The organism is Allobosea sp. 01N443, assembly GCF_056399325.1.
Genome location: NZ_JBFTRC010000002.1, coordinates 1 through 56673, shown reverse-complemented (window position 1 = coordinate 56673; position 56673 = coordinate 1). Strand labels below are relative to the sequence as shown.

At 65.7% G+C, this 56673-nt stretch carries 56 protein-coding genes and 1 riboswitch (1 of these 57 only partly in view); of the genes, 29 read left to right on the top strand and 27 right to left on the bottom strand.

Annotated features, from left to right (window positions below):
* The 6 genes from AC1DRP_RS01270 to AC1DRP_RS01245 form a co-directional block, all read left to right on the top strand.
* Positions 1–139: the end of a glycosyltransferase family 2 protein gene (locus tag AC1DRP_RS01270; RefSeq protein ID WP_441490763.1), read on the top strand. Its footprint begins 2045 nt before the window's first position; only the last 139 of its 2184 coding nucleotides appear in the window; its start codon lies off the left edge, out of view; it ends in the stop codon at positions 137–139.
* A 2-nt stretch (positions 140–141) separates the two neighbouring features.
* Complete coding sequence (locus AC1DRP_RS01265) at positions 142–1446, top strand: glycosyltransferase family 4 protein (RefSeq protein WP_441506379.1); 1305 nt, start codon at positions 142–144, stop codon at positions 1444–1446.
* Positions 1447–1487: 41 nt separating this feature from the next.
* Positions 1488–2693 (top strand): polysaccharide pyruvyl transferase family protein, encoded by a 1206-nt coding sequence (locus tag AC1DRP_RS01260; RefSeq protein WP_441506378.1) that lies wholly within the window; start codon positions 1488–1490, stop codon positions 2691–2693.
* A gap of 2 nt (positions 2694–2695) precedes the next feature.
* The gene (locus AC1DRP_RS01255) at positions 2696–3871 is read left to right on the top strand and encodes a hypothetical protein (RefSeq protein WP_476767591.1); all 1176 of its coding nucleotides are present in this window, start codon (positions 2696–2698) and stop codon (positions 3869–3871) included.
* On the top strand, positions 3868–5277 hold the full coding sequence (locus tag AC1DRP_RS01250) for a polysaccharide pyruvyl transferase family protein (RefSeq protein ID WP_441506376.1): 1410 nt from the start codon (positions 3868–3870) through the stop codon (positions 5275–5277). Before AC1DRP_RS01255 ends, AC1DRP_RS01250 begins: the two co-directional genes overlap by 4 nt.
* A 145-nt stretch (positions 5278–5422) precedes the next feature.
* Positions 5423–6469, top strand: a complete 1047-nt coding sequence (locus tag AC1DRP_RS01245) for a GSCFA domain-containing protein (protein WP_476767590.1) — start codon at positions 5423–5425, stop codon at positions 6467–6469.
* A 22-nt stretch (positions 6470–6491) separates the two neighbouring features.
* On the opposite strand, the gene AC1DRP_RS01240 is transcribed toward AC1DRP_RS01245, so the two are convergent.
* From AC1DRP_RS01240 to AC1DRP_RS01230, 3 genes are all read right to left on the bottom strand, one after another.
* Positions 6492–7121: a nitroreductase family protein gene (locus AC1DRP_RS01240; protein ID WP_476767589.1), complete on the bottom strand. Its 630-nt coding sequence runs from the start codon at positions 7119–7121 to the stop codon at positions 6492–6494.
* Between the two features lie 122 nt (positions 7122–7243).
* Entirely contained in the window at positions 7244–7561 is a 318-nt protein-coding gene (locus AC1DRP_RS01235) for a hypothetical protein (protein WP_441490770.1), read from the bottom strand.
* Complete coding sequence (locus AC1DRP_RS01230) at positions 7551–7841, bottom strand: hypothetical protein (RefSeq protein ID WP_476767588.1); 291 nt, start codon at positions 7839–7841, stop codon at positions 7551–7553. Before AC1DRP_RS01230 ends, AC1DRP_RS01235 begins: the two co-directional genes overlap by 11 nt.
* Before the next feature lie 254 nt (positions 7842–8095).
* On the opposite strand from AC1DRP_RS01230, the gene AC1DRP_RS01225 reads away from it, so the two are divergent.
* The 4 genes from AC1DRP_RS01225 to AC1DRP_RS01210 all read left to right on the top strand — a co-directional run bounded on the left by AC1DRP_RS01225 (position 8096) and on the right by AC1DRP_RS01210 (position 13638).
* On the top strand, positions 8096–9895 hold the full coding sequence (locus tag AC1DRP_RS01225; RefSeq protein ID WP_476767587.1) for an ABC transporter ATP-binding protein/permease: 1800 nt from the start codon (positions 8096–8098) through the stop codon (positions 9893–9895).
* A 109-nt stretch (positions 9896–10004) separates the two neighbouring features.
* Positions 10005–10568: a hypothetical protein gene (locus AC1DRP_RS01220; protein WP_441490773.1), complete on the top strand. Its 564-nt coding sequence runs from the start codon at positions 10005–10007 to the stop codon at positions 10566–10568.
* Between the two features lie 349 nt (positions 10569–10917).
* The gene (locus AC1DRP_RS01215; RefSeq protein WP_441506371.1) at positions 10918–12441 is read left to right on the top strand and encodes an ABC-F family ATP-binding cassette domain-containing protein; all 1524 of its coding nucleotides are present in this window, start codon (positions 10918–10920) and stop codon (positions 12439–12441) included.
* A 249-nt stretch (positions 12442–12690) separates the two neighbouring features.
* Positions 12691–13638 (top strand): lysylphosphatidylglycerol synthase domain-containing protein, encoded by a 948-nt coding sequence (locus AC1DRP_RS01210; protein WP_476767586.1) that lies wholly within the window; start codon positions 12691–12693, stop codon positions 13636–13638.
* A gap of 93 nt (positions 13639–13731) precedes the next feature.
* On the opposite strand, the gene AC1DRP_RS01205 is transcribed toward AC1DRP_RS01210, so the two are convergent.
* On the bottom strand, positions 13732–14022 hold the full coding sequence (locus AC1DRP_RS01205; RefSeq protein WP_441490776.1) for a hypothetical protein: 291 nt from the start codon (positions 14020–14022) through the stop codon (positions 13732–13734).
* A gap of 614 nt (positions 14023–14636) precedes the next feature.
* On the opposite strand from AC1DRP_RS01205, the gene AC1DRP_RS01200 reads away from it, so the two are divergent.
* From AC1DRP_RS01200 to phoB, 7 genes are all read left to right on the top strand, one after another.
* A complete protein-coding gene (locus tag AC1DRP_RS01200) occupies positions 14637–15698 on the top strand; it encodes an ATP-binding protein (protein WP_441490777.1) in 1062 nt (353 codons plus the stop codon).
* A 100-nt stretch (positions 15699–15798) separates the two neighbouring features.
* Entirely contained in the window at positions 15799–16824 is a 1026-nt protein-coding gene (gene pstS, locus AC1DRP_RS01195) for a phosphate ABC transporter substrate-binding protein PstS (protein WP_441506370.1), read from the top strand.
* Between the two features lie 95 nt (positions 16825–16919).
* A complete protein-coding gene (pstC, locus tag AC1DRP_RS01190; protein ID WP_069878068.1) occupies positions 16920–17891 on the top strand; it encodes a phosphate ABC transporter permease subunit PstC in 972 nt (323 codons plus the stop codon).
* A 13-nt stretch (positions 17892–17904) separates the two neighbouring features.
* Positions 17905–18792 carry a phosphate ABC transporter permease PstA gene (pstA, locus tag AC1DRP_RS01185; RefSeq protein ID WP_441490779.1) on the top strand — a complete coding sequence of 296 codons (888 nt, stop codon included), beginning with the start codon at positions 17905–17907 and terminating at the stop codon, positions 18790–18792.
* Positions 18793–18836: 44 nt separating this feature from the next.
* Positions 18837–19637, top strand: coding sequence for a phosphate ABC transporter ATP-binding protein PstB (gene pstB / locus AC1DRP_RS01180; protein WP_069878064.1), 801 nt, complete (start codon positions 18837–18839; stop codon positions 19635–19637).
* A gap of 48 nt (positions 19638–19685) precedes the next feature.
* Entirely contained in the window at positions 19686–20405 is a 720-nt protein-coding gene (phoU, locus tag AC1DRP_RS01175) for a phosphate signaling complex protein PhoU (protein WP_069878062.1), read from the top strand.
* A gap of 33 nt (positions 20406–20438) precedes the next feature.
* Positions 20439–21137: a phosphate regulon transcriptional regulator PhoB gene (gene phoB, locus AC1DRP_RS01170; RefSeq protein WP_043235687.1), complete on the top strand. Its 699-nt coding sequence runs from the start codon at positions 20439–20441 to the stop codon at positions 21135–21137.
* 119 nt (positions 21138–21256) lie between these two features.
* On the opposite strand, the gene AC1DRP_RS01165 is transcribed toward phoB, so the two are convergent.
* A complete protein-coding gene (locus AC1DRP_RS01165; protein WP_476767585.1) occupies positions 21257–21577 on the bottom strand; it encodes a YnfA family protein in 321 nt (106 codons plus the stop codon).
* A 74-nt stretch (positions 21578–21651) separates the two neighbouring features.
* Here AC1DRP_RS01165 and AC1DRP_RS01160 point away from each other — a divergent pair, with 74 nt between their 5' ends.
* On the top strand, positions 21652–22869 hold the full coding sequence (locus tag AC1DRP_RS01160) for a TIGR03862 family flavoprotein (RefSeq protein WP_441506368.1): 1218 nt from the start codon (positions 21652–21654) through the stop codon (positions 22867–22869).
* Between the two features lie 9 nt (positions 22870–22878).
* On the opposite strand, the gene greA is transcribed toward AC1DRP_RS01160, so the two are convergent.
* Positions 22879–23346 (bottom strand): transcription elongation factor GreA, encoded by a 468-nt coding sequence (gene greA, locus AC1DRP_RS01155; RefSeq protein ID WP_441506367.1) that lies wholly within the window; start codon positions 23344–23346, stop codon positions 22879–22881.
* A 563-nt stretch (positions 23347–23909) separates the two neighbouring features.
* On the opposite strand from greA, the gene AC1DRP_RS01150 reads away from it, so the two are divergent.
* From AC1DRP_RS01150 to AC1DRP_RS01135, 4 genes are all read left to right on the top strand, one after another.
* On the top strand, positions 23910–24326 hold the full coding sequence (locus AC1DRP_RS01150; protein ID WP_441506366.1) for a DUF1801 domain-containing protein: 417 nt from the start codon (positions 23910–23912) through the stop codon (positions 24324–24326).
* A gap of 185 nt (positions 24327–24511) precedes the next feature.
* Positions 24512–27169 carry an excinuclease ABC subunit UvrB gene (uvrB, locus tag AC1DRP_RS01145; protein ID WP_476767584.1) on the top strand — a complete coding sequence of 886 codons (2658 nt, stop codon included), beginning with the start codon at positions 24512–24514 and terminating at the stop codon, positions 27167–27169.
* 178 nt (positions 27170–27347) lie between these two features.
* The gene (gene nirK, locus AC1DRP_RS01140; RefSeq protein WP_441506364.1) at positions 27348–28478 is read left to right on the top strand and encodes a copper-containing nitrite reductase; all 1131 of its coding nucleotides are present in this window, start codon (positions 27348–27350) and stop codon (positions 28476–28478) included.
* A gap of 50 nt (positions 28479–28528) precedes the next feature.
* Complete coding sequence (locus tag AC1DRP_RS01135; protein WP_441506363.1) at positions 28529–29410, top strand: formylglycine-generating enzyme family protein; 882 nt, start codon at positions 28529–28531, stop codon at positions 29408–29410.
* A 142-nt stretch (positions 29411–29552) separates the two neighbouring features.
* Here the strand turns inward: AC1DRP_RS01135 and AC1DRP_RS01130 are convergent, their stop codons facing one another.
* The 5 genes from AC1DRP_RS01130 to AC1DRP_RS01110 form a co-directional block, all read right to left on the bottom strand.
* On the bottom strand, positions 29553–30191 hold the full coding sequence (locus tag AC1DRP_RS01130) for a redoxin domain-containing protein (RefSeq protein ID WP_441506362.1): 639 nt from the start codon (positions 30189–30191) through the stop codon (positions 29553–29555).
* Positions 30192–30213: 22 nt separating this feature from the next.
* On the bottom strand, positions 30214–32385 hold the full coding sequence (locus tag AC1DRP_RS01125; protein WP_476767583.1) for a protein-disulfide reductase DsbD family protein: 2172 nt from the start codon (positions 32383–32385) through the stop codon (positions 30214–30216).
* Positions 32386–32665: 280 nt separating this feature from the next.
* Positions 32666–33430, bottom strand: a complete 765-nt coding sequence (locus AC1DRP_RS01120) for an ABC transporter ATP-binding protein (protein WP_476767582.1) — start codon at positions 33428–33430, stop codon at positions 32666–32668.
* Positions 33418–34170, bottom strand: a complete 753-nt coding sequence (locus AC1DRP_RS01115) for an ABC transporter permease (protein ID WP_441506359.1) — start codon at positions 34168–34170, stop codon at positions 33418–33420. The genes AC1DRP_RS01120 and AC1DRP_RS01115 overlap by 13 nt, the downstream gene beginning before the upstream one ends.
* Before the next feature lie 19 nt (positions 34171–34189).
* Positions 34190–35215: an ABC transporter substrate-binding protein gene (locus AC1DRP_RS01110; protein ID WP_476767581.1), complete on the bottom strand. Its 1026-nt coding sequence runs from the start codon at positions 35213–35215 to the stop codon at positions 34190–34192.
* Between the two features lie 160 nt (positions 35216–35375).
* Between AC1DRP_RS01110 and AC1DRP_RS01105 the strand changes: the two genes are divergently transcribed.
* Positions 35376–35843, top strand: coding sequence for an Lrp/AsnC family transcriptional regulator (locus AC1DRP_RS01105; protein ID WP_441490791.1), 468 nt, complete (start codon positions 35376–35378; stop codon positions 35841–35843).
* 9 nt (positions 35844–35852) lie between these two features.
* On the opposite strand, the gene AC1DRP_RS01100 is transcribed toward AC1DRP_RS01105, so the two are convergent.
* Positions 35853–36743 (bottom strand): hypothetical protein, encoded by an 891-nt coding sequence (locus tag AC1DRP_RS01100; protein WP_441490792.1) that lies wholly within the window; start codon positions 36741–36743, stop codon positions 35853–35855.
* 331 nt (positions 36744–37074) lie between these two features.
* On the opposite strand from AC1DRP_RS01100, the gene dnaK reads away from it, so the two are divergent.
* Positions 37075–39000, top strand: a complete 1926-nt coding sequence (gene dnaK / locus AC1DRP_RS01095; RefSeq protein ID WP_441490793.1) for a molecular chaperone DnaK — start codon at positions 37075–37077, stop codon at positions 38998–39000.
* Between the two features lie 153 nt (positions 39001–39153).
* Positions 39154–40293: a molecular chaperone DnaJ gene (dnaJ, locus tag AC1DRP_RS01090; protein WP_476767580.1), complete on the top strand. Its 1140-nt coding sequence runs from the start codon at positions 39154–39156 to the stop codon at positions 40291–40293.
* A 75-nt stretch (positions 40294–40368) separates the two neighbouring features.
* On the opposite strand, the gene AC1DRP_RS01085 is transcribed toward dnaJ, so the two are convergent.
* Both AC1DRP_RS01085 and AC1DRP_RS01080 read right to left on the bottom strand, forming a co-directional pair.
* Positions 40369–40560 carry a CsbD family protein gene (locus AC1DRP_RS01085; RefSeq protein ID WP_043234134.1) on the bottom strand — a complete coding sequence of 64 codons (192 nt, stop codon included), beginning with the start codon at positions 40558–40560 and terminating at the stop codon, positions 40369–40371.
* Between the two features lie 89 nt (positions 40561–40649).
* Complete coding sequence (locus tag AC1DRP_RS01080) at positions 40650–41486, bottom strand: helix-turn-helix domain-containing protein (protein ID WP_441506356.1); 837 nt, start codon at positions 41484–41486, stop codon at positions 40650–40652.
* A 142-nt stretch (positions 41487–41628) separates the two neighbouring features.
* Between AC1DRP_RS01080 and AC1DRP_RS01075 the strand changes: the two genes are divergently transcribed.
* Together AC1DRP_RS01075 and AC1DRP_RS01070 are read left to right on the top strand one after the other, a co-directional pair.
* A complete protein-coding gene (locus tag AC1DRP_RS01075; RefSeq protein WP_476767579.1) occupies positions 41629–42036 on the top strand; it encodes a hypothetical protein in 408 nt (135 codons plus the stop codon).
* 217 nt (positions 42037–42253) lie between these two features.
* Positions 42254–44455: an esterase-like activity of phytase family protein gene (locus AC1DRP_RS01070; protein WP_476767578.1), complete on the top strand. Its 2202-nt coding sequence runs from the start codon at positions 42254–42256 to the stop codon at positions 44453–44455.
* 141 nt (positions 44456–44596) lie between these two features.
* On the opposite strand, the gene AC1DRP_RS01065 is transcribed toward AC1DRP_RS01070, so the two are convergent.
* From AC1DRP_RS01065 to AC1DRP_RS01040, 6 genes are all read right to left on the bottom strand, one after another.
* Positions 44597–44992: a cupin domain-containing protein gene (locus tag AC1DRP_RS01065; RefSeq protein ID WP_476767577.1), complete on the bottom strand. Its 396-nt coding sequence runs from the start codon at positions 44990–44992 to the stop codon at positions 44597–44599.
* 159 nt (positions 44993–45151) lie between these two features.
* Positions 45152–45952, bottom strand: coding sequence for a MetQ/NlpA family ABC transporter substrate-binding protein (locus AC1DRP_RS01060; protein ID WP_441490800.1), 801 nt, complete (start codon positions 45950–45952; stop codon positions 45152–45154).
* A 43-nt stretch (positions 45953–45995) separates the two neighbouring features.
* Entirely contained in the window at positions 45996–46661 is a 666-nt protein-coding gene (locus tag AC1DRP_RS01055) for a methionine ABC transporter permease (RefSeq protein ID WP_441506353.1), read from the bottom strand.
* Positions 46651–47757, bottom strand: coding sequence for a methionine ABC transporter ATP-binding protein (locus AC1DRP_RS01050; RefSeq protein ID WP_441506352.1), 1107 nt, complete (start codon positions 47755–47757; stop codon positions 46651–46653). Before AC1DRP_RS01050 ends, AC1DRP_RS01055 begins: the two co-directional genes overlap by 11 nt.
* Before the next feature lie 7 nt (positions 47758–47764).
* Positions 47765–47950 carry a hypothetical protein gene (locus tag AC1DRP_RS01045; protein WP_441506351.1) on the bottom strand — a complete coding sequence of 62 codons (186 nt, stop codon included), beginning with the start codon at positions 47948–47950 and terminating at the stop codon, positions 47765–47767.
* Between the two features lie 13 nt (positions 47951–47963).
* Entirely contained in the window at positions 47964–48188 is a 225-nt protein-coding gene (locus AC1DRP_RS01040) for a hypothetical protein (RefSeq protein WP_441506350.1), read from the bottom strand.
* Positions 48189–48629: 441 nt separating this feature from the next.
* Between AC1DRP_RS01040 and AC1DRP_RS01035 the strand changes: the two genes are divergently transcribed.
* On the top strand, positions 48630–49034 hold the full coding sequence (locus tag AC1DRP_RS01035) for a hypothetical protein (RefSeq protein ID WP_441490804.1): 405 nt from the start codon (positions 48630–48632) through the stop codon (positions 49032–49034).
* A 108-nt stretch (positions 49035–49142) separates the two neighbouring features.
* A complete protein-coding gene (locus AC1DRP_RS01030) occupies positions 49143–49622 on the top strand; it encodes a copper chaperone PCu(A)C (protein ID WP_441506349.1) in 480 nt (159 codons plus the stop codon).
* A 61-nt stretch (positions 49623–49683) separates the two neighbouring features.
* Here the strand turns inward: AC1DRP_RS01030 and AC1DRP_RS01025 are convergent, their stop codons facing one another.
* The 7 genes from AC1DRP_RS01025 to AC1DRP_RS00995 all read right to left on the bottom strand — a co-directional run bounded on the left by AC1DRP_RS01025 (position 49684) and on the right by AC1DRP_RS00995 (position 56557).
* Positions 49684–50613, bottom strand: a complete 930-nt coding sequence (locus AC1DRP_RS01025; protein WP_476767576.1) for a dihydrodipicolinate synthase family protein — start codon at positions 50611–50613, stop codon at positions 49684–49686.
* Between the two features lie 22 nt (positions 50614–50635).
* Positions 50636–51322 carry a fumarylacetoacetate hydrolase family protein gene (locus AC1DRP_RS01020; protein ID WP_476767575.1) on the bottom strand — a complete coding sequence of 229 codons (687 nt, stop codon included), beginning with the start codon at positions 51320–51322 and terminating at the stop codon, positions 50636–50638.
* Positions 51323–51431: 109 nt separating this feature from the next.
* Positions 51432–52106 carry a thiamine phosphate synthase gene (gene thiE / locus AC1DRP_RS01015; protein ID WP_441490808.1) on the bottom strand — a complete coding sequence of 225 codons (675 nt, stop codon included), beginning with the start codon at positions 52104–52106 and terminating at the stop codon, positions 51432–51434.
* Positions 52103–52852, bottom strand: a complete 750-nt coding sequence (locus AC1DRP_RS01010; RefSeq protein ID WP_441506346.1) for a hydroxyethylthiazole kinase — start codon at positions 52850–52852, stop codon at positions 52103–52105. Before AC1DRP_RS01010 ends, thiE begins: the two co-directional genes overlap by 4 nt.
* 8 nt (positions 52853–52860) lie before the next feature.
* Positions 52861–54723, bottom strand: coding sequence for a phosphomethylpyrimidine synthase ThiC (gene thiC, locus AC1DRP_RS01005; RefSeq protein WP_476767574.1), 1863 nt, complete (start codon positions 54721–54723; stop codon positions 52861–52863).
* A gap of 78 nt (positions 54724–54801) precedes the next feature.
* A riboswitch (TPP riboswitch) is annotated at positions 54802–54906 on the bottom strand.
* 82 nt (positions 54907–54988) lie between these two features.
* Positions 54989–55189, bottom strand: a complete 201-nt coding sequence (locus tag AC1DRP_RS01000; RefSeq protein WP_441506344.1) for a hypothetical protein — start codon at positions 55187–55189, stop codon at positions 54989–54991.
* A 108-nt stretch (positions 55190–55297) separates the two neighbouring features.
* Entirely contained in the window at positions 55298–56557 is a 1260-nt protein-coding gene (locus tag AC1DRP_RS00995; protein WP_441506343.1) for an OmpA family protein, read from the bottom strand.
* Between the last annotated feature and the right edge of the window lie 116 nt (positions 56558–56673).

Sequence of the window (56673 nt, the reverse complement as noted above, 5' to 3'; positions counted from 1 at the left end):
CTGGGTGCCGGAGGTCGAGGTTTACGTCGTCGATGATGGCGAGATGGCGCGGCCGCATCTGGTCTCGCTTGCCCAGCTCGCCGACCGCTCCAGCTTCGACCGTCGCTGGGCGCTGGCCGTTTCGAACATGCGAGGATGATGATGCGCGTACTCGTCGTGTCCCATGGACACCCGACCCTGTCTCTCGGCGGCGCCGAAATCGCCTCCTACAATCTGCACAAGGGCCTGCAGGCAAGCGAAGGCCTCGACGCGCATTACCTTGCCCGTGTCGGCTCGCCGACGCCGCGTCACGCCGGTACGGCACTGATGAGCCTGCGCCAGCGCGGCGGCGAGCTACTCTACTACGCCGAGGAATACGATCACTTCCTGCTCTCGAACCGGAACACCGAGGAGATTGAGCGCGATTTCGTCCGCGTGCTGCGCGACCTGAAGCCGGATGTGGTGCATTTCCACCATTTCATCGGGCTCGGGCTCGAATGCCTGTTCGCGGTGCGGGACACGCTGCCCGACGCTCTCATCGTGGTGACCTTCCACGAATATCTCAGCATCTGCCATCATCACGGCCAGATGGTGAAGACCGGCGCTTTCAAGCTCTGCTACCGGGCCTCGCCGACCGATTGCAATGCCTGCTTCCCGGATATCGCGCCCGGCCGCTTCCTGGCGCGCGAGACCTTCATCCGGGGCATGCTCAATCTCGCCGATCATTTCATCTCGCCGAGCCGCTTCCTGGCCGAGCGCTACCAGGATTGGGGCCTCTCGGCCGATCGCTTCTCGGTGATCGAGAACGGCATCGACGTTGCCGAGGTCGCACCGCCCCGGCCCTTGCCGGACAAGACGGCACGGCGTTCGCGCTTCGCCTATTTCGGCCAGCTCACGCCCTACAAGGGGGCGGATGTGCTGATCGATGCGGTCACCCGCATCCCGGAAGCCGTCTGGGGTGAGGATTCCATCCTGCTCGTCTATGGCGGCAATCTCGAGCGCCAGCCCGAGGCCTACAAGAAGAAGTTCGCCGAACTCGTCGAGAATGCCGGCCGGCGGGTGCGTTTCTGCGGTGCCTTCCAGAACCACGAGATGCCGAACCTGATGCGCTCGGTCGACTGGGTGGTGATGCCCTCGGTCTGGTGGGAGAACTCGCCGATCGTGATCCAGGAGGCCTATTTCCACGGCCGCCCGATCCTTTCGAGCAATATCGGTGGCATGGCCGAGAAGATCGTCGACGAGGTCAACGGCCTGCATTTCCGCTCGGGCAGCTCGGAGGATCTGGTCGACTGCATGACGCGCGCCCTGAGCGAGCCCGATCTCTGGTCGCGCCTGCGCGCCGGGATCACCCGTCCGCTCACCCATATCGACTGCGCCGCCCAGCATATCGCGCTCTACCAGCGCCTGATCGAGCAGCGCGGCATGCCGGTTCCGGCCAGCCGCGCGGCCACGCCGATGATCGCCTGATGCCAGAAGAAGCCGACACGAAAACCAGGGGAGACAGAACCATGGCCCGCATCCTCGTCATGATCCCATCGGGAGAGGTCTACGACCATGACAATGTGCGCTGGTACCAGCACGCGGATCTCGCGAGCCATATCAACCACTACCATAATATCGGCGACGCCTTCGTCTTCGACTCCTCGTTGAAGCTGCTGAATTTCGAGAAGCTCGACGTCCTGCCGATCGCCAATCCGGACATGGCGCTGATCGACCGGTTGAACGCGGAATACGACTACGTCTTCCTGCGCGGTTCGAACTATGTCCATGCCGAGATGGAATGGAACCAGACGGCTGATGTGCTGCGCCGGCTAAAGATACCGGTCATCGCCTTCGGCATTGGCGCGCAGGCGCCGGTCAGCGGCAAGCTGGAGCTCAGCGAGGACACCAAGACCGTGCTCAGGCTGATGGCGGATTCGACCGCCTCGCTCGGCGTGCGCGGCACCTATTCGGCCGAGATTCTCAACGAGATCGGCATCAAGAATGTCCGGATCATCGGTTGCCCCACGGCGTTCCGCGCCAACAGGCCGGATCTCGCGATCAAGTTGCCTGCGCTCGACAGCGTGAAGAAGGTCGGCATCACGCTGCGGCGCGAGGTCTCGCCGACCTATGCGCAGGACATCAAGCGCTACCTCACCTTCCACCGCGACCTCGTGAAGTCGCTGGCGGGCCGGTTCGAGGCGACGCTGATGGCGCAGGGCGAGATCGAGGAGAAGAAACTCGCGCTGGGAACGCCGGAGCAGAAGGAGGAGGCGATGGCGGCGCTGCGCGGAAACGAGTGGGCCACCTCCTGGTACCTCGATGAGGCGATGGAGGCGCTCTATCGCGGCCGGATGTTCTATTCGGACGTGGTTGCCGATTACGAGAATCTCGTACGCAGCCTCGACCTCGTGCTGGGCTACCGGCTGCACGGCAACCTGATGGCGCTCGCCAACGGCACGCCCTCGATCTACTTCACCTATGACAGCCGCACGGTCGAGTTCGCCGAGACCTTCCAGATCCCGAGCTTCGACGTTTTCTCCGGCCAGGATTTCAGGCTGGAGGAGCATTGGGATCAGGCGCGGTTCGACCGCTTCAACACGACCTATGCCCAGGTCTACGCCGCGATGCGCGACTTCCTGGTCGAGAACAAGGTCGACACCAAGATGCGCGCCCCGGCGGTCAGGGCGGCGGTCGCCCCCGCCATTCCCGAGGCCGAACGAAAGGTGGCCTGATGGTGGAACGCACCATCSTTGCGGCCACGCTGGCGGCCTTGCCGCTGCTCGCCGTTCCGCACCTGTCATTTGCGCAGGCTCCCGGCTATCGCGTCGAGATCGTTCCCGGCGCCACGGAGGAGACCGTCTACGCCTGGTCGCGCCAGCGCTGCGAGGAATGGCATATTCCAGACGCGCCATTGCGGGCCTTCCGCAATCAGAACGGCGCGGTGGTCGCCTTCGCCAGCAATTACCGCAACCGCGCCATGGCCGGCCCCAGCCTCGACCGGATCGGGATTTCCTGTTCGGTCTCCTTCGAGGCCAAGAGCAGTCCGGACCCGAGCGAGTTCAGCGACAAGAACTGGCTGACCGCGACATGGACCAGCGACGGTCGCGACGTCTTCGGGCTGATGCATGCGGAATACCATGCCGACCGCTACGGCAATGCCTGCCGCTTCAAGGACAGGATGAGCTGCTGGTACAATGTCGTAACGGCAGCGCATTCGACTGATGGCGGGCGCCATTTCAGCGCAGAGCCGCGCCAGCTCGTCGCCGCGCCGGCGTTCCGCCAGGATGTCGGCCAGGGGCGCCATCGCGGTTTCTTCAACCCGTCCAACATCATCGAGCGGGACGGCGCCTGGTATGCGCTGATCGCGACCACCGGCGGCGAGGGCCAGAAGGGTGGCGTCTGCCTGTTCCGCAGCACCGACATCAAGGATGCCGCCTCGTGGCGGGCCTTTGACGGCACCGACTACACGGTGCGCGCGGTCGATCCCTATCGCGAGGACCTGTCGCAGGCGAAGCCCTGCCAGCCGCTCAAGGGACTGCCGACCACGGTCGGCTCCGTCACGAAGCACGAGCCGAGCGGACTTTATCTGGCGGTGCTCCATCTCGGTCCCGACCCCAGCCAGGGGATCGCGGGCGGCCGCGTCGCCTATAGCTGGTCCGCGGATCTGCTGCGCTGGTCGCCGCTGCAGACGCTCGTCGTGCATCCGACGATGTGGAGCAAGAACTGCGCTGACACGACCCGCTACGCCTATGGCGCGGTTGCCGACCCCGACTCCACCTCGCGCAATTTCGAAACGACCGGGGACGAGGCGTTCCTGTTCATGACCCGGATGCGGGTGAAGGACTGCAAGCTCGGTCCCGAGCGCGACCTCGTCCGCGTCAAGATTCACATCGTGAAGGACCAGCCTTGAAAATTCTGCGTGCCACAACGAACGAGATCGTCGTCTCCGTCGCGAGGCGTCCCGATGGGGCCTGGCCGGCGCTGCGCCTGCGGCTCGACGGCCAGGATTATGCGACGATCCAGCCGGGCGCGGTGATAACCGGCGATGCCGTCGTCGCCGAGCTCACCATCCCGCTGCCCAGGCTCGCGGACGGTCGGCCGCGCGAGATTGCGGTGCTCGATGCCGAGAGCGGCAAGATCGCGCCCGGCTCGGGCCTCGCCCCGATCGCGACCGAGAAAAAGCTGCGCGCACTGGTGATCTACCCGGCCGGAGAGGTCTACGAGCACGACAAGGTGCGCTGGTACCGGGCACCGATGGAGAAGCTACTCTCCGACTATTTCAACATCGGCGACATGATCGTCTTCGACTCGACGCTCAAGCTGCTGCGCTATGCGCATCTCGAGCCGATGAAGATCATGAATCCGACAGAGGCCGATATCGAGCGCTATGCCAGCGAGTTCGACTACGTCTTCGTCCGCGGCTCGAATTTCATCCATGAAAAGATGGAGTGGTTCCGTGCCGTCGAGGTGCTGGAGAAGGTCAAGCTGCCGGTCTACGCCATCGGCGTCGGCGCGCAGGCGAGCCAGAACCGCGCCATTGAACTGCCGGACGCCTCGAAGCGGTTCTGGCAGATCGTTTCCGACCGCTGCGCCGCCATTGGCGTGCGCGGCGCCTTCAGCGCCGAGACGCTGCGCCATAACGGCATTCGCAATGTCGAGGTGGTCGGCTGCCCCTCGATCTTTCGGACCCGCAAGCGCGATCTCGCCATCCGGGTTCCGGACCAGCGCGAGATCCGCAAGGTCGCCTTCAGCCTCAGGCGCGAGGCGGACAAGAGCTATACCGCCGACCCGGAGGCCTATCTGCGCAACCAGAAGGCCGCGCTTCTCAAGGTCGATCGCCAGAGCGAGATGGTGATGTCCTCGCATGGCGAGCAGGAGGAGAAAGCCTTCTTCCTGCGCGACGAGAAGGCGATGGAGAAGGCGGTGGCCGAGTTCGTTCACACCGGCTGGTGGAGYGGCGCCGATGATGCGGCGATGCGCCGGATCTACGAGAAACAGCTTTTCACCTTCTTCGATGTCGAGCGCTATGACGCGTTTGCGCAGGGGCTCGATCTTGCGGTCGGCTACCGCGTCCACGGCGTGCTGCCGGCGGTGGCGCAGGGCGTGCCGGGCGTTCTCGTCGCCTATGACACGCGCAGCCAGGAGCTGGCCGAGACCCTGAAGATCCCTGTCGTGCCGGAGTCCGCCCTCGCCGAAGGCGGGTGGCGAGCCGTCTATCAGGAAGCGCAGCTCAACACGCTCGCGAAGAGCTATGCCGCCTCCTACGACCGCATGCGTGACTTCCTCGACAGGAACGGCGTTCCCCACCGGATGTGAGGCTGACCCGTTGTCCTGAACCCTGATTGTTGAAGGGGGAGGGCGAGCTTCCCCGCAGCGCGTAAGCTGTGGGGGCGCCTGAACCGAACACCCTGAAAGAGGTCGGCGGCATGGTGTCGACGGCCAGGAGCGGCAGGAGCAGACCATGAAGATCGAATACGACGCGGGCACCGCGCTCACGATCATGCGCGGCAATCCGGTGCGCGGCTGGATCTCGGGCAAGCCCGAGCGCATGGCCAAGGAGCGACTGACGACCGGCAACTATCTCTCGGTCGAGCATAAGCCGAAGTTCCAGATCGATCCGGCCTGGCCGATTTTTACGATGGGCTCCTGCTTCGCGCGCGAGGTCGAGAACGTCCTGATGATGCGTGGGCTGTCGCTCCTGCTCGAAGGCCATGGCGTTCCCGCTGAGCATTTCGAGAGCTGGAACGAGGCGACGGGCCGCGGCGGTGGTGCGGCGCGCGGAAGTTTGAGTCGCGGCGCGCTCAACAAGTACTCGGTGCGGTCCATGACGCATGAGCTCAAGCGCGTCCTGCTCGACGAACCCTATCCGAATGAAGGGCTGATCGAGCTTGCCCCTGACCAGTGGTTCGATCCGCACGCCAGCGGCCTGAGATTGYTCGACCAGCAGACCGCGCTTGCCAACCGCAAGCGCCTGACGGCCGCGACCTCGCGAATCAGGGACGCGCGGATCTGTTTCTTCACGCTCGGGCTGACCGAGACTTGGCTCGACTCCGAGACCGGGCTCGCCATGAATATCCACCCCGGCCCGACCTGGCTCTCGCGCATGCCCGAGCGCTTCCGCTTCGTCGACTACGGCTATGAGGCGACCTTGAACGACATGCTCGGCGCGATCACGCTGATCCGCGAGCACTGCCATCCGGAGATGCGTTTCATCGTCACCGTTTCGCCAGTGCCGCTAGGCGCGACGTTCAAGGATGCCGACGTCATCGTGGCCAACAGCGCCTCGAAATCGGTGCTGCGCGCCGTCGCCGAGGAGCTCTACCGGCGCTTCGATTTCGTCGATTACTTCCCGAGCTACGAGATCGTCCTGAACTCGCCGCGTGCCATCGCTTTCGAGGAGGACCAACTCCATGTCGCCCGCAAGATGGTGGCGACGGTGATGGAGACCTTCGAGCGCAGCTATCTCGGTCAGACGATCGGCGCGACTGCCAGCCCGGCGCTGGTCTGACGCAGACTCACCGGGAACAGGGTCAGTCCGTCCCCGTCCACACGGTGGTGATCGCGTCGATATCGGGGCGCCGGCGCTCGGTCGGCGCTTCCTTCGCCGTGCCGATATGGACGAGGCCCGCGAGCTTCTCGCCGCTCGAAAGCCCGAACAGGGCGTGCACGCCGGGGCTGTAGGCGGCCCAGCCGGTGAGCCAGTTCGCGCCGAAGCCAAGCGCGTGGGCTGCGGTGAGCAGGTTCATGCAGACCGCCCCGGCGGAGAGATCCTGCTCCCAGACCGGGACGCGCRCCTCGGGGTCGCTTTTGCTGACGACCAGGACGATCAGGGGCGCATAGGTCAGCGAGCGGCCGATGATCCCGGTGAATTTCTCACGCTTCTCGGCATCCATCGCCGCGTTCTCGGTGGCATAGAGCCGCGAGACACGCTCGCTTGCCCGTTTGCGCGCTTCTCCCGCAAGCACGATGAAGCGCCAGGGTTCGAGCACGCCATGATCGGGCACGCGGGCGGCGATCGTCAGGATGCGGGCCAGCGCTGCAGCATCCGGGCCCGGCTCGCTGAGCATCGTCATCCCGACCGAGCGGCGCGTTTCGAGCAGGCGCAGCAGCGTCTCGCCATCCCCGGGCGCTGCGGCAAGGGCCGCCTGGCTCTGGTTCATGTCCTCACGTCCTCGATCGTTGGCGCTTTCGCGCGTGCCCGCGCTTGAAGCATCGGTCCGAAAAGTGGATTGCGGCCTTCGGGAAAGCCGATGCAAACCCGAAGACTCAGATCACCGATGATCTAAGCCCGGCCGGCAACCTCGACCAGCCTCAGATCGGCGATCGGCGCCGGTCTTGCCAGACGCGCCAGGGCCACCTGCAGGGCGTCGATATCCTGCTCCGGGCTCGGCCGCCAGCCGCATGGACAAGCGTCCTCATGGCGATGGGCATCGGAGACCTCGCGATAGATCGAGCCGATTGCCTCGGCGGCGAGCCGCATCACGGTCATCGGGGCGAGCTGGGAATCGTGCAAGGCGTTGCAGAATGCCGTCATAACCACCTGCCGCAGCGCGGCGCGGGCGGCCTCGGTGTTCTCGTCATGGATCAGTTCAAGCGGCACGGTGGGCGTCCTCCCGCCGATGGTTGGGTTTCTCACCTTGGGCGGGACCGAGCGGCTGCGCCGATCCCTCGATCGCAGCAGTCAGCAGGTCGACGAGACGCTGCATCCGCGCCGGCAACGCCTGATAGGCGGCCGGGCTTGCATTGGCGGGGCCCTTTGCGAAGGCGAGCGCCCGACGCAGTTCGAGCGTGGTCGCCTTGGTCCGCAGCGTTTCCTGGATGATGAGTTCGTCGCTCCGGCCGATTGCCGCAACTACGTCCCCTGCAGAAATCTCGCCCATCTCGTTGCCTCGCCGTGACCGATTCTTACATGGCGAAATTCAGTAGGCGCGAGGGGGTTGTAGTGCAACGTATTGTTTTCATTGAATAAATAGAACAATTCGAAACTGCGGGGTGGCATCGGTGCCGCAAGGTCAGAATCATTCAGCCTTGGTTCATCGAGCGCAGGATAGGCGCCATGCTGGCAGGCGTGTGCGGCAATCGGGAAAACCCGGGCGTGGACGTGTGTTGTTCCGATCCGGGGGGATCATCGTTCTTGCTGAAGTCAGTCGAAGCGCCTGGCATTGCCGAAAGCCTGCCCTCCGATCGGCAGGTCGCCTGGCGCTTTGCCGGCTTGACCGGCGGTTTCTGGCGTGGAACGACCCGTGGCAAGGCCYGGTTCTGGACGCTGTCGCTGGCGGCATCGATCATCTTCAGCGTCTTCGTCAATGTCACCGTCAATCGCTGGAACGGCTGGTTCTTCGATGCGCTGGAGAAGAAAGACACGGAGAGCGCGCTGACCGCCATGGCGGTCTTTCCGGTGCTCGCGCTCATCGTCGCCGGTATCGGCGTCGCCATCCTGGTCACGCGCGAGACGCTCCAGGTGCACTGGCGGCAATGGGTAACGGCGAAGCTCGCTGACGGCTGGGTTGGAGAGCGACGCTTCTTCCGTCTGAGCCTCTCGAATGACGAGCCGGCCAATCCCGAATATCGCATCGCCGACGATGTGCGCTGGGCAACCGAACCGCTCGTCGATTTTGCCATAGGTCTGCTGTCGGCTTTCATCACCATCGTGATGTTTATCGAGATCCTCTGGGAGATCGGGGGCGCGCTGACGATTCCGGCCGGCTCGGGGGCGATCACCATCCCGGCCTATCTCGTATTGGCGGCAATCCTCTATGCGGTGCTGGTTTCGCTTCTGATCACCGTTGTCGGCCGCCGGCTGCCGCGCCTCGTTGCGGCTCGAAACGAGGGCGAAGCCAAGTTGCGCTTCGCCCTGATGCGCATTCGCGATCATGGCGAGCCGATCGCGCTCGCTCGCGCCGAGGCAGGCGAGCGTCGCGCCGTTGCGCGCACCTATGACAGCCTGGCGCAGCGCTGGCTCGCCATGATCCGCCAGCGCGGCAGGCTGACCTGGATCACCAATGGCAGCGGCGCGCTCGTTCCGGTCGTTCCGTTGCTGCTGGCCGCGCCGAAATATCTCTCCGGCGAGATGTCGCTCGGCGGGGTCGTTCAAGTCGCTGCCGCCTTTGTCGCCGTGCAGAACGCCTTCAACTGGGTGCTCGACAATTTCATGCGCATCGCCGAGTGGCTGGCCGCCGCGCGGCGCGTCAACGAACTGGCCGACGCGCTCGACCGTGTCGAACAGAGCCGGCCGGATGATCATCTGACCGTGAAGCAAAGCCCTGACACTCTGCTGTGTCTCGCGGATGTCACCTTGACCGATCGCGATGGCCGCAACCTGGCCGCCGATCTCAGCTTCTCCCTGCCGGCCGGCGCGACCTTGCATCTTTCGGGCGAACTCGGGCTCGGCAAATCGGCGCTGATCCAGGCGCTCGCCGGTCTCTGGCCTTGGGGCAGAGGCGAGATTTCCCTGCCGGAAGGAGCGCGGGTGACCGTCGTGCCGCACAGCCTGCACCTGAGCGAAGGCAGCCTGCGCACGATTCTTGATACGGCGTTGACCCGTCCAGGCGATGCGCTTGCCGATGCCTTGCGCCGTTACGGGMTCTCTGCGCTCGCCGCGAGCCTCGACGAGCATCGCGACTGGGACAAGCTCCTGGCGACGGGCGACAGGCAGCGCCTGGCGCTGGCCCGCGCCGAACTCGAAGCGCCTGACGTGCTCCTGCTCGACGAATCCACCAGCGCCCTCGAAACCGACACTGCGCTCGAGCTCATCGCCGAGCTGCGAGCCGTGCGGCCCGGCGCCATCATCCTGCTGATGGGCCAGAGCCCTGGCTTTGCGGAGGCCGCCAGCCACCATCTCGTGATGAAGCGGGCCGGCGGCGTGGCGCGGATGGCCAATCCGGATGGCACGCCCGCCCTGCGGGCCAGTGTGGTGGAGCGGGGCCTGACATGACGGTCGTTTCGGTCAGCCTTGCCGCGAAACCCTGTACCTCGGGCCCGACCAAGCCCGCCTTGCCTCATGCCGCAGGTATGACGGACCTGCCTGTAACGGAGCTGATCGCATGCTGAACATCTGGGACGTCTATTGGGGCCTGCGGGTCGAGCAGTGCCCTTGTGACGTGCATTTCGTCGAATGGCTCGAGGAGCAGAGCCTCACCGGCAAGCGCATCTATCATTTCGGGACCGGCGGGCATCACTATATCGGCATCCGCTGCGCCGAGCCGGAGCTCGACTGCACGGTGCTGGGCATCACCGCTTCGCCCAAGGAATATGATGCCTTCGTCAAGCTGGCGACCGAGAACCCCTCGATCACCAAGACCTATTCCGCCTATTTCGGTGACATCTATACCAGCAACGCAAAGCTGCTGCCGCGCTTCGATATCGTCACCCTGTTCCATTCCTGCGAGTTCCGCAGCGAGAAGAACGATGCCTATGGCGCGCTTACCGATCTCGAGGTGATGCAGCTCTTCACCGACCAGACTGACGCCGGCGGCTATATCCTGTTCTATACCGGCTCCTTCGCCTATGCCTCGGCCGAGCCGATCATTGCGGATTGGGCGAAGTCGCGCCCGGTCGAGGAGGTCGGCCTGTTCAAGACGCTGCGCGTTTTCCGCAAGACTGCCTGAGGCAAGCCGCAGTTGCGAACGATTTGGAACGGCGCTAGGGCTGTTGCCATCGTTCACTCGAGAAAGGGGGGCTGCGTGATTACGTTCTTTCGTCACCATCGTCAGCGTGGCCCCGTTCAGGCCCTGCAAGCTGTCTTGCAGGGCTGACCCAAAGACGATCGCTCAACGGTTCTCTTCCGGTCTGCCCTTCGTGGCGGCGCAGCGTCGAGCCTCATGGCTCCGGTGAACTGCGCCTCTCCCAACCCAACGARCTGACGCCGCACAGGCATCCGGCATCCGCATCCTCAAGGCCGTGGAACGCGCCTTTCCTGGATGCCGGACAACGGCTCGCGCAGTCCAGAGAACGATTATGGCTTTGATCAACGCCCGCAAACTTGGCGTCACGCTCGGTGCGCCGCTCTTTTCCAATCTCAATCTTGCGATCGGGGCGGGAGATCGCCTCGGCCTCGTCGCAGCCAATGGCCGGGGTAAATCCACCCTGCTGCGCTGCCTTGCTGGTTCCCATGAGCCTACGACTGGCGAGATCACGCGGTCGCGCGGACTTCGCGTCGGCCATGTCGAGCAGGAAATTCCCGCCGGGCTGCTGGCGTTGCCCCTCTATGACCTCGTCCGTCGCGCGCTCCCGATGGAGCAGGCCGAGACGGAATCCTGGCGCGTCGACGTTGCGCTGGAGGCGCTCGAAATTCCCGAGGCGCTTCGCCGGCGCCCCCTGTCGCAGCTGAGCGGCGGCTGGCAACGCTTCGCCATGCTGGCCAGCGTCTGGGTGACCGATCCCGACATGCTGCTGCTCGACGAGCCGACCAACCATCTCGACCTCGCCCGGATCAGCCAACTCGAGGAATGGCTGAACGGTCTGCCGCGCGACGTGCCCGTGGTGATCTCCAGTCATGATCGCGCCTTCCTCGACGCGGTGTCCAATCGCACGCTGTTCCTCAGGCTGGAGAGCTCACCGGTCTTCGCGCTGCCCTATACGCGGGCGCGCGCCGCGCTGGATGAGGTCGACGCCTCGGAGGAGCGTCGCTACCAGCGCGAGATGAAGGCGGCGCAGCAGTTGCGCCGGCAGGCGGCGAAGCTGAACAATATCGGGATCAATTCCGGCAGCGACCTCCTCGTGGTCAAGACCAAGCAGCTCAGGCAAAGGGCCGAGCGCCTGGAAGAGGCGGCGAGGCCTGGCTATCAGGAGCGCTCATCGGGCGCGATCAGGCTGGCCAATCGCGGCACGCATGCCAAAGTCCTGGTGACCCTCGACGATCTTTCCGTCGAGACGCCGGATGGGGCGCCGCTGTTCAAGACCGGCAAGCGGTCGATCGCCCAGGGTGACCGGATCGTGCTGCTGGGCCGCAACGGGACCGGCAAGTCGCGACTGATTGGCCTGATCAGGGACGCGATCGCGGAAACCGACGCTGCGCGCATCAAGGTCACGCCGTCGCTTGCTCTTGGTTATAGCAGTCAGAGTCTTTCCGAACTCGCCGATAGCGATACGCCGCACGGCGTGATCACCCGGCGCTTCGATGTCGGCGACCAGCCGGCGCGCAGCCTGCTAGCGGGGGCGGGTGTGTCGATCGACATGCAGAGCAGCCGGATCGGCGCGCTCTCGGGCGGGCAGAAGTCGCGGCTCGCCATGTTGGTCTTGCGCTTGGCCAATCCGAATTTCTACCTGCTCGACGAACCGACGAACCATCTCGACATCGAAGGGCAGGAGGCGCTGGAGGGCGAACTCATGGCGCATGAGGCGAGCTGCCTGCTGGTTTCGCATGACCGCAGCTTCGTCAGGGCGGTCGGCAATCGCTTCTGGCTGATCGAGAATCGCAAATTGGTCGAGATCGAGGGGCCGGAGGCATTCTTCGCTGCGGCTCAAGCCGGAGAAACTTGAGGTTGGCCAAAAGCTTGGGCTGAAGCGGACAGATGTCGTCGGGCCRTCGCAATGCCGGCCCGACGCGACCTGCGTCAGCCTCATGGTGCGCATTCGCCGCGTCGTCCCGTCTTGTGGATCGCGGCCGAGGMGCTATCTGTCGGGGCCGGGGCGCTGCGGTGCCCTCCCGTCCGCAATCGACGCGAGCACATTCCCACCTCGCGCAATTGACCACGAGAGAGCATGTCGTACGGCCCGCACGAGCCCGGAATGCCGCTGCGCAAACGCAGTCGCTGGCGCTGGTTCGGCCCACTTGCCAGCACGGTCATCTTCGTCGCTTCACTGGCCGTCCTCTGGCTGATCATCCGCGAGATGGAGCCGGGCCAGGTAGCCGGTGCCTTCGCCGATGCCAGCCGCCGCCAGATCGGGCTGGCGCTCGGCTTCACCGCGCTGAGCTATCTGCTGCTGACCGGCTATGATGCGCTGGCGCTGAGAAGGCTGGGGATGTCGATCCCCTACCGAACGACCGCACTCGCCTCCTTCACCAGCTATTCCGTGTCCTTCACGCTCGGATTCCCGATCGTGACGGGCGGCACCGTTCGTTACTGGATCTACTCGGCCAAGGGGGTGCGCGCCTCCGAGGTCGCTCGCCTGACGATTATCGCCGGCCTGACCTTCTGGCTCGGCCTCGGCGCGATCCTCAGCGCCTGCCTGTTCTATGCCACCGATTCTGTCGCGATGCTCGCGCGCACCTCGCCCTGGGTCGTGCAGGTCGTCGGTGGCGCCACGGGGCTCGCCATCCTCGGCTATCTCGTCTGGGTCGCGACCGAGGAACGCACTTTCCGGGTCCGCGGCTGGAATCTGCCGCTGCCGGGGCTCGGCATCACGCTAGGCCAGATGACACTTGGCGCCTGCGAGGTCTGCGCCGCCGCCGCCGTGCTCTTCGTACTGCTGCCCGGCGGCTATGGGCTGGAATATCCGGCTTTCCTGGCGGCCTATGTCTTCGCTTGCCTGATCGGCATCGCCGCCCATACGCCCGGCGGGTTGGGAGTCTTCGAGGCGACGATGCTCGTCGCGCTCAACCGACTGCCCTATGGTCATGTGCTTGGAGCCTTGCTGCTCTTCCGCATCATCTACTACCTGCTGCCCTTCATCCTGGCGCTGGTGATGCTGGCGCTGCACGAAATGATCCGCCGCATTAAGCGCCACGATATCTAGGGTGCCGCCCCTTCAGATCATCTGACCTGATCTCGTATCCGGTCAGATGATCCGACTGCTGTGATTGCCGCGTCTTTCTCGAAAGCCGACGCTTTAGCGGCTGCTGCGCGCTGCGTAGGCGACCTGGCGGCTGCTGCGCTTGTGCCCATACCAGGAGGCCTCGCGCGCGCCGACATCCGCATGGACGATGCCGTTCGAATAGGAACCGACGCCGCCGGTGCTCGCGAGGGCCTTGGCGGCAGCGACCGCGCTGCGTGTAGAGGCGGCTAGTGGCCTGAAGTCGATCGCCTTTCCGCTATAATGCTGCGAGTTCCGGGCATGGCGACCGCCGCAGGTCGAGGTGATCTTGATCGGGCCGATCTTGGCGACCAACTCGCTGATCATCGCCAGGGTTTCCGGTTTGAGGCAGCCCAACCCCTTCACTTGCGGTTGGAAGGAAACCTTGCCGGCGGGGACATTGGCTTGGGCGGTCGCAGGGAGGCATACTGCAACGCATGCAGCCAAGATAAAATGACGCATAAAAGACTCAACAAGACTAGGGAGAATGGAAGGCTCAAGCCACCAAATTCTTGGTCTGGCTGACCAGTTCCATGTCCGAATAGTGTCCGTAGAAGGCCAAAAGATGGCTGGCCATGCCGATGGTCATCGTTACATCGATTGAGCATCATTATCAGTAGCCTTTCCAAGTCCGATGTTGTCTCAATAAAACGATGATAATTGGCTGAAAATACATTCTTGATCTGAGCGAGAGCGGCCGGTCGCAATTCCGATCATGGTCGAGACAGCCTCGGCCTCCGCGGCGCCCGGCGCGTCGCCGATAGTGACCACCCAAGCGCGCTTCGTTCCTGCTGAGATCCTGGATGGCGTGGATTTCGCCCAGTGTCGCCGCGCGCTGTGGGGGGCCTCGCAAGTGCGGGGGGCATCTCGCCCGGAGCGATTGGCAGAGCGCGTGCCAGCCCCTATGAGGGCGCCAGCTTCCTCCTGATAGGCATGTTCACATGGTCGATGTCGTCGATCCCCACGCGCCGGCCACTGCAGCGCTGATCGAGGCGCTGGGTTCCGCCGTGGTGCTGCTCGATGCGCAAGGGGTGGCGCAGGCACTGAGCCCAGCGATGCGCGCGCTCATTCCGGCGCTCGAACGCGGCCAGTCGCTCACGCTCGTCCTGCGCGACCCCGACCTGATCGACGCGATCGAGCAGGTTTCGCGCCGTGGAGGGCGCCGGGTCATCGAGTTGGTCGAGCGCGTGCCGGTCGAGCGCACATTCCGCATCCACATCGCAGCTTTGACCGGCGGCGTCTGGCGTAATCCCGTGGTGCTGACCTTCGAGGATCTGAGTGAGCTGCGCGTCACGGAACGCATGCGCGTCGATTTCGTGGCGAATGCCAGCCACGAACTGCGCACGCCGCTCGCCTCCCTTCTCGGCTTCGTCGAGACCCTGCAGGGACCGGCGCGCAACGATACCGGCGCGCGCGACCGCTTTCTCGCCATCATGCGCGAACAGGGTCTGCGCATGGCGCGGTTGGTCGACGATCTGCTTTCGCTCTCGCGCATCGAGCTGCGCGCCCATCTCGCGCCGGACACGCCTGTCGATCTCTCCGCGATTTCGCGCGAGATCGTCGACTCGCTCACCCTGATGGCACGCGAGCGCAAGGTGGCGTTGAAGCTCGAGACGCCGACCCAGCCGGTCCAAGTCGCGGGGGACCGCGACGAGTTGCTGCGGCTGATGGAGAACCTCGTCGAGAACGCCATCAAATATGGCCGTGAGGGCGGCGTGGTTGCAATCAATGTGGTCGAGGGCGCGAGCGAAGCCAGCGTCAGCGTTCGTGACGACGGGCCAGGCATCCCGCCCGAGCATCTGCCCCGCCTCACCGAACGCTTCTATCGTGTCGACACGGCCGCGAGCCGCGAGGCCGGCGGCACGGGCCTTGGTCTCGCCATCGTCAAGCACATCGTGTTACGCCATCGCGGCCGTCTCACCATCGAGAGCGAGTACGGCAAGGGCGCCCTCTTCAAGGCGATCCTGCCGCGCCTCGGCGCGATGATGCGGAGCCCGTCCTGACCAATGTGACGGCGAACGTGACGGTCTGTCATCTGTCTGTCACATGGAAGGTGTTCTAGCGGGGCTGCTAAAGACTGCGACCCAGACGAGGACTCCTCTAATGCGCAAAATTCTCATTCTCGCGGCTGCGACGATCGGCTTGGCCGGCGTTGCCCAGGCCGCCGACATTACCGGCGCGGGCGCGACCTTCCCTTTCCCGATCTACTCGAAATGGGCTGAAGCTTATAAGAAGGAGACCAATATCGGTCTCAACTATCAGTCGATCGGCTCAGGCGGCGGTATCCGGCAGATCAAGGCCAAGACGGTTGCGTTCGGCGCGACCGATGCCCCGCTCAAGGGCGAGGACCTGACCAAGGACGGCCTGATCCAGTTCCCGACCGTCATGGGTGGCGTCGTTCCGGCCGTCAACATTGCCGGCGTCGAGCCGGGCAAGCTGAAGCTCACCGGCGCGATCATCGCCGACATCTATCAGGGCACCATCAAGAAGTGGAACGATCCCAAGATCGTCGCCATCAATGCCGGCCTGACCCTGCCTGACGCCAACATCAACCCGGTCTATCGTTCGGACGGCTCGGGCACGACCTTCGTCTTCACCGACTATCTCTCGCGCGTTTCGCCGGACTGGAAGTCGAAGATCGGCACCAACACGGCCGTGCAGTGGCCGGTCGGCATCGGCGGCAAGGGCAATGAGGGCGTCTCGGCCTCCGTCAAGCAGGTCGCGAACTCGATCGGCTATGTCGAGTACGCCTATGCCAAGCAGAACAAACTGGCCCATGCGCTGGTCGAGAACGCCGACGGCCAGTTCCCGGCTCCGGACGACAAGTCCTTCCAGGCCGCTGCCGCCAATGCGAACTGGAACGAGGCTCCCGGCTTCGGCATCTCGTTGAACAACCAGAAGGGCGCCCAGGCCTGGCCGATCACCTCCGCCACCTTCCTGCTCGTCCATGCCAAGCCGGAGAAGCCCGAAGAGGTGCAGTCCGCGCTGAAATTCGTCGACTGGGCCTTCAAGAACGGCGACAAGCTCGCGCTCGATCTCGACTACGTGCCGCTCCCGGCCAACGTCAAGGATCAGGTCCGCGCCGCCTGGAAGGGCGCCACCGACCCGGCTGGCAAGCCGATCTTCTGATCCATGCTATGACGCGAGGCGGGTTGTTCCCGCCTCGCGTTCGACTTTGTGAGACCCGTTTCCTCGTGCTTCTTATGCGACCGGAGTAACCACGGATGGCTGCCGTGACAGACCAGATGGCCGCGCCCGGCGCGCCCGCCATTCGCCGCACTCCAAAGGGCACCTTCGACATTGTCTTCCGCAATGCCAGCCGGGCCGCCGCGCTCTTCGTGCTGGTGCTGCTCGCGGGCATCATCGCCTCGATGATCATCGGCGGCTGGCCCGCCTTCCGCGAATTCGGCCTTGGTTTCATCACGTCCAGCGTCTGGGACACCCAGAACGAGCAGTATGGCGCCTGGCCTGCCATCGTAGGCACCTTGTCGACCGCGCTGATCGCGCTGGTCCTTGGCGTGCCGCTCTCGCTCGGCATCGCCGTCTACCTCACCCAGCTCGCGCCGCCCTGGTTCAAGCGCCCGGTCTCGACGACGATCGAGCTGCTCGCCGCCGTGCCCTCGATCATTTACGGCATGTGGGGTCTCTTCGTTTTCGTGCCGCTCTTCGCGGCCTATGTGCAGATCCCGGTCTCGAACATCGTCGAAGGCATTCCGCTGGTCGGCACCGTGCTGTATTCGCGCTCGCCCTCGGGGCTCGGCATCCTGACGGCCGGCATCATCCTCGCCTTCATGATCATCCCCTTCATCGCCTCGATCACCCGCGACATGCTGGAGCAGATCCCGTCCGTGCTGCGTGAGAGCGCCTATGGCATCGGCGCCACGACCTGGGAGGTCGTGCGCCATGTGCTGGTGCCGCAGGCCGGCGTCTCGATCATCGGCGCGATCATGCTCGGTCTTGGCCGCGCGCTTGGCGAGACCATGGCGGTGACCTTCGTCGTCGGCAATGCCAACCGGCTTTCGGCCTCGATCATGGACCCCGGCTCGACCATTGCCTCGCGCATCGCCAACGAATTCAACGAGGCGATGGGCCTGCAGCTCAACGCGCTGATCGCGCTCGGCTGCATCCTCTTCTTCGTCACCTTCGTCGTCCTCGTGATCGCGCGTATCCTTGTCGCGCGCGTCAAGTCCTTCTGAGCGGAGCCTGGCCATGAACAGCGCCGTCACCCCGCCCGCAACGACGCCTCATCAGGTCTGGGGCCGCGTCCGCCCCGCGCGCCGCACCGCGGATCGGGCGATGAAGATCATCGCCACCAGCTTCACCCTTCTCGCCATCTTCGTGCTGTTCTGGATTCTCGGCATGCTGCTCGTGAAGGGGATCGGCGGGCTCTCCGTCGCGACCTTCACCCAGGTGACGCCCGGTCCCGGCAGCGAGGGGGGCGGCCTTGCCAACGCCATTGTCGGCTCGATCGTGCTGACCTTCCTCGGCATCGCCGTGGCGACGCCGGTGGGCGTGCTCGCCGGCACCTACCTTGCCGAATACGGCAAGGGCTCCAAGCTCGCGGACCTGATCCGTTTCATCAACGACATCCTGCTCTCGGCGCCGTCGATCCTGATCGGCCTCTTCGTCTACGTCATCCTGGTCGAGCCATTCCGCGGCTATTCCGGCTGGGCCGGCGGCGTGGCGCTGGGCATCATCGCGATCCCGGTGATCGTGCGCACCACCGAGGACATGCTGCGCCTCGTGCCGAGCTCGTTGCGTGAAGCCGGTGCTGCGCTCGGCGCCCCGCCTTCGGTCGTCATCACCAGCGTGACCTGGCGGGCGGCGAAATCCGGCATGGTCACCGGTATCCTGCTGGCCCTGGCGCGCATCGCCGGCGAGACGGCGCCGCTGATCTTCACTGCGCTGAACAACAATTTCTGGTTCTCGCCCAGCCTCGTCGGCGGCGTCTCCAACCTGCCGGTGACGATCTACCAGTTCGCCTCCGCCCCCTATGAGAACTGGCAGCAACTCGCCTGGGCCGGTTCGCTGATCATCACCGTCTCGATCCTGTGCCTCTCGCTTATCGCCCGCCGTATCGTGCGGGGCGGCAAATGAACGGCCTTAAACCCTCGTCGCGTTCGATCTGAAGGAACAAGTCGATGCTTTCGACGCTGGAACTGAGCCCGCAAGCGCTTGATGCCGAGGCCCCCGTCCGGATCGCGGTCAAGAACCTCGATTTCTACTACGGCGAGCACAAGGCGCTGAAGAACATCAATCTCGACTTCCGGGACCGCCATGTCACGGCCCTGATCGGACCGTCGGGCTGCGGCAAGTCGACCCTGCTGCGCATTTTCAACCGGATCTACTCGCTTTATCCCGAGCAGCGCGCCACCGGCGAGATCCTGCTCGACGGCCGCAACGTCATCAGCAACGATATCGATGTGAACGAGCTGCGCTCGCGCGTCGGCATGGTGTTCCAGAAGCCGACGCCCTTCCCGATGTCGATCTACGACAATGTCGCATTCGGCATCCGCCTCTACGAGAAGCCACCGAAATCCGAGCTCGATGACCGCGTCGAGGGTGCGCTGCGCCGTTCCGCGCTCTGGGACGAGGTCAAGGACAAGCTGAAGACCTCCGGCATGGGCCTGTCCGGCGGCCAGCAGCAGCGCCTCTGCATTGCGCGGACCATTGCCCAGAAGCCGGAAGTCATCCTGTTCGACGAGCCGACCTCGGCGCTCGATCCGATCTCGACCGGCAAGATCGAGGACCTGCTCGAGCAGCTCAAGACCGACTTCACCATCGTCATCGTCACCCACAACATGCAGCAGGCGGCGCGTATCTCGCAGTACACCGCCTTCATGTATCTCGGTGAGGTGATCGAATTCGACGCCACCAACACCATCTTCATGAACCCGCACAAGAAGCAGACGCAGGACTACGTCACCGGCCGCTTCGGCTGAACCGGCGCCCAGCCTTCCAACTGCTTTGCCGACAAAGGATACGCCGCGATGACTGATCACATCGTCCGCTCATATGATGCCGATCTCGAGGGGATCCGCCGCAGCCTGGCCGAGATGGGGGGCATGTCGGAGCGCATGCTCGGCGATTCGACAGTCGCCCTGGTGCGCCGCGACACCGGGCTGGCACAGAAGGTCATCAGCGCCGACCAGCGCCTCGACAATCTGCAGCGCGAGGTAGAGGAGAAGGCGGTGCTCACCATCGCCCGGCGCCAGCCGCTCGCCAACGACCTGCGCGAGCTGATCTCCGCCATCCGCATCGCCGCCGATATCGAGCGTGTCGGCGATCTCGCCAAGAATATCGCCAAGCGCGCGGTCGCCATCTCCGGCCAGTTCCAGCCGCCGTCGCGCGCGGTCGTCGGCCTCGAGCATATGAGCCGCCTGGTTCAGGCCCAGCTCAAGGACGTGCTCGACGCTTACGCCGTCAGCAACGAGCAGAAGGCCATGGAGGTCTGGCGCCGCGACGATGAGATCGACGCGCTCTATACCTCGCTCTTCCGCGAGCTGCTCACCTATATGATGGAAGACCCGCGCAACATCACCTTCTGCACGCATCTCCTGTTCTGCGCCAAGAATGTCGAGCGCATCGGCGACCACACCACCAACATCGCCGAGACGATCCACTATCTCGTCACGGGCGAAGCCTTGGACGCAGCCCGCCCGAAGCTCGACACGACCAATATCCTTCTGGACGCCGCCACCGGTGAGTGACCGGCGCCCGACACCTTTGGGACCGAGTGAGACATGCCTGCACGCATCCTGATCGTTGAGGACGAAGAGCCGCTGACCCTGTTGCTGCGCTACAATCTCGAAGCCGAGGGCTTCGAGGTCGACAGCGTCGCGCGTGGCGACGATGCCGAGCTGCATCTGCGCGATCATACGCCGGACCTCGTGCTGCTCGACTGGATGCTGCCGGGCCTTTCCGGCATCGAGCTCTGCCGGAGGCTGCGGACCCGTCGCGATACCGAGCGGGTGCCGATCATCATGCTCACCGCCCGCGGCGAGGAAACCGAGCGTGTGCGCGGCCTCGCCACCGGGGCCGACGACTATGTCGTCAAGCCGTTCTCGCTGCCCGAGCTGATCGCCCGCATCCAGGCGTTGCTACGCCGCGCCAAGCCGGGTCATGTCGCCGGCCTGTTGGCCGCCGGCGATCTCGAACTCGACCGCACCACCCGCCGTGTCCGCCGCTCAGGCAGCGAGCTGCATCTCGGCCCGACCGAGTTCCGCCTGCTCGAATTCCTGATGCAGGCGCCGGGGCGGGTCTATTCCCGGGCCCAGCTGCTCGACGCGGTCTGGGGCCGCGACGTCTATATCGACGAGCGCACCGTCGACGTCCATGTCGGCCGGCTGCGCAAGGCGATCACTCCTGACAACGCCAAGGACCCGCTGCGGACCGTGCGCGGTGCCGGCTATGCCTTCGACGAGACCTTTGCGCGGAGCTGAGACTTGGATCATCGGGGACTTGGATCATCGGGCCGGATATCGAATCCGCCCGACGATCTAACCGTCTATGGTTGCATCGGCCTTCCCGAAAACCGCAATCCACCTTTCGGGCCGATACCCTAGCGCGGCCCTGCGATAATAATCGCCGCGCCGGCGAGGCAGATCAGCCCACCGATAATGTCCCAGCGGTCGGGGCGAAAGCCTTCCACGGCCCAGAGCCAGGCGAGCGAACTGACGATGTAGACGCCGCCATAGGCGGCATAGGCCCGTCCGGCGGCTTCGCTCTCCGCCAGCGTCAGCAGCCAGRCGAACAGGGCGAGCGAAAACAGTCCGGGTACGAGCCACCAGATGGGCTTGTCGAGCCGGAGCCAGCCCCAGAACGCGAAACAGCCGGCGATTTCGAGAATGGCTGCGCCGAAATAGGCGGCGATGGTCGGCATGGTTCGTCCCTGTCGATGGCCTTCGGGGCGGGATTACCCTTGACCGCAGGGCGCGCTGACGGCAAGCCGGACCGATGCCCACACATCACGTCGCCATTATTGGAGCAGGGCCCTCCGGGCTGATCGCGGCCGAGCGCCTTGCGGCAGCCGGGGACACCGTCACGATCTACGATCGCATGCCCTCGCCGGCCCGCAAATTCCTGCTGGCCGGGCGCGGCGGATTGAACCTTACCCATTCCGAACCGCTCGACAGGTTCCTGCCCCGCTATCGCGATGCGCAAGCCTGGCTGGAGCCGGCCATTCGCGCCTTCCCGCCACAATCCCTGCGCGACTGGGCCGATGCGCTCGGGCAGGACACGTTCGTCGGCAGCAGCGGCCGCGTCTTCCCGCGCGCCATGAAGGCCTCGCCCCTGCTGCGGGCATGGCTGCGCCGGCTCGATGGTCTCGGCGTCGCCTTCGCGCCTGGGCAGCGCTGGACCGGCTGGAGCGAAGCGGGAGCTCTGACGTTCCGGAGCCGCGATGGCGCCGATGTCGAGGCGCGGCCCGACGCGACGCTGCTCGCGCTCGGCGGTGCGAGCTGGCCACGGCTGGGTTCGGATGGTGGCTGGGCACCCTTGTTGGCGGCGCGCGGCGTTGCGATCGCGCCGCTGCGCCCGGCCAATGGCGGTTTCACGGTCGATTGGTCCCAGACCATGCGAGAGCGTTTTGCCGGAGTACCGTTGAAGCGCATCGTCCTGAGCTTCGGCGGCCAATCCGTGCCCGGCGAGGCGATGATCGATGCGACGGGTCTGGAAGGCGGCGCGGTCTATGCACTCTCTGCCCCGATTCGCGAGACGATCCTGCGCGAGGGCAGGGCGGTCATCACCATCGATCTGAGGCCCGATCACGAGGCGGCACTGCTGGTCCAGCGCCTCGCGCATCGTCGCAAGGGCGTGACGCTGAGCAATCATCTGCGCAAGGCTGCAGGTCTTGCTCCATCCGCGATTGCGCTGCTGCGCGAAGCGGCGAAGGGGCCACTCCCCGAAGACGCGGAGAGGCTGGCCGCACTGATCAAGGCCGCGCCTCTGGTGCTCACCGGTCTCAGACCGATCGAGCGGGCGATCTCCACCGCCGGTGGCGTCGCCGCGGCCGAGGTCGAGGAAGGCTTCATGCTGAAACGCTTGCCCGGTACCTTTGTCGCAGGCGAGATGCTGGATTGGGAGGCGCCGACCGGCGGCTATCTGCTGCAGGCCTGTTTCGCGACCGGAGTCGCAGCTGCAGCAGGGATTCAGGCCTGGCTCGCGGATAGCTGAACGATCGCCTCAGGAGATCGCGATGATCTCGACCGCCTCAGTGCCGATGCTGACGCTCTCGCCAATGCCCTTGCCCATCAGCGCGCTCGCCAACGGCGCGACATAGGGCAGCGTTCCGTGTGCCGGATCGGCCTCGTCCTCGCCGACCAGCCGCCAGTTCTGCTCGCGCCCATCGGCCCGGCGGATCGTCACTGTCGAGCCGAAGCGGACGATGTCGTGCCTTTCCTGCGCAGGGGCCAGCTTGGCGCTGGCGCGCCGCGCCGCCCAGTAGCGGAACTCGCGCCGCGTCTGAGCGATCTCGGTGCGGTCGCCTCCGGCCAGCGCCGCCGCGTGTTCGTCATGCCAGCGCGCCAGCTGGGCCTCGATCTGTGCGAGCCCCTCAGGCGTCACGAGGTTCGGGTGAGGCGAGACTGGCCGGTCCGGCAGCTCGTCCAGGGTCCCTCTTTCCTCTGCTTCCTTGACGAAGGCGCGAGTCATTCTGGCCTCCTCCTATTGATCTCGGCACATCCGGCGAACCGGACCACAGCTTTCAGTGTTACGTCCTCACGACTGCTTGCGATGCAGCGCCAACCCGATGCTGGAATCTGAAGCGGCGATCACTTGGAGATGGGGATCAGGCACTGCCGAAGACAAGACCCGAACAGTCTACACCCCCGTGTCCGGCCGCACCATCAAGAGCAGAGCCATCGCGCGCTGCCCCTGGCCCCCGATCACGAGCGCAGTCCCGTTCCCAAGGGGGCAGCCGATGCCGGAAGAGCGCCGCGCTTGCGTCGGGCCGTCCGTCGCGGCCACCTTGATCCTGAGTTGCGAGACCCGACGGCGATCGTTGCGCGCGCAGGCTTCGATTGACTGACGTATAGCCCAATGATTATGAATGCAGATCAATAGCCAGAGAGTTATGCGTTGTGATCCGTGCAGACACACCGTGCTCTCCAAGACGTTTACCGGCCGGCCCAGCCTCTTCGAGAGGTTGCGCTGCGATCTCGAGCAGACGGTTGGCCCGATCCCAGAAGCGAGAGTTCCGGAGAGAAGGGAAGATCATGAGCCAGAGCGAGTCCCAGAACGAAAACTCCCCGTCTCGGATGATCGACGAGCGGATCACCGAGCTGGGCGACTGGCGAGGCAAGATGCTCTCCCAGCTCCGCGTATGGATCAGGCAAGCCGATCCTGAGGTGGTAGAGGAGTGGAAATGGCGAGGGGTTCCGGTGTGGTCCCACGACGGATTGATCTGCACTGGGGAGACCTACAAGAGCGTCGTCAAAATGACCTTTGCCAAGGGGGCCTCACTCGACGACCCATCGGGCCTCTTCAATTCCAGTCTGGATGGCAACACCAGGCGGGCCATCGACATCCACGAGGGTGAGACGATTGACGAAGGGGCATTGAAGGCTCTCATTCGCGCAGCCGTGACCCTCAACATGTCCGGCGGCTGCGGCAAGACCAAGTCCCGCGGATAAGCCTCGCTCCGTCTCGATATGCGCCGGCGCGCGATGAAAGCCGGACTTGCATCGCGCCCACCCCCGGGACCGCTTCAATCCGGCTTCTCCTGCCACGGTGTACTCCTGTCACCTGCTGTCAGTTATCCGCCTGCTGCGACGGCGTACCCCTCGCGCTCCGCCCGGTTTCGCCCCATATTGCCGCCATGCCGAAAAGCTCCGACACGACCGCCAAGGCTAAGCCTGCAAAAAAGCCCGCCTCCGCGCGCACGCCGAACTCCAAGGCCACCAAGCCCGAGTTGAAGCCGCTCGAGGGCTATCTCGCCGATCTGCTCAATCCCGCGATCAACCGCGGCAGGGCGGTCCCGGGCRGCGCCTCCGGTTTCAGCGACCAGCCGCAGGCCGGTTATGGCGAGCCGCGCCCCGGCGACACCAAGCTGAAGAAAAAGCCGAAGAAAGGCGACGCGGCCTCTGCCTTCGGCGAGGCCGAGGGCGAGACCGCTGCCTCCGTCACCGCGCATTCGCTGCAGCACCTGCTCGAGTCCGGCAGCCCCTTCATCGATCCCGGCAAGCCCTGGACGCCGCATCGCCCGGCCCGCCCGGACAAGTCCGAGGGCGGCATCGCCTTCCGCATGCAGTCGGATTTCGAGCCGGCTGGTGACCAGCCGACCGCGATCGCCGATCTCGTCGACGGCGTCGCACGGCAGGAGCGCGACCAGGTCCTGCTCGGCGTTACCGGCTCCGGCAAGACCTTCACGATGGCCAAGGTGATCGAGGAGACGCAGCGCCCGGCTCTGATCCTCGCCCCGAACAAGACGCTGGCCGCACAGCTCTACGGTGAATTCAAGAGTTTCTTCCCCGACAACGCGGTGGAGTACTTCGTCTCCTACTACGACTACTATCAGCCGGAGGCCTACGTCCCGCGTTCGGACACGTTTATCGAGAAGGAATCCTCGATCAACGAGCAGATCGACCGCATGCGCCACTCGGCCACGCGCTCGCTGCTGGAGCGCGACGACGTCATCATCGTCGCCAGCGTCTCCTGCATCTACGGCATCGGCTCGGTCGAGACCTATACGGCGATGACCTTCGCCATCAAACTCGGCGAGCGCATCGAGCAGCGTCAGCTCATCGCCGATCTCGTCGCCCTGCAATACAAGCGCACGCTTGGCGATTTCGCCCGCGGCACCTTTCGCGTGCGTGGCGATGTCATCGAGCTGTTCCCGGCCCACTATGAGGACCGCGCCTGGCGCATCGGCCTGTTCGGCGACGAGGTCGAAAGCATCTCGGAATTCGATCCGCTCACCGGTCAAAAGACGGCCGACCTCGAATTCGTGAAAGTCTACGGCAATTCGCACTACACCACGCCGCGCCCGACGCTGACCCAGGCTGTCAAGTCGATCAAGGAGGAGCTCAAGGCCCGCCTTGAGGAACTCAATCGCATGGGGCGCTATCTCGAAGCGCAGCGGCTCGACCAGCGTTGCACCTTCGACATAGAGATGATCGAGTCGACCGGTTCGTGCAACGGCATCGAGAACTATTCGCGCTATCTCACCGGCCGAAAGCCGGGCGAGCCGCCGCCGACCCTGTTCGAGTACCTGCCCGACAATGCGCTGGTCTTCACCGATGAGAGCCACGTCACCGTGCCGCAGATCGGCGGCATGTACCGGGGCGACTTCCGCCGCAAGGCGACATTGGCCGAATACGGCTTCCGCCTGCCGTCCTGCATGGATAACCGGCCGCTGCGCTTCGAGGAATGGGACGCGATGCGCCCGCAATCGGTGCATGTCTCGGCGACGCCCGGCGGCTGGGAGATGGACCGCACCGGCGGTGTCTTCACCGAGCAGGTCATCCGTCCAACCGGGCTGATCGACCCTCCGGTCGAGGTCCGCCCCGCCAAGCACCAGGTTGCCGACCTGCTCGACGAGATCAAGGAGGTCACCGAGAAGGGCTACCGCAGCCTCGTCACCGTGCTGACCAAGCGCATGGCCGAGGACCTGACCGAGTACCTCCACGAGAACGGCGTGCGCGTGCGCTACATGCATTCCGACATCGACACGATCGAGCGCATCGAGATTCTGCGCGATCTCCGCCTCGGCGCTTTCGACGTGCTGGTCGGCATCAATCTGCTGCGCGAGGGCCTGGACATCCCGGAATGCGGCTTCGTCGCCATTCTCGACGCCGACAAGGAAGGCTTTCTGCGCTCCGAGACTTCCTTGATCCAGACCATCGGCCGCGCCGCCCGCAATGTCGACGGCAAGGTCATCCTCTATGCCGACCACATCACAGGCTCGATGGAGCGCGCGATGGCGGAGACCAATCGCCGCCGCGAGAAGCAGGAGGCCTATAACCTCGCGAATGGCATCACGCCGCAGACGATCAAGCGCGCCATCGGCGACATCCTCGGCTCGGTCTACGAGCGCGACCATGTCACGGTCGACAAGGGTTTGGTCGATGCGCCGATCGCCGGGCACAACCTCAAGGCCGCCTTGGCCGATCTCGAGAAGCGCATGCGCGAGGCTGCCGCCGATCTCGAATTCGAGACGGCCGCCCGGTTGCGCGACGAGATCAAGCGCCTGCAGGCGACCGAACTCGCCATCTCCGATGACCCGCTCGCCCGCCAGAGCGATGTCGAGGCCTCGGCTGGCAAGTACAAGGGGGAGYGCAGCTACGGCGCGTCGGCGAACCTGCCGACACGGGCGCGCAAACCCACCGATGAGGACATGGGCCCGCATAACTGGGGCGGCGGCGAAGCCAAACCGGTCTCGCGTCCGCGCAAGCCGAACTTGGACGAGATGGGTCCGGTTCCGGAATCGCGGCCGAAGGGCGCGGGGGAACAGGCCAAGCGACGCGGCCGGCGATAGCTGCCCGTAGTGGCTCTGCCCGAGTCCAGCATCTGCCGTTCCCTGCTCCGGGCGCGCCAGCGCCACGGCCAAAGGGCTGCAAGACCTACCGCCCGAATGCTCTTCGACCTTGGTCCGTAGTTCCACGATTGCACCGCCGGTATCCTTTCGAATGAATGGTGCTCAAGGGGGGATGGCCATGGGACAGGCATTCGAGATTGCCGATGGTAAGGCYACCATCTCCCGACGTGCCGCCCTCAGGGGCGCCGCATTCCTGGCCGGGGCGCTGGTCGCTCCAGCATCGGCTCAGGTGCTCGATCTGCCGCGACAGAAGGTCGAGTTCGTCGCACCGCCCTTCGTTCATCCTCACGAGCAGGCGACCAAGCTGGGCCCAAGGATCATGGAGTTCAGGCTCTGGGTCGAGGAGAAGAAGATCGTTATCGACGAAGAGGGCACCACGTTGCAGGCCATGACCTTCAACGGGTCGATCCCTGGGCCGCTTTTTGTCGTGCACGAGGGTGATTATGTCGAGGTGACGCTTGCCAATCCCGACACCAACTCGATGGCGCACAATATCGACTTCCATGCTGCTGCGGGCGCATCAGGCGGTGCCGATCTGACCTTGATCAACCCCGGGGAGCAGACCGTGCTGCGCTGGAAGGCCACCCGGACGGGTGTGTTCGCTTATCACTGCATCCCAGGTGCCATGACCCCCTGGCATATCACCTCGGGCATGAGCGGCGCCGTGATGGTGCTGCCGCGGGACGGCCTCAAGGATGCGGCCGGACGGCCGCTTCACTACGATCGCGTCTACTACATCGGCGAGCATGATTATTACGTTCCGCGCGACGAGAAGGGCAAATTCAAGCACTACGACACGCATGGCGACGCCTACATGGACACGATGGAGGTCATGCGAAAGCTGGTGCCAAGTCACGTCGTGTTCAACGGCGCGGTCGGAGCCCTGACGGGCAAGAACGCGATGCCCGCAAAGGTCGGTGAGAACGTGCTGATCGTGCATTCCCAGGCAAGCCGCGACACACGTCCACATCTGGTCGGCGGGTTCGGAGACTATGTCTGGGAGACCGGCAAGTTCTCGAATCCTCCCGAGACCAATCTCGAAACCTGGTTCATTCGGGGCGGATCCGCGGGCGCGGCGCTCACCAAATTCCTTCAGCCCGGCATTGTCGGATACGTGAACCACAACATGATCGAGGCCTTCGAACTTGGTGCGACAGCCCATTTCAGGGTCGAGGGTCAATGGAATGATGACCTGATGACCCAGGTAAAGGCGCCCGAACCGATTGTGAGCAACGTCGCGCATAAATGATCTGACCATCACCCGCCTAGGGCCGTCGGACGGCCGCCTCGGGAGGCATCATGCTGTCCGCGTTCAAACTCATGGCCCTGGCCAGCGCGGCGCTGGCGCCCATCGCGATCTCGGCCCTTGCGCCGGGATATGGCACCGGATCGGCGACAGCACGTGCGCCGTTCCCGGAGCTCGTGGAACTGCGGTCCGGTACATTCCGTTACCGTGCCAGCGGCGAGTTCTTGCGGGACGGGAAGCCGATCATCGCGCCGATTGTGGCGGTTGCTGTCGACAGGCCGCTGGCTGTGATGAAAAATCAGGTCACGGTCGCGGATTATCTGCGCTGCGTCAAAGCCCGAGCGTGCCCGATGGCGGGCACCGACGCTGCTGCCGTTGACCGTCCCGTCGTCGGAGTGAGCTGGCGGGATACTCAGGCCTATGCGTCCTGGTTGTCACGCGAGACGGGGGCGACGTTCCGGCTACCGACGGACGGCGAGTGGGCCTATGCAGCCGCGAGCCGATTCCACGACGACGCCCTGCCGGAAAACCTCAGTGGCGGCGACCCCGGCCAGCGAGCGCTTGCGATCTATGACAGGGACGCGAGCCGCGTGACGACAGTCGCAAAGGCGCCACAACCGATTGGAAGTTTCGGCGCGAACGAGAATGGCCTTCTCGATTTGGCCGGCAATGTCTGGGAATGGACCGACACCTGTTTTCAGCGCATCGCCGTCGCTGCTACGGGGGCAAGGACGGCTGTCCTGGCCAATTGCGGGGTTCGCGTCGTTGAGGGCCGCCATCGGGCCTACATGGCGGATTTCGTTCGCGATGCGCGCGCCGGCGGCTGCGCATCCGGCACGCCTCCGAGCAATCTCGGCTTCCGGCTCGTACGTGACGACGTTTCCCGGCCCGGATGGAGCTTTGTCTTGGGGCTGGTCCAGCTGGTCGCGAGATAGGCGACGCTCAAGGAGACGCCCTAAGCGCCGGCCGGACCAGGGATCCGATCGTCGATGTGGCCGATCAGGCACCATGCCGCGCTGACCTCGACATAGGTGGATCGGCGGCACCGCGACAGTGCGGAGGCGGCGCTCGCTGCTGTCAGTTCAGCGGGGCGAGCTTGATCGCGCAGCCATAGGCCTTGGTTGTGGCTTCTGAGATCGGTTTGCCGGCCTTCATTTCGGCGACTGCCTGGCGCACATAGCTCTTGGCGCCGTTCAGGCTGGCGGCGCTGGCCGAGGGCTTGTCGTCGATCGCGCCCGCATAGACCAGCGTGCCCTTGCCATCGATGATGTACAGATGCGGCGTGGTCTGCGCGCGATAGGCGCGGCCCATGGTGCCCTTGGGGTCGAGCAACAGGTCGCTGGGGGCGGCGTTGCGCGAGGCGGTCAGCCCCTTGGCCTGGGCGGCCGTGACATAGCCCTGCTCACCCGGCGGTGAGGAGACGACGCTCAGCCAGACGATGCCTTCCTTCGTCATATCGCGCTGCAGGCTCTGCATGGTGCCGCTGTTGTAGTGTTTGCGGACATAGGGGCAGTCGTGATTGGTCCATTCCAGGATCACGGTCTTGCCCGCGAATTCCGGGAGCGACCGGGTCCGGCCGTCGACATCGAGCGCCGAGAAGGCGGGGGCCGGCGCACCGATCCGCGGGCCGCTCTGCGCGAGCGCCGGGGCCGCTGCGAGGGTGAGGCCCGCAAGGACCAAGCCTGCGATGAACCTCTGACGTGTCACAGCTGTCATGTCTGCCTCCGTCTTCCCAGGATCAGGGTCGGTTCTGCGCGGTCCTCGCCTCTTTGCCGGCGGCACGGCCGGCGGCCTCGACCAGCATGTCGGTCGTCAGGAGTTGCGGCAGGATTTCGGGCGGCGCGCCCTTCGTGCCGGGATAGAACAGGTAGAGCGGCACGCCGGCCCGGCCGTGCTCGGCAAGTGCGGCTGCGATGGTGGCATTGCGGTTGGTCCAGTCGGCCTTGAGATAGGCGACGTTCAGCTTGGCAAAGGTGTCCTTGACCTCCTGCCGGACCAGCGCGACCCGCTCATTGGCAAGGCAGGTGATGCACCAGGCCGCGGTGAAGTTGACGAAAACGGGACGCCCTTCCGCCTGCAGCGCGGCGACGCGCTCGGGAGACCAGGGCTCGATGTCGCCGGCCCGTGCTGCGTCCGTCGCGCTTGGAACGGCACTCTGCAGCACGAAGGCCCCGGCGCTGACGGCGACGAACAGGGCGAGAGCCGACAGGGCGACTCGGGTCCGCCCGCCAGCACTGCGGCCGAGGCCGAGCAGCCAGACGAGGAAGCCGGCGGCGAGGATCGCAGCCAGAGCGGCAAGCACGCCGCCGGGGCCGGCCTGGACGGAGGCGACCCAGACCAGCCAGGTCGCAGTCGCGAACATCGGGAAGGCAAAGGCCTGCTTGAGGATGACCATCCAGCGGCCGGGCTTGGGCAGCAGACGCAGCCAGCCGGGAGCGAAGGACAGGAGGACCACCGGCGCGGCAAAGCCGAGCGCCAGCGCCAGGAAGACCGCAAGCGCGATCTGCGGCGGTTGCGTCACGGCATATCCCATCGCCGCGCCCATGAAGGGGGCGGTGCACGGCGTCGCGACGATGACGGCGAGCGCCCCGGTCATGAAGGCGCCCAAGCGTCCGCCGCTGGAGGCAAGCCCATGTCCGGCACCCTGGACGGAGCCGCCGATTTCGAATGCGCCGAGCAGGTTGAGGCCGATCAGCACCATGATGACCGCCAGCACGATCACGACGGGCGGCGATTGCAGCTGGAACCCCCAGCCGATGCTGGTGCCGAGCGCTGCCAGCGCGATCACCGCGCCGGCAAGGATGATGAAGCTGGTAAGGACGCCGCAAAGGAAAAGCAGACCCTGCTCGCGCACCTCGGCGCGGCTCGCCTGCGCGGCCTGCGCGAAGCCGAGCGCCTTGATGAACAGCACCGGCAGCACGCAGGGCATCAGGTTGAGGATCAGGCCGCCGGCGAAGGCGAAGGCCAGTGCGGCCCAGAGCGTCAGGTTGCTTTCGGGCGCTGCGGCGACGCGCACCACGGCCGGGGCCTGGGCCGCTTGCGGCGCCGTGGAGGAATTGACCAGCGCAGGCTCGACATCGGCCATCAGGCTCAGCGCGCGCGGCACGCCGGCCTCGCGATAGGTGATGACCCCGCTGAGCTCGGTCTCGCCGACCTTGAACGAGCTGGAGCGGGCAAGTTGCAAGACCGTGCCGGCGGCAGTGTTCGTCGCGGTCTGCGGGGCTGCGTGCTCGATCAAGGTCTCGAGCAGCGGGAAGTAGCGCAGCTCCTCGACGGGCTGCCCGAGGCCCGGCAGCGCGAGGGCGAGCGCATCGCCGTCCTGGGTCAGCTTCGCCCGGAAATCGGCAGGTTGCGGCAGCGCGGCGCGGGCCGCATCGATCCGCGACTGTGCCGCCTCATCGGCGACCGGGGCCGGGCCGACCTTGAGGTCGAGCGTGAAGGAGCCTTCCTCGGGGATGCAGATTTTTTCGCAGACCAGCCAGGTCGCGTTMGCCTTGAGGGCAAGGCGCTCGCCCGGCTGTGCGCCTTCGGGAACGGTGATCTCCACCGGCAGCAGCACGGCATCGCTGAAGCCGAAATTGACGAGCGGCTCGACCGGGAGCGCCTTCGGCGCCGGCCATTGGATCGCACCGACGCTGAAGCCTGCGGGCAATGTCCACTCGATCCGCGTCGGTTCGCCGGAATCGCCGGGATTGGCCCAGTATGTGTGCCAGCCCTTGGCGATCTTCTGGCTGAGCGCGACCTGGAAGCGCTCGCCGGGCGCAACGACGTCGCGGCTGGAGAGCAGGGTCGCAGTGACGCGGGGGCTGGTGACCGCAGCAGATTCGGCGGCAAGGGCGGCGCCGGGCAGGAGCAGTGCGAGGATGAGAAGGCCCCGCCGCAGCAAGCCGTTTGTAATGCGCTCGACCATGTTTTCCGTCATCAAATCGTAAAGGCCTCAGCTCACCTGCCCCAGATTGGCGCTGCGCGCCAATGACAAGCCGGTGATAGCGCGTGAGCAGGGCCTTCTTCGGGCGTCAGGCGCAAGGATGCCCCGCGCTATGATGTCGCCCCGCGCACGGGAGCGTCACCATTCCGGACGAGCCGCGCAGCGCCGCCGTTCCGGACGCGATCATCGCTCCCGGCGCCCGGGAGGGTGTCCGAGGCTGCGCTGCGCGTCGGCTGGAATCACGACGTGGTGTGACCGGCGATCAGATCGCTGCGCCATCCGCGACGATATCGGCGCCAAGTCCGCGGCGCACGGCCCGCACGATCTCGGTCTCGGCGGCGGCCCCGCGGCGGCGCGGGCGCGGAGTGGCGATCCGATGCTCGGCGATGATCTGGCCGGGTGCGCCCGAGAGCACGACGACGCGGTCGGCGAGATAGGCAGCCTCGTCGATGTCGTGTGTGACGAAGAGCACGGTCTTGCCGGTGCTTTGCCAGACGCGGATCAGCTCGTCCTGCAGGGTTTCGCGCGTCAGTGCGTCCAGTGCCGAGAAGGGCTCGTCCATCAGCAGGATTTCCGGCTCGACCGCGAGCGCGCGCGCCAGCGAAACGCGTTGGCGCTGGCCGCCCGAGAGCTGGTGGGGCCAGCGCTGTGCGAGCTGACCGAGCCCCACGAGATCGAGCATCTCCTGAGCCTGCTTGAGCCGCGCAGGGCGCGAGGCCCGCCCCTCGAGCCCAAAGCCGACATTGGAGATCACCTTGCGCCAGGGCAGCAGGCGCGAATCCTGGAAGACCAGCGCGACCGGCCGGCGGGTCCGGTCCCTGGCATGGAAGATGACCTCGCCGCCGCTCGGTTTGGCGAGCCCGGCGATGACGCGCAGCAGGGTCGACTTGCCGACGCCGGATGGGCCGACAATGGCGAGGAATTCGCCGCGCGCGACCTGGAGGTCAAGCTTGTGCAGCACCTCGGTCGCTTCCCCGTCGCGGGTGAAGGTCAGCGACAGGGCCTTGATGTCGATCATGCTTTCCATCGCAGCACCCATCCCTGGAAAGCGACGAAGGCGGTGTCGAGCAGGCCGTAAAGCGCGGCCATGGTCAGCATGTAGATCACCACGATGTCGGTCGCGAGCAGGCTGGAGGCCTGCATCATGCGCTGCCCGACGCCGGCGACACCAAAGATCTCGGCGGCGACCACCGCCATCCAGGCCTGGCCAAGCGCGGTGCGGACGCCGACCAGAATGCCGGGCATTGCGGCCGGCAGCAGGATCTTGCTCAGACGCTGCCAGGCCGATCGGAAACCAAACGCATCCGCGACCTCGATCAGGTCACGATCGACGCCGCGGATCGCGCCCTGTGCCGCAAAGAAGACGATCCAGAACACGCCGATGGCGATGATGAAGACCGCCGCCGACGGATTGACCCCGAACCAGATGATGGCGAAGGGCACCCAGGCGAGGCCGGGAATCGGCCGAAGCACGCGCACGACCCAGGCCGTGGCTTCGTCCGCGGTGCGCGACATGCCGACGAGCACGCCAGTGGCAATGCCGAGGCCGGCGCCGACGATGAGGCCCGTGAAATAATGGCCGAGCGAGCCGCCGATCGCCGACAACCACGCGCCCGAGGTCACTTCGCGCCAGAATGCCTTCGGCAAGGCAGACGGGCCAGGCAGGAAGGCTGGGTTCACCAGCCCGAAATGAGGGATCGCCTCCCAGAGCAGCAGGAAGGCGAGGAGGCCTGCAAAGGCGAGGGCCGGAGCCCTGAGCGAGGTCAAGATCAGCCGCCGGATTCTGTCAGAGGGTTTTGATGGCGCGCTCGTAATACTGGGTCTCGAACAGGCCGTCGAAAGGCAGTTCCTTCTCGAGCGAGCCGAGCTTGACCTGATAGGCCTGCATGGCACGCGACGGCTCGATGATGACGCGCGGATCGATCGGGAACTTGCTGGCGGGCGAGGTCAGCGCCTGTCGGATCAGGGCCGGGTCGACGATGCCCTTGCCAAGCGCGGCGCCGACATGCGGGGCAGCCTTGTCGGGGTCCTTGGCGATCAGAGCGGCGGCACGCACCAGGCTCGTCACCAGCTTCTGCACGGCGTCCGGATTCTTGGTCACGAAATCGCCTGATGCTGCGACCACGGTCCCGGGCTGGCCGGGGAACAGCTCCTCGCCGCCGGCAATCAGCTTGATGCCGGGATTGCGGGTCTGGATGATCGACAGCGCCGGCTCGCGCACGATCGCGCCCTCGACAGCTGCAGCGAGCACGGCCTGCTGTGTCGCGTCGATGCCCATGGGCACGACCTCGACATCGGCCTTGTCGGCCTTGGCGACCTCCCAGAGCCAATATTGCAGGGTGGTGTTGGGCACCRAGCCGGCGGGCTGGGTCGCAAGCCGGGCCGGTTTTCCGGTGGCGGCCCTATGCGCCTCGAAGGCCGCAGCCGGTGCGGTGCCGGACGTAAAGAACTTGGCGAGCGCGGGAGCTGCCACGAAGACGTTCTCGGCAATCGCAGTTGCGGCCACGACGCGAATGTCGACGCCGCGCGAGCGGGCGACGGCAAGTGGCGCGATACCCGCGACATAGAGGTCGATCGTGCCCGAGGCCAGGGCCTGGATCATGTTCGGACCGGATTCGAAAACCGTGAAGGCGGCATTGATGCCGGCCTCCTTGAGCCAGCCTTCGCCATTGGCAACGAAGACGGGCGCCGTGCCGATGACCGGGATGTAGCCGACACGGGCTGTCACGCCGCTCTGGGCCCATGCAGCGCCGGCAAGGGGAGTGCTCGCGAGAAGCGAAGAGCCGGCGAGCAGAAACTGGCGGCGATCCATCGATCCATCCTTCGTGAAAATCGGTCCGGCGAGAACGCCGGTTGACAGATTGAGAAAAGGATTTTCTATCTGAAAGCAAGATGCGGGCATCGAAAAGATGATTTTTCTCTAGATTCCCAATTCAATAGGAAATTAGTTCTCCAATTGATGGGCTGAGAGAATGGATGCGATCGACCGGAAAATCCTGACTGTCCTGCAAGGTGATGCGAACATCTCGATCGCCGAGCTGGCCGATCGCGTCGGCCTCTCGCAGACCCCCTGCTGGAAGCGGATTCAGCGGCTGGAGGCGACGGGCGTCATCACCAAGCGTGTCGCGCTGGTGGCGCCGGAGAAGATCGGACTCGGGCTCACGGTCTTCGTCCAGATCGAGACCGCCGACCATTCCGGTCCCTGGCTGGAAAAATTCGCGCAGATGGTCGCGTCGATGCCGGAGGTCATGGAGTTCTACCGGATGGCCGGCGATGTCGACTACATGCTGCGCGTGGTGGTTGCCGACATGGCGGCCTATGACGGGTTCTATAAGCGGCTGATCGAGACGATTCCGCTGAAGAACGTCACCTCCCGCTTCGCGATGGAACGGATCAAGGCGACCACGGCCTACAAGGTTCCGGACCTGCCGAAAGTGTAAGGGTCGGGCTTACTGGGTCGGAACGGCAACCGCCGGCGCGACCGGGCGGGCCACGGCCGGTCGCGCCGGCTTGGGCCGTTCGGGCTTGGGTTCGGGCAGGCCGAGGCGGGCACGGATTGCGGCAGCCTTGGCCTCTGTGATGCGCGCGGCGCAGAAACCGAGCGAGCCTTCGCGCTGGAAATCACGGCAGGTCAGCTCACGCTCGGAGGTGAACCCGGCCTGTTCCCGCGCGATGCTGCGCTGCGTGCTGAGATCGCCCTTGGCTGCAAGCGCGCGAAAGCCCTCGCGCACCGCGCGCTCCGCCCTGCCGCGTTCGGATTCGATCTCCTTGGCCCGCGCCGAGAGGGTGCGTGCATCAGGGCCCCAGAGGCCTCGCGGATCGATCCGGCAGGCGGCTGCCTCGATCACGCAGGGTTGCTCCGGCTCGACCACCAGAAAGGCGCCCTCCAGGACATCGAACACGATCGGGCAGGCCGAGGCCTCCAGCTTGTAGCGTGGCACACCGGCCGGCTTGCCGAGCGATGTCACCGGCAGCGGCGTATCGCCGAAGGAAATGGCACAGGGCTCGGTCAGGTTGCCGGGCTGGAAGCCGGCAGCGTTGAGCTTGAGGCCAAAGCCGGTCGGTGTCTTCTCGAAGACCGCTTCGCCGGCGCCGCCATTCTGCCGGAGCACGCGGCCGATGATCCCTTCCTCGGTCGGCAGCTTGATGGCCGGCATCGACGGGGTGTGCGGCTTGGCCGGTCCGCCCGTGCCGGGGGGCGCCGCCTGATGTGCGCCCGGCGGATTGAAGGGTTGCGCGCCCGGCAATTGCATCGGCTGAGCCTGGGCAAGCCCACCCGAACCGGCTGCAGCCAGCATCGCGAAGATCTTGAGGGCTATGCGGCCGGGTCTGGTCAGCATCGGGTGCCGTGAAATGGTAAACGCAATCTTCTGCATGAATTGGCGAGCGAACGCGTGCAAGAGCATTGGCGCAACACTGCTTGGCAATGATGCGGCCGCGACGTCTCCCCGCGTGACGCGCGCGGTTGCCGATTCTTAATCCGGCTCCGTGTCTTGCAAGGGCGGGAACACCCTCACTATATACGCCGCCAAGAGGCGGTTTGACGACCGCGAAACGTGGAATGCCGGTTCCGTTTGCCGCGTAAGGCGGGGGCGGGCCGGTCCATGGGCCGGCAGGCGGTGCGAAATGCGTCGCCGGTCGGCGATCTGCTAATCGAAAGGGATCCCGTCCATGGGTAAAGTTATTGGTATCGACCTCGGCACGACGAACTCCTGCGTTGCCGTGATGGAAGGCACTACACCGAAGGTTATCGAGAATTCCGAGGGCGCGCGCACCACGCCCTCCATCGTCGCCATCACCGATGACGGCGAGCGGCTTGTCGGCCAGCCGGCCAAGCGTCAGGCCGTCACCAATCCGGAGCGCACTTTCTTCGCCATCAAGCGCCTGATCGGTCGGACCTTTGAGGATCCGATGACGAAGAAGGACATGAATCTTGTCCCTTACCGGATCAAGAAGGCCCCGACGGGCGATGCCTGGGTCGAGGCTGACGGCAAGGACTATTCGCCCTCGCAGATTTCCGCCTTCACCCTGACCAAGATGAAGGAGACCGCCGAGGCCTATCTCGGGCAGCCGGTCACGCAGGCGGTCATCACCGTTCCCGCCTATTTCAACGACGCCCAGCGTCAGGCCACGAAGGATGCCGGTCGCATCGCCGGCCTCGAGGTGCTGCGTATCATCAACGAGCCGACCGCGGCTGCGCTCGCCTATGGCCTGGACAAGAAGACCACCGGCACGATCGCGGTCTATGACCTCGGCGGCGGCACCTTCGACGTCTCGATCCTCGAGATCGGCGACGGCGTCTTCGAGGTGAAGTCGACCAATGGCGACACCTTCCTGGGTGGCGAAGACTTCGACATGCGCCTGGTCGAGTACCTTGCGGACGAGTTCAAGCGCGAGCAGGGCATCGACCTGAAGAAGGACAAGCTCGCCCTGCAGCGCCTGAAGGAAGCTGCCGAGAAGGCCAAGATCGAGCTTTCCAGCGCCGCGCAGACCGAAATCAACCTGCCCTACATCACTGCCGACGCCTCCGGGCCGAAGCACCTCGCCATCAAGCTCTCGCGCGCCAAGTTCGAGAGCTTGGTCGACGATCTGATCCAGCGCACCATCGAGCCCTGCCGCAAGGCGCTCAAGGATGCCGGTCTTTCGGCGGGCCAGATCGACGAGGTCGTTCTCGTCGGCGGCATGACCCGCATGCCGAAGGTCCAGGAGGTGGTGAAGCAGTTCTTCGGCAAGGAGCCGCATAAGGGCGTCAATCCGGACGAGGTCGTCGCCATTGGCGCCGCGATCCAGGCCGGCGTGCTGCAGGGCGACGTCAAGGACGTGCTGCTGCTCGACGTGACCCCGCTCTCGCTCGGCATCGAGACGCTCGGCGGCGTGTTCACCCGCCTGATCGACCGCAACACCACGATCCCGACCAAGAAGAGCCAGGTCTTTTCGACCGCCGAGGACAACCAGGGCGCGGTGACGATCCGGGTCTTCCAGGGCGAGCGCGAGATGGCTGCCGACAACAAGATGCTCGGCCAGTTCGACCTGATGGGCATCCCGCCGGCGCCGCGCGGCATGCCGCAGATCGAGGTGACCTTCGACATCGACGCCAACGGCATCGTCTCGGTGACGGCGAAGGACAAGGCCACCAACAAGGAGCAGCAGATCCGCATCCAGGCTTCCGGTGGTCTCTCCGAGGCCGACATCCAGAAGATGGTGAAGGACGCCGAGGCGAATGCCGCCGAGGACAAGAAGCGTCGCGAGCTGGTGGAAGCCAAGAACCAGGGCGAGAGCCTGGTGCACTCCACCGAGAAGTCGCTGAAGGACTATGGCGACAAGGTTTCTGCCGCCGACAAGTCAGCGATCGAGACCGCACTGGACGCGCTCAAGGCCGCGCTGGCCGAAGAGAATGTCGAGGCGATCACCTCGCGCACGACCGACCTGATGCAGGCCTCGATGAAGCTCGGTGAAGCCATGTATGCGGCGAGCCAGGCCGAGGGTGCCACGGCTGAAGGCGGCGAAGAGCATGCCGACGCCAAGAAGGACGACGTCATCGACGCCGACTTCAAGGATGTCAGCGACGACAAGAACGACAAGAAGAAGAGCGCCTGATCGCGCTCTGACCTCTCCACGACGACCTGGCCGGGCTCGCCCCGGCCATCTCGTTCGGGAAGGGCCTCTTGCAAGGGAAATGTCGTTCTTCTGACGAACATGGCCGGGTTCCCCCGGCCATGATGCCGAGAAGAACGAAGGGGTGGCTGTTTGATGTCCAAACGCGACTACTACGAGATCCTCGGCGTCTCGAAGACGGCTAACGAGGCGGAGCTCAAGAGTGCTTTCCGCAAGCTCGCGATGCAATGCCATCCCGATCGCCATCCCGGCGACAAGGGGGCCGAGGCCAAGTTCAAGGAGCTGAACGAGGCCTATCAGGTCCTGGCCGACGGCCAGAAGCGCGGCGCCTATGACCGCTACGGCCACCAGGCCTTCGAGAATGGCGGCGGTGGTGCCGGCGGCGGGGCCGATTTCTCCGACTTCATGTCGGACATCTTCGATTCCTTCTTCGGCGATGCGCGGGGCCGCGGTGGACCGCGCGGTGCCAATGGCCGCGAGCGCGGTGCCGATCTCCGCTACAATCTCGAAATCGGGCTGGAGGACGCCTTCGCCGGCAAAAGCGCCTCGATCCGCGTGCCGACCTCGATTGCCTGCGAATCCTGCTCCGGGACCGGCGCCAAGCCGGGCTCGACGTCGCGCCAGTGCCCGACCTGCGGCGGCCATGGCCGCGTGCGCGCCAATCAGGGCTTCTTCTCGGTGGAGCGCACCTGCCCGACCTGCAACGGGCGCGGCGAAGTCATCGACGACCCCTGCAAGAACTGCTCGGGCGCCGGGCGCGTCACTCGCGAGCGCACGCTGTCGGTCAACATTCCGGCCGGCGTCGAGGATGGCACACGCATCCGGCTTGCCGGTGAGGGCGAGGCTGGCCTGCGCGGCGGGCCGGCGGGCGACCTCTACATCTTCCTGTCGATCAAGCCGCACGCGATCTTCCAGCGCGACGGGGCCGATCTGTTCTGCCGGGTGCCGCTTGGCCTCACCTCGGCTGCTCTCGGCGGCGAGATCGAAGTCCCGACGCTGACGGGCGAGAAGGCACGCGTCAAGATTCCCGAGGGCACGCAGAACGGCAAGCAGTTCYGGCTCAAGGGCAAGGGCATGAGCGTGCTGCGCTCGCGCGAGGTCGGGGATCTCTATATCGAGGTCGTGGTCGAGACGCCGCAGAAGCTGACGGCGCGTCAGCGCGAATTGCTGCTCGAATTCGAGCGCGAATGCTCAGGCGCAACCCACCCGGAAACCGCCGGCTTCTTCGGTCGCGTCAAGGAGTTCCTGGGCGGCATGAGCGGCGGCGCGGCCTGAGCGCGGGCCCCGCAATTGAAAAGGCGGGCGACCCGTCCGGGGCACCCGCCTTTCAGATCGCCGGCCTGATGCAGATCAGGCCTTGTCGATCACTTTCTTGACCGCATCCTTAGCTTTGCCAACGGCCTGCTGGGCCTCGCCCTTGCGCTCCTGCGCAATCCCTTCGGCCTGAAGCCCCGGCTTGTTCATCGCCTTGCCGACGCCCTGCTTGACGTTGCCGGCGGCCTCGTTGGCCATGCCCTTGATCTTGTCCGCGGTGCTGCCCATGGGTCCTGTTCCTCTGTTAAAAAACGCATGTCGTATCAGCGACTTGTGCTGAGGAAACGGCTGGAACGGGCAAAGGTTCCCGGAAAAGTTCAAGCTGCTCCGGACCGGTCCGCGGATGCGATTGCCATCGCCCGCAGCGCCTCGGCGGTCGCCGCATCGGCCGGAAAGAAGGTTTCCAGCGCCAGTTCCGACAGCGTGATGTCGACCGGCGTGCCGAAGACGGTTGTCGTCGAAATCAGGGAGAGCACCTGCTCGCCGACCTTCAGCTGCATCGGCACGACGATCGCAGCTTCCGCCTCGGGTTCCGGCGCGTGGCCCTTGCGAGCGGGCTGAAGTGGCGCCGGATAGGTCAGCAGCTCGACGAGGAGATCGGCCAGGATCGGATCGGCCGTCGCCCTGATCTGCTGCCTCAGCCTTGCGATCAGATGGCTTCGCCATTCCGCGAGATTGACGATGAAGGGTGCGAGCCCGCTCGGATGCAGGCTGAGCCTCAGCACGTTGACGGGTGGGCGCAGCAGCTCGGCATCCGCGACAAGGCCGAGGAGAGGCGTCACCGCGGCATTCGCGGCAAGCAACGTCCAATGCCGGTCGACCGCGACGGCCGGATAGGGCTCGTGCCCCTTCAGCACGAGATCGATCGCCGACTTGGCTGCCTGCAAGCTCGGATCCTCCAGCGACCGTTCGAGATAGACCGGGGCATAGCCCGCGGCCAGCAGCAGGGCGTTACGCTCGCGCAGCGGCACGGCGAGATACTCCGCCAGGTGCAGAACCATGTCGCGACTCGGCGCCGAGCGGCCGCTCTCGATGAAGCTGAGATGCTTCTGGGAGATCTCCGCTTCCAGCGCGAGGTCGAGTTGGCTCAGCCGGCGCAGCTGGCGCCAGTCGCGGATGAGGTGACCGACGGTGGGTTGATGATGCTTGTTCATGGCGAGAAACCTATCCGGGCTGTCGGTTCGTTCCAATTACCTCTCGCTTAATCGACGGGCCGACACGACAGCGTCAGCATGGCTCCAACATCAACAGCCCGGGCCGGCCGCCGGAACGGACTCACACCCAGGAGACCACGCCATGTCCTCGATCCAGTCCTCGCGCTTCCTCCGCAATGCCCTTGCTCTCGATGCCGCTGCCTGCGCCGCCACCGGTCTGCTGCTCGCCTTCGCTGCTGCGCCGCTCACCGGATTGCTCGGCTTCCCCGAGGCTTTCCTCCGCGGCGCCGGCCTGGTGCTGCTCCCCTGCGCCGCGCTGCTGGCCCTCCTCTCCAGTCGCGAGACCCTGCCGCGGCTCGCCGTCTACGCGGTGATTGGCATCAACCTCCTCTGGATCGCCGACAGCATCCTGATCCTGGTTGCGGGATGGTTTGCGCCGACCGGGCTCGGCATCGCCTTCGTGCTCGCGCAGGCTGCAGCGGTCGCGATCGTCACCGAACTCGAGATCATCGGCTTCAAGCGCTCGCCCGCCGCCGCCGTCGCCGCCTGAATGCATGCGGCAGGCATCTCCAACTCGACGCCTTCCGGCCGCCGCCGGAGGGCGTCGAGCTGTTTTCGCAAAGCCATCATGTGGTGGGGGCGTCTTGTTCGCGGCCCAATGGGGGAGCGCGGGCTCCGATCGGGGAAAGCGTCACGAAACTGTCGTGCGCACTCAATAGCTGATGCGGCCTGCACAGTTTCTTGCCCCAACGGAACAGGACCGCCCCATGCGCACCTCACTCGTTCTCGCGGCTCTCGCCTCGGTCCTGCTTGGCGGCACAGCTCTGGCCGAGCCGATGTTCAACCGTGTCGCGACCTTCTCCGTGCCGCTCAACCTGCCGGCCGATCGCGACGCGTCCAAGAAGACGGTGTCGGAGATCATCGCGGCCAACGAAGCGGGAACGCTCCTGGCCTATACCGATGCCGAGCAGAAGGCCCTCGGCCTGATCGACATCACGACGGCCTCCGCTCCGAAGCCGGCAGGTTTCATTCCGCTCGAGGGCGAACCGACCTCGGTCGTGATCCTTGGCGATAAGGCCTTCGTCGTGGTCGTCACCTCCGGCGACAATTTCAAGGAGCCCGCCGGGCATCTTGCCACGGTCGATCTCAAGGCGCGGCAGGTCGTTGCCAAATGCGAGCTCGGCGGCCAGCCGGATTCGATTACGCTGACCAAGGACAAGGGCAAGCTCGCCATCGTAATCGAGAACGAGCGCGACGAGAAGCTGAACAAGGGTGCGCTGCCGCAGCTGCCCGCCGGCAACCTGACCCTGGTCGGCATCAAGGATGGCGGCGCCGATTGCGCCTCGCGCCAGGTGATCGACCTGACGGGCATCGCCGCCATCGAGCCGACCGACCCCGAACCGGAATTCGTTGACGTCAACCAGGACGGCCTCGCCGTGGTGACGTTGCAGGAGAACAACCACCTCGCCACCATCGATACCAAGACCGGCAAGATCGTCACCCATTTCTCCGCCGGCACCGTCGATCTGAAGAACATCGACAAGACCCGCGACGGCGAAATCAAGCCGGTCGAGGAACTCAAGGGCGTCGCCCGCGAGCCGGACGCGGTGCGCTGGATCGACACCGAGCGCTTCGTCACCGCCAATGAAGGCGATTGGAAGGGTGGCTCGCGCGGCTTCACCATCTTCCGCAAGGACGGCACGATCGAGTTCGATTCGGCTGCGATGGTCGACCATATCGCCATGCGTCACGGCCATTATCCGGAAAAGCGCTCGGCCGCCAAGGGCAGCGAACCGGAAGGGATCGAGGTCGGCACCTACGGCAATGACAAGCTGATCTTCGTCGGCCTGGAGCGCGCCTCGCTCGTATTGGTCTTCAAGGACGAGGGCGCCGGGAAAGCACCGCGTTACCTCCAGGCCCTGCCGGGTGGCATCGGTCCGGAAGGCCTGCTTGCCATCCCGCAGCGCAATCTCCTTGTGTCGGCCTCCGAGACCGATGTCGGCGAGAAGGGTGGCGCCCGTTCCGCAGTGACCATCTATGAGCGCAACGAAGGCCCCGCCGCCTATCCGACGATCGTCTCGCAGGATCATGAGGGTCTGCCGATCGGCTGGGGCGCGCTGTCCGGACTTGCCGCCCATGGCAGCACAGCTGGCCGCCTCTTTGCCGTGACCGACAGCGCCTATACGCCGTCCCGCATCCTCGAGATCGACGCCACGCAGAAGCCGGCCAGGATCGTCGCCGGCCTGACGGTGACCAAGGGTGGCAAGCCCGCCTCCTATGACTTGGAAGGGATCGCGACCCGCGCCAATGGCGGCTTCTGGCTGGCTTCGGAGGGCAATCCCGAGATCAAGGACAAGCCGACTCGCAATATCCTGCTGCGGGCGACCGCAAAGGGTGAGATCGAGGAGGAGATCCACCTTCCCGAAGAGCTCGACAAGCATGCCGTGCGCTTCGGCTTCGAGGGCGTGACGGTGACCGGCGAGGGCGCGGACGAGACCGTCTGGCTTGCCGTGCAGCGCGAATGGAAGGACGATCCCAAGGGCAAGACCAAGATCCTGTCCTACAAGCCGGCCAGCAAGCAGTGGGGCGTGCTGCATTACCCGCTGACGGCTCCGGCCGCCGGTGCCTGGATGGGCCTCTCCGAGTTGACCTATCTCGGCAACGAGACCTTTGCCGTGATCGAGCGCGACAATCTCTTCGGCGCCAAGGCGGTGAAGACGCTGGCCACCTTCTCGGTCAAGGGTCTGACGCCGGCCGCAATCGGCGCCGCCGCCATCCCGACCGTCGAGAAGAAGCCGCTGCGCGATCTCACGCCGGATCTGATGAAGGCTGGCGGCTATGGGCTCGACAAGGTTGAGGGCATGGCTGTCGACAAGGCTGGCAATCTCTTCGTTGTCACCGACAATGACGGTGTCGACGATTCCTCCGGCGAGACCCAGTTCTTCGCCTTCGGCAAGATCTCGCGGTAAGGCACGCGCAATCGCCCGGCAGCGGGCCTCAGGCACCGCCCCGAAAAACGGATTGCGGTTTTCGGGAAAGACGACGCAAACACAGATGGCTGGATCGTCGGACCGGAAGGTCCGGTCTGACGATTTGACGTTGCCGGGTTTCTAGCGAACCGGATCCAGGAACGGCGTGTCCGGCTCGCTGACATAGAAGATCACCACTTTCAGCATCTCGTTGCCGCGGTTGTAGCCGGTCATCTTGACGTTCGGCGGTTCGAGCAGCGATTCGCCGGCCTTCACTGTCACGGCCGTGCGCCCCTGCATTTCCAGGGTGAAGGCGCCTTCGATGACATGGACCGTCACCGGGAAACGGTGCGTATGGAACGGTGTCCTGTCTCCCGGCTTGATCATGGCGGTCATCACCCTGATTTCCTGCTGGGGACCGGTCGGCATTCCCGGAACCACTGTCTTGAGCACGAGTTCAGGGCGCGCCAGCCGTTCGGTTTGGGCGGCGGCCGGCAGTGAGGCGAGGGCGCAGGCGGCGAGCGGCAGGCAACGCATGATCTCCTCCTCTGATCGCGACAATCCTGCTGCCATCATAGCCGCCTGCGCCGCCGCAGGCCCGGCCCATCTTGCCTGCAAAGAAAAACCCCGGATGCTTGCGCATCCGGGGCAGGTGCCTGGCCGTATCGCGTGACCAGGTGGGAGGAACGATTGAGATCACCAGCCAGCGAGCACGTTGCCCTTGAAGCGCTCGGTGACGAAGGCCTTGATCTCGGGTGAGTGATAGGCTTCGACCAGGGTCTTGACCCAGGGCTTGTCCTTGTCAGCCTCGCGCACGGCGATGACGTTGACATAGGGGCCCTTCGGGTCTTCGCGCAGGATGGCCGAGGTCGGCTCGATCTTGGCGTCGACGGCGTAGTTCGTGTTGATCGAGGCGGCCCCGACATCGGCGAGCGAGCGCGGCGCCTGCGCCGCATCGATTTCGATGATCTTCAGCTTCTTCGGATTGGCGGTGATGTCGGCGACGCTCGGCTTCACGCCGACGCCGTCCTTCAGCTTGATCACGCCCTTGTCCTGCAGCAGCAGCAACGAGCGGCCGCCATTGGTCGGGTCGTTCTGGATGGCGACGGTCGCACCATCGGGAATCTCGGCCCAGCTCTTGTACTTCGACGAATAGATCCCGAGCGGGAAGTTCACGGTCAGGCCGACGCTGACCAGCTTGTAGCCGCGGTCCTTCACCTGGTTGTCGAGATAGGGCTGGTGCTGGAAGGAGTTGGCCTCCAGCTCGCCTGCATCCAGAGCCTGGTTCGGTACGACATAGTCGGAGAACTCGACGATCTTGATGTCGAGGCCCTTCTTGGCGGCGATCGGCTTCACCTTCTCGAGGATCTCGGCATGCGGGCCGGGCGAGACGCCGATGCGCAGCGTCTGGTTCTGCTGGGCCAGGGCCGGCACCGAGAGGAGAAGGGCGAGGCCGGAGGCGGCAAGCGCGGCGCGGCGGGTCAGATTGATCGACATGATGTTTCCTTGCGGCTGTTTGAACGGTTGAGGACGGATTGGCTCAGACGTGGCGCAGGCGCTTGTTGAGGCGCCGGGCAAGCCGGTCGCCGATGCTCTGCACGGTCTGGACGAGGACGATCAGCACGGCGACGACGACGGCCATCACGTCCGGCATGAAGCGCTGGTAGCCGTAGCGGATGCCGAGATCGCCGAGGCCGCCGCCACCGACGGCGCCGACCATGGCCGAGAAGCCGATCAGGCTGACGATGGCCAGCGTCAGTCCGAGTGTGATCGCCGGCAGTGCTTCGGGCACCAGGACCTTGCGCACGATCTGCAGCGGGCTCGCCCCCATGGCGCGCGCGGCCTCGACCAGGCCCTGATCGACTTCGCGGATGGCGCCTTCGATCAGTCGCGCGATGAAGGGGGCGGCGGCGACGGTGAGCGGGACCATGGCAGCATTGGTGCCGATCGAGGTGCCGGCGAGCAGCCGGGTGAAAGGGATGATCGCGACAACGAGGATGATGAAGGGCGTCGAGCGCGTGGCGTTGACGAGCACGCCGAGCACGGCGTTGACGGCGGGCGCGGCGAAGAGCTCACCACGTTTGCTGGTCGCCAGGAAGACGCCGAGGGGCAGGCCGATCAGCGTACCGATCCCGGCTGCGACCGCAACCATGAGCAGCGTGTCGGCGGTCGCCTGGGCGATGAGGCGGATGAGTTCAGGAGACATGGCCGATAACCTCCGCCTTGAGTTCGAGGCTCTTCAGGGCGCCGAGCACGGCAGCGAGTTCCGGCTCATGGGCCGTGACCGAGACGAGCAGGCTGCCAAAGGGCTGGCCCGCAATGGCATCGATCCGTCCGGCGAGGATGTTGACATCGACGCCGACGATCGAGCTCAGCCGGCTGATCACCGGGGCCGTCGCATTCTCGCCGATGAAGGTGATGCGCAGCAGGGCGCTGTCGCCTGGACGTGCCTCCGGCCTGACCCGGCCGGCGAGATGGGCGGGAAGTTCGACACCGGTCACCGTCTCGACGAAGCGCGCGGTGGTCGGGTGCTTGGGCTGGGTGAAGACGGTAAAGGTCTCGCCTTCCTCGACGATCCGCCCGCCCTCGATCACTGCAACGCGGTCGCAGATCTCCTTGATCACCGGAATTTCGTGGGTGATCAGCAGGATGGTGATGCCGAGCTCGCGGTTGACCCGCTTCAGCAGGCCGAGGATCGACTGTGTGGTCTCGGGGTCCAGCGCCGAGGTCGCCTCGTCGCAGAGCAGCACCTTCGGCTCGGTCGAAAGCGCGCGGGCGATACCGACGCGCTGCTTCTGGCCGCCGGAGAGTTCGGCCGGATAGCGTTCGCGCTTGTCGGACAGGCCGACGAGATCGAGCAGCCGCGTGACCTGGCGTTCGATCTCGGCCCTGGGCGCGCCTGCAATTTCAAGCGGCAGCGCGACATTGTCGAAGACGGTGCGCGACGAGAGCAGGTTGAAGTGCTGGAAGATCATGCCGATCGTCCGGCGCCGCGCCCGCCAACCGGCTTCGGTCAGCCCTGTGACATCCTCGTCCTCGATCAGGATGCGGCCGGAACTCGCCCGCTCCAGACCGTTGACCAGCCGGATCAGCGTGGACTTGCCGGCGCCGGAGCGGCCGATCACCCCGAGAATTGCGCCGCGCGGCACGGTGAGATCGATACCCGAGAGCGCAGTCACGGCGCCTTGCCCGGAGCGGCCGGAGAAGATTTTGCCGACATTCTCGAACCGGATCGCCGGCTCGGGACTGAAAACGGGGTTGGCACCGACGCTGAAGGCGTCGGGCTTCACGAGAGCGTTCATCATAACCTCAGAGGAGCGTGTGGCAGGACCAGTGCGAGATGCCGAGCTGTTCCAGCGTCACGTCGTGGATGGAGCGGCGTGTGTTCTCGTCTTCGTCCACTCGCTCCTGGGTCGAAGATGGTGCGAGCGCGGTGGAAAGGGCCCGGTCGAGCCAGTCCCGCAGCAATGCGCTCAGGGTCGTGATCAGCGGCATCGGCCTGCCCCCGCTATGACGCCAGCCGCAGCGCGGGACGGCGCTGGGAGGCGGCGAGTTGCCGGGCCGCGATCTCGGCAGCGCTTGGCGTTGCGAAACGGAGGCCCTCGAGTGCGCGAAAGGCGGACGAGGCGGAAATGAAGGTGAAGAAGCGTTCGTCGTTGCGGCGATTGACGAGACCGGCCTGGGTCTCGCCGATTTCGATGATGAATGCTTGCTGGGTCTGCGACTGGGTCATGGCTTACCTCCGCCGCATGGGCGGCGTTCGATTGGGCGGATCGGATTGGGAGAGGCCCCGGCGTCAGCCCGGGCGGTCTTTCAATGCAGGATCAGCATCGACAACAGCAGGCAGCCATCAGCATCGTGGCAGCGGACCGGCGCAAGGTCGAAACGGTCATGTTCATCTCCTCGTCACTGGAGCCCACGACCCGGTCGTGGCGCTTTAGCGTTTGGTGACGCGGCGCAAGCTGCTCGCTCAAATCTCCGCGGCCGCCGAACCATGTCCAGCGACAGTGCCAATTTGGGTGAAAGTGTCCTCTTTGTCAACCCGATCGTTCTTTTAAAGAAACGAATGAAAGGGAATGAATCTTTCGCGCGCCGTTGCCGAGGGGGCAGAAATCTCTCCTCGACCATCCCGCGGACCTCCCCCTGCGACAGAGCGCGGCTTGACGGAGAGCAGGTGACGAGGCCAAGTCGCGCCATGTCGGCCCTTGGTCCCCCGCTTGAGACGTTGCGCCGCTCCGTCCTCGGAGCCTGGCTTGCGGCCGTCTATGCGCTGGCCGTTCTGGCGGCAGGCCTGGCGCCGGCGTCAGCCTTTGCGGCTCATCCAGCGCTCGCAGGTGCGGTTCTGTGTTCCGGGCAGTCCGTCTCGGACACGTCCGAGGTTCCGGAGCCGGCGAATGGCGTCCAGCATTGCATTGGCTGCCCGATCAATCCTGCCCTTGCGATCCCTCCTGTACCGCCTCAGCCGGTGGGCGCGCGCCTTGCGGCCCCGCTGGAGCGCTCCGTTCCCATTCGGACGGATGCCATCCATGGCGCGGTCCTCGGGCTGCCGCAATCGCGAGCGCCGCCGATCGCATCCTGAACACGGTTTCGTCTCTCCCTCTCGTCTCGCGGCCAGCCGGACAGGCCGCCGCAAGCCGGGATTTCCGGCCATTCGCGAATGGCCGCGACCTCTTTCAGGACCATGCTGATGAACAAGCCCGTTCACTACCTCGCCGCGATCGCGCTCACACTCGCGAGCGCCGCCGCCTTCGCCCATGACTACAAGGCTGGCCCGCTGAAGATCGGCCATCCCTGGTCGCGCGCCACGCCGGCCGGCGCCAAGGTCGGCGGCGGCTACCTTTCGATCGAGAATACCGGTTCGACGCCCGACCGGCTGATTGCGGTCTCTGCGCCCTTCGCCGGTCGCGGCGAGATCCATGAAATGGCGGTCACCAATGGCGTGATGACCATGCGCGAGCTTGAAAAAGGTATCGAAATCCCGGCCGGCGCCAAGGTCGAGCTGAAGCCCGGCGGTTTCCACATCATGTTCCAGGAGCTGAAGCAGCCGTTGAAGCAGGATGAGCGCGTCAAGGGCACGCTGACCTTCGAGAAGGCTGGTGTGGTGGAGGTCGAGTTCAAGGTCGAGGGGATCGGCGCCAAGGGCGCAGCCGCCGAGCACACGCACTGAGCGCTTGAAGACAAGGCGATGGCCCCCTCTCGTTGAGAGGGGGCCATCGCGATTCCGGCCTTCAGAACCTGGCGCGCGGGTCGTGCTTTGCCAGCCGCGTCAGCAGATAGTCCACTTCCGCCTTGGCCGCGGCCGTCAGACCGGCGCCCGGCTTGCGCTGGGCGTCGCTGGCCAGGATGCCGCGCTTCATCATCGTATATTTGCKGACGGCAAGGCCGACACCCTGCTGCTGCTCGTAGCGCAGCAGGGGGAGGTGCGCGTCGAAGATGTCATGAGCCGCGTCGCGCTTGCCTTCGCTGGAAAGGCGGACGACGTCGATCAGCAATTCCGGGAAGGCATAGCCGGTATTGGCGCCGTCAGCCCCACGCTCCATCTCGAAATCGAGGAAGAGCCCGCCATTGCCTGTGAGGATCGCGATCTTGCGCAGGCTGCCTTCCGCCTGGAACTTGCGCAGCGTCGAGATCTTCTCGAGTCCCGGCCAGTCCTCGTGCTTCAGCATTACGCAGGACGGGTTGTCCTGGACGATGCGGCGGATCACGGCCGGCGTCATCACCACCGAGAGCGTCAGCGGGTAGTCCTGGATGACGAAGGGAATGTCGCTGCCGATCGCCTCGACGGCCTGGGCGTAATAGCCGACGATCTGGTCGTCGGTGCGCAGGCTCGGCGGCGGGGCGATCATTACGCCGCCGGCGCCGAGATCCATCACCTGCCGCGCCAGCGAGCGCATAGCCGCAAAGCCCGGCGCCGAAACGCCGACGATGATCGGCTTGCCACCCATCTTCGCGACGGCGCGCTTGACGAGCCCGACGGACTCTTCCGGTTCGAGCTTCGGCGCCTCGCCCATGATGCCGAGCACGGTGATGCCGTCAGAACCGATGCCGGCGTAGAAATCGAAGAGCCGGTCGGTGCTCGTCCAGTCGATGGCGCCATCGGGCGTGAAGGGGGTCGGCGCAATGGGATAGACGCCGCGGGCGTCAGGGGTCAGCTGCATGGTCAGGTTCCTCGAAGTCTCTTCAGGCGATCCGGGTGCGGACGGTGCCGACGCCGTCGATGGCGCCTTCCAGCACGTCGCCCTCGACGACGGCGGCGACACCTTCCGGCGTGCCGGTGAAGATCAGGTCGCCGGGAGCCAGCGCGACGAGGCCGGAAAGATAGGCGATCGTCTCCGGCACGCTCCAGATCAGCTTGGCGAGATCGGAGGTCTGGCGCACGCGGCCATTGACCGTGAGCTCGATCTTGCCGGCCGCGGGATGGCCGCTATGGCTCGCGGGCACGATCTCCCCGATCGGGGCCGACTGGTCGAAGCCCTTGCCCATGTCCCAGGGGCGGCCGGTCTTCTTGGCTTCGCCCTGCAGGTCGCGGCGGRTCATATCGAGCCCGGCCGCATAGCCATAGACATGCGAGAGCGCCTCGGAGACCGGGATGTCGCGYCCGCCGGTGCCAATCGCGACGACCAGCTCCATCTCGTGGTGCAGGTCCTTGGTCTTGCTGGGATAGGGCATGTCGGTGCCGTTGATCACCACTGCGTCCGCGGGCTTGGTGAAGAAGAACGGCTCCTCGCGGTCGGGATCGCCCCCCATTTCGCGGGTATGTTCGGCATAGTTGCGTCCGACGCAGAAGATGCGGCGCACGGGGAAGAGCCCGCCACCCGCTACCGGAACCGCGTTGATGGCGGGCGGTTCGATCACATAATTCGTCATGACGCAGCGCTCCCTCGATGTCGTGCCGTTCATGGGCGAGCGACGGGCGCGAAGCAAGGGGCCGGGCGCTCGTGGCGGGGCTGCGCGCCCGGCATTGCCACGTGACGGTTCAGGTGGATGCGGGAGCTTCTGGCGGCGTCGGCAGCAGCCGCTCGAGCACCGCGCGCAGTGCGCGCGCGGCGGCCTCGACATCGTCCTGCACGAACAGCGCGCCGATCACGGCAATGCCGTCAGCCCCTGCCTCGATKACCGAGGCCGCATTCATTGCCGTGATGCCGGCGATGGCTCCGACCGGGAGCGGCCCCAATGCGGCAGCAGCCTTGCGCCGCAGGGCCGTGAAGCCGTCGAGACCGAGCGAGGAGCCGGCATTGTCCTTGTGCGAGGTCTGGAAGACACCGCCGATGCAGGCATAGTCGATCTTCGCCGAGGCCAATGCGGAGAGTTCATCCTCATGCTTCAGCGTCGCGCCGATGATGGCGCGGGGCCCGAGCAGGCGGCGGGCATCGTTCGGCTTCATGTCGTCGGCGCCGAGATGGACGCCGTCGGCACCGGAAGCGAGCGCGACATCGACGCGATCGTTGATCAGCAGCGGCACCCTTGTGCCGTGCAGGGCCGAGCGGATGGCCCGGGCCTCGCGCACCATCTCGCGCGTCGTCTCGGTCTTGGCGCGCAGCTGGATCAGGGTGGCGCCGCCATCGACCGCGGCACGCGCCAGGTCGGCCAGCGAGCGCCCGGCCGCGATCTGCGGATCGACAATGCCGTAAAGGCGGATATCAACGCTCACCCGTGCTCTCCCATCCGTTCGCGCAGCGTGGCCTCGTCCATCCCTGCCAGCGCGTCGATCAGGTGCACGGCGAAGCTGCCGGGCCCTTGCGATGTCTCTGCCGCAATCTCGCCGGCGACGCCATAGGCGGTCAGCGCGGCGGCGGCCGCGACTGCCGGATCGCCCTCGACCGCGCAGCATGCCGCGATCAGGGCGCCCGCTGCGCAGCCGACCCCGGTGACCCTCGTCATCAGCGGATGGCCATGGGAGACGGACAGCATGCCGCCTGCGCGCATGATCCGGTCGACCTTGCCGGTGGTGACGAGCGTGAGGTTGCGCTCGCGCGCCGTCTTGAGATCGGCAGCAAGCGCGGCCATCTCGGTCGCGTTGCCGCGCACGACGATGTTCGGCAGGCGCAAGACCTCGCGCGCCACGCGCTGGCGCAGCGGCGAGAGTTCGACGAAGACCGGATCGAAGACCAGCGGTTTCTGTCGGTCGCGCGCGACCTCCAGCAGCTTCGGGATGGCGAGTTCGCTCTCGGCATTGATCGTGCCGATGTTGATCAGGATCGCGCCGGCGCCCTCGGCCATTGCCGCGATCTCGTCGACATGGATCGCCATGGACGGGATCGCGCCGAAGGCGAGCAGCATGTTCGCCGTAATGTTCTGCGCCACCGTATTGGTGAGGCATTGCACCCGCGGGCGGCTCGCTGCCACCCGCGCCAGCACGCCTGCAACGACCGTCGCGTCGAGGCGGGCCGCGGTCATCGTCGCGCTCATTCCGCCGCCGGCAAGTAGAGATTGCCGCCCTTGGCGAGGAATTCCTGCGATTTCTCCGCCATGCCCTCGAGCGCCGCGCGTTCGTTCTCGCCCATCGCCAGCACTTCGGCGCGCAGATCCTGCGTGATCTTCATCGAGCAGAATTTCGGCCCGCACATCGAACAGAAATGCGCGACCTTGTGGGCATCCTTCGGCAGGGTCTCGTCATGGAAGGAACGTGCCGTATCGGGGTCGAGCGCCAGGTTGAACTGGTCCTCCCAGCGGAAGTCGAAGCGGGCGCGCGAGACCGCGTCGTCGCGGATCTTGGCCGCTGGATGGCCCTTGGCGAGATCGGCGGCATGGGCCGCGATCCGATAGGTGATGACGCCGGTCTTGACGTCGTCGCGGTTGGGAAGGCCGAGATGCTCCTTGGGCGTGACATAGCAGAGCATGGCGCAGCCGAACCAGCCGATCATCGCCGCGCCGATGCCCGAGGTGATGTGGTCGTAACCCGGCGCGATGTCGGTGGTCAGCGGTCCCAGCGTGTAGAACGGCGCCTCGCCGCATTCGCGCAGCTGCTTGTCCATGTTCTCCTTGATCTTGTGCATCGGCACGTGGCCCGGGCCCTCGATCATCACCTGGCAGCCCTTGTCCCAGGCGACCTTGGTGAGCTCGCCCAGCGTCTCCAGCTCGGCAAACTGGGCGCGGTCATTGGCGTCGGCGATCGAGCCCGGACGCAGGCCGTCGCCGAGCGAGAAGGAGACGTCATATTTGCGCATGATCTCGCAAATCTCGTCGAAGCGCTCGTAGAGGAAGCTCTCCTTGTGGTGCGCGAGGCACCAGCGCGCCATGATCGAGCCGCCGCGCGAGACGATGCCCGTGACGCGGCTCGCAGTGAGCGGGACATAGGGCAGGCGCACGCCGGCATGGATGGTGAAATAGTCGACGCCCTGCTCGGCCTGCTCGATCAGCGTGTCCTTGAAGACCTCCCAGTCGAGCTTGATCGGGTCGCCGCCGACCTTCTCAAGCGCCTGGTAGATCGGCACCGTGCCGATCGGAACCGGCGAGTTGCGCAGGATCCAGGAGCGGATGTTGTGGATGTTGCGGCCGGTCGACAGGTCCATCACCGTGTCGGCGCCCCAGCGGATCGCCCAGACCAGCTTCTCGACCTCCTCGGCAGCGCCGGACGTCACGGCCGAATTGCCGATATTGGCGTTGATCTTGACCAGGAAATTGCGGCCGATCGCCATCGGCTCCAGTTCGGGGTGGTTGATATTGGCCGGGATGATGGCGCGGCCGCGGGCGATTTCCTCGCGCACGAATTCAGGGGTGACGAATTCCGGAACCGAGGCGCCAAAGCTCTCGCCATCGGCATGGCGCTCGCGTGCGCCTTCGAGCATCGCGGCGCGGCCGAGATTCTCGCGATGCGCGACATAGATCATCTCGGGCGTGATGATGCCGGCCTTGGCGAACTCGTACTGGGTCGCCATCTGGCCGGGCTTCGCCTCGAGGATCGGGCGTGGGGCCGGGCAGGCGGGAACGAGCTGTTCAGGCGAGATATGGCCGTTATCGGCGGCAGTGACGGCGCGGCCGGGCACGGTCGTGAAGCCGGAGGCATCGAGCCAGGYGCGGCGCGGCTGCGGCAGGCCGGCATTCAGGTCGATCGTGACATCGCTCTCGGTGAACGGACCGGACGGGTCGTAGATCCGGACCGGCGGCTCGGAATCGGTGGTGAGCTGAACTTCGCGGAAGGGCACCCGCATCTCGGGATGGTCCGGCGGCGCGACATAGATCTTGCGCGAGCCGATGATCGGTCCGGTCGTCACGCTTTGAGGGGCAGCCTTGACGGTATTCTTCTGGGGCTTGGTGTGGGCGTTCATGGGATCTCCTCCTTGGTCCAAGGTTCAGGAGATCCGGGTTTAGAAGCGGTCCAGTTGCTGTCTGCGGGTACACGTGTGGCGCACGCCGCGTTCCAGTCCCTCCGCCGGTATGACCCGGATCAGGTTCGACGGGTTCGGCTTTGGACGCCATCTCAGCTCTTGCGAGCACCCCTCGGAACGAAGCGGAGGTTAGGGCCGGCGGCTCTTGAACGCAACCGGCAAGGGGCGGGATGCGGCCCTGCCATGCGGCGCCGGAATGCCGGGCTCAGGCGAGAATGTCGACGTTCTGGCCCTGGCCAGCGGCAAGAGTAGCCTTCTGGGACTCGGCACTCTGCTGCAGCATATCCACGAGCGCCTGGTCGGACGTCGCCTGCTGCTTCACCATCGCTGTCTGCAAGGTCTGGCGGGTCGAGGCTGCCTGGCTTGCGGCAAAGCCCTGCGCGATCGCGACGGTTGTCTCACTCATCTCAACTCTCCTTACGACAGGTCTTAAGCCGGAGAGCTTGCTGATTCCTGAATCCCCTGATCCGGGGAGACCGGCGCGACGGTCGCCCGCCGCGCCGGTTCTATTGGTTCACTGCGGCTGATTCTGCCCGGCCAGCAGCGGGGTGATGCGTCGGAGCGTGACGCGGCGGTTCTCGCGGGCGGCCTCCTGCGTCTGCACCTTGAGATACTGCTCGCCATAGCCCTGCGTCGTCAGGTTCTCCGGCGGCACCTGGAAATCGCGCGTCAGGATCTCGGCGACCGATTGGGCCCGGCGATCCGAGAGCGAGAGGTTGTCGACATCCGAGCCGACGGCGTCGGTATGGCCCTCGACCAGGAAAACCTCGTTCGGCGCGCGCTGCAGTGCCTGGCTGATCGAGGCGGCAATCACCGAGAGCCGCTGCGCCTGGTTGGGGGTGACCTCCCAGGACCCGGTCTCGAAGGTTACCGTGTCGATATCGACGCTGCGCATGCGGGCGCGCAGGTCCGGCGAGTAGCGGACCTCGTCGAGCGTGTAGCGGCGCGGGATCGCGGCGATCGGCGGGGCGGTGATCGTCTCATAGATCAGGCGCTGGTCGGCCTGCTCGGCGTCGACGATATAGCGCTCGCGCGGGATCGGCAGCGGCGGCGGCGGCAGCACGACGACCTCGTCCGAGAAGCGCATATCCGGCCGATCGCGGCGGGTGTTGTCGATCATCACGATCTCATCGCCATCGCGCATGCGCCGGGTCCGGCGGATCAGGCGGCCATCCTCGTCGGTCACGGTGATGATGCGGCTGCCGTCCGGCCGTTCGAACACGGTGACGTTCTCGTCTCCGCGCCGTTCGGTCCGTCCCTGCCAGCCGAGGTCGCGGAAGCGCTCGGTCTCGTCGCGGCGGATGATGGCACGGTCGTCGTCGCGGATGATCGTGCGACCGGGCTCGCGAATGATCGTGACGTCGCCCTCGCGGCGCTCCTCGCGGCGCCCGCGGACATCGTCGAGGCGCGTCGCGCCCTGCGTCGCCATGATGCCGCCGAGTACGCCTACGCCAAGGCCGATCGCAGCCGCGCCACCGAGGCCGATGCCACCGCGACGGCCCTGCCGGTCAGGCGGGGGCAGTTGCCCGGGTCCAGCGGCTGGAGGCTGGCCGGCCGGAGGCGGAGCGAGCGTCTGGCCCGGCTGCGGCGGTGCAACGGGCGGCGGGACTGCGCCGGGCGCGCGACCGCCGGGGGGCGGGGCGAGCGGGGCTGCTGCCGGCGGCTGAGCGGGTAGCGGCGCCGGAACCTGACCGGGTGTTGCAGAAGGCGGTTGGCCGGCTGGCGGCGCGCCGGGCGCACGACCACCCGGAGGCGGCACCAGCGGCTGGGTCACGGGCGGCTGAGCTTGCGGRGCMGTTCCTGGCACCGGYGCTGGYGTCGGGCGAGCCGCCGGGGGTTGGGTCGGAGCCGTCGCTGGCGCCTGGCCGGGAGCGGTCACAGGCGGTTGGC

Coding starts and splice junctions, on each gene's coding strand:
- AC1DRP_RS01130 (WP_441506362.1), bottom strand. CDS start 30,191: ATGACAGCTGTGACACGTCAGAGGTTCATCGCAGGCTTGGTCCTTGCG.
- AC1DRP_RS01200 (WP_441490777.1), top strand. CDS start 14,637: ATGGTCGATGTCGTCGATCCCCACGCGCCGGCCACTGCAGCGCTGATC.
- AC1DRP_RS01045 (WP_441506351.1), bottom strand. CDS start 47,950: ATGCCGCTGATCACGACCCTGAGCGCATTGCTGCGGGACTGGCTCGAC.
- pstB (WP_069878064.1), top strand. CDS start 18,837: ATGCTTTCGACGCTGGAACTGAGCCCGCAAGCGCTTGATGCCGAGGCC.
- AC1DRP_RS01150 (WP_441506366.1), top strand. CDS start 23,910: ATGAGCCAGAGCGAGTCCCAGAACGAAAACTCCCCGTCTCGGATGATC.
- AC1DRP_RS01055 (WP_441506353.1), bottom strand. CDS start 46,661: ATGTCTCCTGAACTCATCCGCCTCATCGCCCAGGCGACCGCCGACACG.
- AC1DRP_RS01065 (WP_476767577.1), bottom strand. CDS start 44,992: ATGCGTTGCCTGCCGCTCGCCGCCTGCGCCCTCGCCTCACTGCCGGCC.
- AC1DRP_RS01135 (WP_441506363.1), top strand. CDS start 28,529: ATGCTGTCCGCGTTCAAACTCATGGCCCTGGCCAGCGCGGCGCTGGCG.
- phoU (WP_069878062.1), top strand. CDS start 19,686: ATGACTGATCACATCGTCCGCTCATATGATGCCGATCTCGAGGGGATC.
- AC1DRP_RS01205 (WP_441490776.1), bottom strand. CDS start 14,022: ATGATCAGCGAGTTGGTCGCCAAGATCGGCCCGATCAAGATCACCTCG.
- AC1DRP_RS01000 (WP_441506344.1), bottom strand. CDS start 55,189: ATGAGTGAGACAACCGTCGCGATCGCGCAGGGCTTTGCCGCAAGCCAG.
- AC1DRP_RS01060 (WP_441490800.1), bottom strand. CDS start 45,952: ATGTCGATCAATCTGACCCGCCGCGCCGCGCTTGCCGCCTCCGGCCTC.
- AC1DRP_RS01230 (WP_476767588.1), bottom strand. CDS start 7,841: ATGGGCGAGATTTCTGCAGGGGACGTAGTTGCGGCAATCGGCCGGAGC.
- AC1DRP_RS01215 (WP_441506371.1), top strand. CDS start 10,918: ATGGCTTTGATCAACGCCCGCAAACTTGGCGTCACGCTCGGTGCGCCG.
- pstA (WP_441490779.1), top strand. CDS start 17,905: ATGAACAGCGCCGTCACCCCGCCCGCAACGACGCCTCATCAGGTCTGG.
- AC1DRP_RS01075 (WP_476767579.1), top strand. CDS start 41,629: ATGTCCTCGATCCAGTCCTCGCGCTTCCTCCGCAATGCCCTTGCTCTC.
- AC1DRP_RS01070 (WP_476767578.1), top strand. CDS start 42,254: ATGCGCACCTCACTCGTTCTCGCGGCTCTCGCCTCGGTCCTGCTTGGC.
- AC1DRP_RS01265 (WP_441506379.1), top strand. CDS start 142: ATGCGCGTACTCGTCGTGTCCCATGGACACCCGACCCTGTCTCTCGGC.
- AC1DRP_RS01100 (WP_441490792.1), bottom strand. CDS start 36,743: ATGCTGACCAGACCCGGCCGCATAGCCCTCAAGATCTTCGCGATGCTG.
- dnaK (WP_441490793.1), top strand. CDS start 37,075: ATGGGTAAAGTTATTGGTATCGACCTCGGCACGACGAACTCCTGCGTT.
- AC1DRP_RS01010 (WP_441506346.1), bottom strand. CDS start 52,852: ATGACCGCGGCCCGCCTCGACGCGACGGTCGTTGCAGGCGTGCTGGCG.
- AC1DRP_RS01260 (WP_441506378.1), top strand. CDS start 1,488: ATGGCCCGCATCCTCGTCATGATCCCATCGGGAGAGGTCTACGACCAT.
- AC1DRP_RS01105 (WP_441490791.1), top strand. CDS start 35,376: ATGGATGCGATCGACCGGAAAATCCTGACTGTCCTGCAAGGTGATGCG.
- AC1DRP_RS01080 (WP_441506356.1), bottom strand. CDS start 41,486: ATGAACAAGCATCATCAACCCACCGTCGGTCACCTCATCCGCGACTGG.
- AC1DRP_RS01040 (WP_441506350.1), bottom strand. CDS start 48,188: ATGACCCAGTCGCAGACCCAGCAAGCATTCATCATCGAAATCGGCGAG.
- AC1DRP_RS01085 (WP_043234134.1), bottom strand. CDS start 40,560: ATGGGCAGCACCGCGGACAAGATCAAGGGCATGGCCAACGAGGCCGCC.
- AC1DRP_RS01120 (WP_476767582.1), bottom strand. CDS start 33,430: ATGGAAAGCATGATCGACATCAAGGCCCTGTCGCTGACCTTCACCCGC.
- phoB (WP_043235687.1), top strand. CDS start 20,439: ATGCCTGCACGCATCCTGATCGTTGAGGACGAAGAGCCGCTGACCCTG.
- greA (WP_441506367.1), bottom strand. CDS start 23,346: ATGACTCGCGCCTTCGTCAAGGAAGCAGAGGAAAGAGGGACCCTGGAC.
- AC1DRP_RS01220 (WP_441490773.1), top strand. CDS start 10,005: ATGCTGAACATCTGGGACGTCTATTGGGGCCTGCGGGTCGAGCAGTGC.
- AC1DRP_RS01030 (WP_441506349.1), top strand. CDS start 49,143: ATGAACAAGCCCGTTCACTACCTCGCCGCGATCGCGCTCACACTCGCG.
- AC1DRP_RS01160 (WP_441506368.1), top strand. CDS start 21,652: ATGCCCACACATCACGTCGCCATTATTGGAGCAGGGCCCTCCGGGCTG.
- AC1DRP_RS01210 (WP_476767586.1), top strand. CDS start 12,691: ATGCCGCTGCGCAAACGCAGTCGCTGGCGCTGGTTCGGCCCACTTGCC.
- AC1DRP_RS01050 (WP_441506352.1), bottom strand. CDS start 47,757: ATGAACGCTCTCGTGAAGCCCGACGCCTTCAGCGTCGGTGCCAACCCC.
- pstC (WP_069878068.1), top strand. CDS start 16,920: ATGGCTGCCGTGACAGACCAGATGGCCGCGCCCGGCGCGCCCGCCATT.
- pstS (WP_441506370.1), top strand. CDS start 15,799: ATGCGCAAAATTCTCATTCTCGCGGCTGCGACGATCGGCTTGGCCGGC.